This is a genomic window from Streptomyces sp. NPDC026515 (assembly GCF_055567595.1).
The window spans coordinates 111,149-167,726 of record NZ_JBVHQD010000018.1; the positions used below are offsets into that span (position 1 = coordinate 111,149).

The window sequence follows — 56,578 nt, forward strand, 5'->3', positions numbered from 1 at the left end:
GCGAGCCCCTCCTCGGCCCCGCTCTCCACGATCCGCTTGAAGACGTCCTCGGCGTCGCAGTCGTCCAGCACCTCGGCGTCGTCGACGAGGACGACGACCGGCTCGGCCGGCGACGCCGACGCGATGACCTCGGTCAGCTCGTCCTCGTCGATGTCCCGCCCGGTGAAGACCTTCAGCACACCTTCCTGGCCCTCGAGTTCACGAAGCGGGGACATCCGGGGCGCGGCGACGACGATCCGGACGCCGTTGGCCAGGTAGGACCGGGCGAAGCCCAACAGGGCTGTGGACCGGCCCGACTTGGCGGGACCGCCGATCACGAAGGCCGGGACACCCTGCGCCAGGTCCGGCCCGAAAGCGGTCAGTTCGTCGCCGCCGACGCCCACCAGGGCCCACAGCGGAGAGGCCGCCGCGGCCGGGTCCCGCATCGCCCAGGCGTCCTCGAAGGAGATCCGGCCGGGCAGCACGTCCACCCGGAACGGGCGCCGGGAACGCGGTACCTGGCCGTCCCGGGCCTGCGCCGCCTCGCCGATCGCGGCGATCGCGGCGGCCTGCCCCTGCCCGGTGGTGTCCTCGGACAGCAGCGCGAACTGGGTCTCGGCGGCGGTCTCGCTGCGGAAGGCGCGGCCGGGCGGGATCTCCTCCGGCACCTTGCGGGAGTTGATGTCCAGCATGGAGAAGTCGGCGCGGTCGGCGAGCCGCAGACCGTACTTGTCCTCGGTCAGCGACGAGATGCGGCCCGCCAGGATCTGCCGGTCACCGGTGAGGACGAGATGGATGCCGACGCTCGCGCCCTCGCGCATCATCACCATGATCTGGTCGGTGAGATCACCGTGGTTCAGCTCGCCGAGGGTCGGCAGCCAGCCCTCCCAGCGGTCCAGGAGCAGCACGACGTGCGGCAGCCGCTCCGCCTCCGGCACGGCTCCCCGCTGCTCGCCGATGTCCGCGAACCCCTTCTCCGCCAGCAGCTCCTGACGGCGGCTCAGTTCGCCGGTGAGACGGGCCATGAGCCGCTCGACGCGCTCGGTCTGGTTACGGCCGACGACCGCACCGCAGTGCGGCAGCCGGGTCAGCGCGTTGAGCGCGCCGTTGCCGCAGTCGATGCCGTACAGGTGGACGTCCGCACAGGAGTTGGTGCGGGCCAGCGACCCCGCGATGGTGCGCAGCACCTGGGAGCGTCCGGTGCGCGGGGCACCGGCGACGATGAGGTGCCCGAAGCTCGCGAAATCGACGGCCACCGCACGGCGGGCCTGGTCGCCGGGCAGGTCCTCGACACCGTACGGGGCGGCGGGCAGCGCGCCCTGCGCCTGCACGGCCGGCACGTCCTCCAGCAGCAGCATGTCGTCGAGCGCGGGCAGCCACGGCGAGTGCTGTGCCGGGATGGCCAGCGCGGTGTTGGCCTCGCGCACGGCGTCCACCAGCACCTTCAGGTCCGTGATCTCGTCGTCCTCCCTGGCCTCGGACTTGGGCTTGCGCAGCGCCGCCCGTCCGAGGTCCTGCCAGGACAGCGCCCCGGCCCAGGGCGCGAGGGTCGCCGGGTCGGCCGCACCGGGCCGCCGTCCGCCGACCCGGCCGGACTGGAACGGAATCAGCGAGGCGTGCCCGAGCCGGACGTACGCCCGTCCCGGGGTGCTCTTCGCGATGTGCCCGGCGTCGGGCGCGTCGATGACGTCGGTCGACTCGCCCGCGTCGGTCACCCGGAGCGCGATCCGGAGGTTGGTGTTGGCGCGGATCTCCGGGGACACCACACCGGAGGGCCGCTGCGTGGCCAGCAGCAGGTGGATCCCGAGGGACCGCCCTCGCTGGGCGATGTTCACCAGACCCGTGACGAAGTCGGGCAGGTCCCGCACCATGGACGCGAACTCGTCGATGACGATGAGGAGCCGGGGGACGGGCGGGTGCGCGGGGTTGCGGCGCACCAGGTCCTGGTAGTCCTCGATGTCCTTGGCGTCGGCCGCGGCGAGGATGTGCTCACGGCGCTTCAGCTCGGCGCCCAGCGACTCCAGCGCCCGCTCCACGAGGTGGGCGTCGAGGTCGGTGACCATGCCCACCGTGTGCGGCAGCTTCACGCAGTCCTTGAACGCCGAACCACCCTTGTAGTCGACGAGCACGAAGGTCATGTTCTCCGGCGTGTTCGCCACCGCCAGCGCGGCCACGATGGTCTGGAGCAGCTCGGACTTGCCGGAACCGGTGGTACCGGCGATCAGTCCGTGCGGTCCGTCGCGCCTGAGGTCGATGCCGAACGGGCCGTCGTACGACTCCCCGATGACCGCCATCGTCGACTGCCCGCCCATCCGCCAGCGCGCGGCTATCGCGTCCCGGGTCGGCGGCTCCAGCTGGAGCACGTCGAGCAGCCGGCTGGCGGCGGGCAGCGCCGAGTCCTCGGCCTCGCCGCTGATGTCCCGCAGCGGGGAGAGCGAGCGGGCGAGCCGGGCGCACCAGGCGGGGGAGACGAAGTCGGGCCGTACGTCACGCTTGCGCAGCGCCCCGCTCTGCTCGACCCGCAACCGCAACCGCAGTTCCTGCGGCGCCTGTTCGGCGCCCTGGTGGCCCTGCTGCGCCTGCGGATGCCAGGCCTGGAACGAGGGGAAGCCGCCGGCCGCCTGCTGCGCCACGGCCGTCGCCGGCGCGGCCTCGGCCGCCACCGGCTCGGCGACGACGACGCCCTGGCACTCGCCCGGCAGGAAACGCTCCTCCTCGTCGAGACAGATGGAGCGCAGGGCCACCCCGGGCCCTTCCTTCAGCAGCCGCACCACACCCGGCATGGACCGCAGCCGCCGCGACCCGTCCCACACGATCACGACGTCCGGATCGGAGAAGGCGGGGCCGTCGGTCTTGCTGCGCCCGCCCTGCTGAAGGGTCTTCTGCCGGCCGTCGAGGAGCTGGGTGAGCTCGCCGACACGGGCGGCGACGGTCTCCGAGTCGGTGCCGATCAGGACGTTCACGTCCTGGCCGCCGCCGGGCCGGGAATGCGGCAGCCAGCGCACCCAGTCCCAGCGGGTGCCGGCGTCGTTGTCGGTGAGGACGTAGAACTGCACGTCCATCGGGCTGTGCAGGACGGCGGTCTGGGCGACGGCCCAACGCCCCAGCGCATGCGCCGCGTCACCCGGCCCGGCGACGCCGACGACCCCGAGGTCGCGCAGCGACAGGGCGACCGGGGCGTCCTCGATGTACCAGCGGACCTTGCGCTTGTGCTCGTCCTGCTCGGGGTCGTCGAGCTCGACCTCGGAGGGCACGCGCCCGGTGCCGAAGCGGATCAGCAGATGGTCGGCGTCGGTCCGCCGCCGTTCCCACAGCCGCGTCCGGGGCCCGGTGCCGTACGTCAGCACGGCGGCGGGGTCGGGCACGGCGGCCCGCCGGTCGCTCCGCTCGGTCTTCAGGGCGTCCTGGGCGTCGTCCTCGATCCGTCCCTTGTGCTCCTTGTACTCCTTGAGCTGCTTGGCATGGGACTTGCGCCCGTGCTTCTTGTCCATGAAGTAGTTGCCGAACAGCATGACCGGGCTCATCACGGCCATGATCAGGTAGTACCAGCGCCCGAACATCATCACCGAGACGACGGCACCCACGAGCGGCAGCAGCGCCATCAGCCAGGGCAGCGGGCGGGCCTCGTAGTCACCGGGCGGGTTCGGGAGCGAGAAGTGCGTCTGGTGCTCGGCGGGGCGCAGCCGCGGGGGCCGGTTGTAGTCGAGCCCGGCGCCGTCGTCGGACCACTTGAGGGCGGCGTTGGGCGGGACGTACCCGGTGATCTCCAACAGGCCGTTGCCGAGGGCCAGTTGGGAGCCGAGGGGCCAGTCGCCCTCGCCGTCGAACTCCTCCCCGTCCAGCCGGGCGCCGTCGCCGTGCGCACGCACCTTGCAGGTACCGTCGATGGCGATGGTGAGGGTGGCGGCGCGGGCGGCCAACTCCGGGTCCTCGACACGGAGATGGGAGGCGGCGCCGGTGCCGATGTCGTACCGCCCGACACCGAGCCGGTGCACGGCGCCGGCCGCGGGACCGCCCGCCACCCGGAACTCCACGATCCCGGTGGGCTCACCGAGCACGCACCCGGACGGGTCGTGCAGGCTGACCACGACACCGTCGCGCAGCGGCGAGCCGACGACGGTGGCGGCGGGGTCGAGGGCGTAGCCGTCGACGTAGGCGAGAGGACCGGTGGCCTGGACGACCGAGGTCCCCCTCGGCGTCCCGATGGGTATGACCTGCGCGACCTCGCCGCTGTCCGGGTAGCCGGGACCGACCTGCCGGGCCAGTTCCCGGGCCACGTCACCGACCGTCGACTCGGGATCGGCGTCGAGCACGACGTCGGCGGTGGCACCGCCGACCGGGTCGACGACGGTCAGACTCAGGCGCACGTTCGTCCTCCTCGCAGGCCCGGCACATTCGGTGTGACCTTAGCCGGAAGGCCTTTCACGGGCGCAACGGGATTGCGTCGGTTCACGATTCCCTCGCACGAGGCCCCTGCGGCCACGTGCCTCCCACCCGTAGGATCTTTGCTCATGGGACGGCCGGGTCAGGACCGGCCGATCCGTCCGAGCAAGCCACGGGGGCGAGCCCTGGGGCGGCCACAACACAACGGGAGGGATGCCGACATGGGCAAGGGCAAAGACACAGACCTTACTTATGCCGAGATGGAGAAGGTCGCCGGCGACCTGATCAAGGACATGCACGAGCTCGAAGACAAGATCAAGAACATCGAGAAGCGTGTCTCGGCACTGGTGGAGGAGGGCTTCACCACCCAGAAGGCCTCGGGAGCGTATGACGACTCCATGAAGGACTTCACCAAGGGCGCGACGAAGACGATCCAGGGCCTGCACGGGCTCTCGGACTTCCTGAAGAAGGCCAAGGAAGCGTACGAGCAGCTGGACGACCAGCTGGCGAAGCAGGCCAAGGGTTAGCAAGGTCCGGCGACCTTGAGCGACCGGGTGCGGCGGAGCACGTCAAGTACTCTGCCGCACCCGGCTGTCAGGCTTCGGCGGTCCGGGTCTCGTCCGGCTGCGGATGACGCATCAGGTAGGTGTGCAGTTCGCTGCCCCACTCCTCGGTCGTCAGCCTCAGCCACGAGCCGTCCCTGAAGCGCAGGAGCAGGCGGTCGGTCTCGAACGCGGGGAGGGGGTCGGCGAGGGTGGCGTCCCCGGCCGGTATCTCCGCGACGACCTGCATGAGTGCGTCCCGGCGGATGGACACGCGTTTGGGCGGGGCGGCCAGCAGGATGCGGTCTCCGGCGAGGGCGACCAGGCGCTGGTGGTGGGAGGAACGGCTGTACCACTGCAGGAGGAAGCGGCCGGCGGCCGCGTTCCAGTCGCCGTCGAAGGTCTTGTCGAGACCGAGTTCGACGATGGCCTCGTCACGCCGCTTCTCGTCGAGCTTTGCGGCGCGGTGGCGCTCCTGGTCCCCGGTGGTCGACAGCATGCGCTTGAGTGCCTCCTCGCCGGCGCCGAGCAGGCTCAGCAGTCTGCCGATGAACAGCAGGGGCGATCCCAGCGTGACGCCGAGCATGCCGAGCGGCCTCATGGACGCGGGACGCAGGGGCCCGGCTCCGGCTGCCCGGTGCGCTTCGGCGGGTGGCTCGGGAATCTCGCCGATCGTGCACCAGGCTGCCGCGTCGGGTGTGACGCCGAGTCGGTCCCGTACGGTGCGGTCGGTGCTCGTGGACAAAAGCGTCCCACCTTCCAAGTCGTCTGCCGAGGGAAGTCTCGCGGCAGTGTCTCATGTCCATGATGGGGGAATTTTTCGATGGCCGACAGAATCAGGTACGACCTCGACATGATCAAGGGGTGCTCACGGACTCTGGGCAAGCTCCACAATGAGTTTGATCAGCATGGGAACCCCGCGGACGATTACGAGGACGAACTGGGTCACGGTGGACTGAAAGACGCCTTCGACGAGTTCAGTACTACGTGGAAGAAGACGCGTAAGACGCTGTCGAAGGAACTGAAGAAGCTCGCCGAGTACACCGGGGCCGCGGCCCAGAAGTACGAAGAGATAGACCATGAGTTGGCCAAGGCAATTGCCGATAACACGGGGAAGGGCAGGAAGTGAGCAGGCGATCCAGCGACTGGCCGCCGCTGTGGGACGAGGATCCCACCCCGGGCGACCCGGACGAAGTCGCCGCCCTCGGGCGGAAGTTGCGGCAGATGGCCGACATGATCGACGAACAGGCGCGGGTCATCAAGGCGTTGTCCTCGGTGGAGGGCTGGGACAGCGACGCCGGCCGAGCCTTCAACGAGATAGCCGACGGTGCCGGAGACCGGCTCAAGAAGGCGTTCGAGCGGTACGACGAGGCGTCCAAGGCGGTGGGCACCAAGGTGGCCGAGGGCGAGTCAAAGGAATTCGCTGGGGAGTTGCACCGGGCCCAGAAGCAGGCCGACAAGGCCTTGGCGGATTACCGGGAGGCCGAGTCCGACCACGATCTCGCCGACCGCGAAGTGAAGAAGTTCACGGACAAGTACCTCGTCAGCCAGATACCCGAGGCCGACAGGCCCGAGTACGAACGCTGGGAGAAGAAGCGCGACGAGGCGCTGCATCGCATCGGACAGGCCCGCAAGGAAGTCAAGGACGCCAGAGACATCTTCGACGACGCCGGGGACCGGGCCGCCCGCCGGATCAAGGATGTGGTCCACCACGACGCGGTGCGCGACCCCGGCGGATTCATGAACTGGCTCGCCGACTGGGCGGACACGTTCTCCAACATCTCGGCGATCCTGTCCGTCCTCGCGGTCGTCTGCGCGTTCATTCCGCCGTTGCAGTTCCTGGTACCCATCTTCGCCACCCTTGCGGTGCTCACCAGCGCGGCGGCACTGGCCGGTCACGCGTACGACATGACAGTGCGCGGTGGGAAGGTCAACTGGCTGAAGCTGGGGACGGACTTCCTCGGAGTCCTTCCGGGCCTCGGGGCCCTCAAGGGGTTCAAGGCCGTGGGCAAACTGAGGGGGCTGGCCAAGCTCAAGGCATTCGGCAAGGCCGGCACCTGGGGCGAGGCCTCTCTTCGAGGGCTGGACGGAATCGGGCACAACTTCCTCAACGGCCTCAGTGTGAGCATGACGAACAAGGTCCTTGCCCAGGGCCTCAAGCTCGGACAGAGGCTCAACGTCGCCGGTCTGCCCGAGAAGTTCGCCCCCATCGGCGGAAAACAGATCACCGCGGTCATCAAGGGGAACGGCCTGGCGAGCGCGCTCCACCGGATGTTCAGCGGCGAGAACGGCGGGACCACTGGTTACCAGGAGCCGGAAACGGCCAGACCGACCCCGACTCCCAGCCCGTCGCCGCAGCCTTCGCCGAAGCCGTTCCATGCGGCTCTCGCCGCGTAGCCGTAGCGGTTTCGAAGCCGATGTACTGAGCGTGAAAAAGAGGGGTGACCCAAGTGAGCGACCCGACCGGCCTCGGCGAAGGGGAATTCGTCGGCCGCAGGGGTACGGATCCTGTCCGGCTGGTCCCGGGTGAGGTGATCGCCGCCGTCCCTGCCGCCAGGGCTCTCGCCGAGAAGTCGGGCAGGGAACTGCGTTTCGACTTCCTGGACGACGGTGCGGTTCTCCGTATGCTGCGGCTTCGGCACGAGGACGAGACCGCGATGTTCAACGCGGGCTTCAAGACGGGTGCCCCTTTGGCGGTGGCAGGTTTCGGTGCCGCGGTGTACGGCGGCGGCGTGGTCCAGTACTGGGAGTCGGACACCGCGCGGCTCGCCTACACGGCCGTGGCCGCCGCCGTCGTACTGACACTGCTCGTCGTGTTCGTACGTACCGCCTTCGCCCACTGGGGTAATCCCGTACGCCAGAATCTCCGTTCCAGGGCGCGGGGTTACCGCGAACTCGCACAACTGGCGCGCAGGCAGGGGGCGGACATTCCCGCCGGCTATCCCCACTACGGCCCGTATCCCTTCGCGGCCACATTCCGTCCCGAAGTGGACGAATCGGAAACCATCGATGGAGAAGGCCTGTCGTGAGCGCCGCAACAGTTGAAGAAGACGTTCAGGGCTCGATCGGCGGGCCGGGCATCGACGTCCGCTGGATCATGCCGAAGGGCTTTTTCGAGATCCCGATGGACGCGGAGACCCTGGACGAGGCCGCCGAGCAGCTCGTCGAGCTGGCGCGCGCCGTGATGCCGGAAGCCACCTTTGAAGTGCAACTGGAGTGGGCGGTCATGGTCGCCGCGCACTACGACTCCTTCGTCGAGGCCGGCATCCAGTACTCCGGCTTCGTGCTGACGGAGGTCGACGGGGAGCGGTGCACGGCGACGGTCACCGTCAGCATGACCGATCTGGACGAGAGGGCCGGTACCCACCCCGTCGGGTTCCTGGGCTCGACGATGCGGCACCTCGGCATGGGTCAGGTCAGCGAGATCGAGCTGCCGTGCGGCCCCGCCGTGTCCTGCATCGGAACCCGGAAGGGGAGTCTGCCCGGCAGCCTCACCGCATCCGGAGCCGACGAGCCGGTGGTGACCTCTTTCATCCAGGTCCAGATACCGCTGAGCAACGGGACGGTGCTGGTTCTGGAGATGGGCACCCCCACACCGCGGGCCTGGGACGTCTTCTCGGCCATGTTCGCGGGTGTCGTGAAGAGCGTCCGCCTGTTCAACGATTCGGGCAAGCCGATGGTGATGTCCGGATGACCGCGGACCCCGACGCGGCGGCACTTCCCAAGGACTACCGGATCCTGGTCCCGCGGGACTGGTTCCGCATCGATCTCACTCAGGATCGCTGGCGTGCCCAGCTGAAGACGTTCGTGGATCACCAGGCCGAGGGCAGGAACGTTCCGGCCGAGCTCAAGCAGGAGGTCTGGGCCACCCTGCGCAACACCGCCGAGGCCGGGGTCAGAACCGGTGCGCTGGAGTTCTTCCTGAGGCCGGAGCTGGAGGGCGGCGGTGTCCTGCCCGCCTCGCTCATCGTCTCCTTGATCCCTCGCCCCGGGGGACTGACCACCCGGGATCTCCAGCAGTCACTGCGGGCGAAGCAGGAGCAGCGCGACTCCGCCGCGGAGGTCTCGACCGTCATCCTCCCCGCGGGGGAGACCGTCCGGGTCCTCGGCCCGGCGACTTTGGACCTGTACGTCCGGATGCCCGGCGGTGTCGGCTATCTGGTCCTGGCGTTCGCGGTGCCGCTCAACGGAGTGGCAGGACCCATGCGCAGACTCTGCGACTCCATCGCGGAGTCGTTGCGGTGGATCACGTGAGGGGCCGCGGGCCCTGCCGGGCGGGTTCGAGAGACCTGAGCGGTGGGCCATCTGGATCTCCCGGACTGGTGTCAGGCGCTGTGAGCCTTACTCAAAGGGGATTCGAAGCTGGTGAGTTCTGCGATGGTGCGGAGGATCGCGTTGTATTGGACGCGCCGTTCCACCGCGGTCGTGCTCAGCGTGAGCACCGCCATGCGCCTGTGGTCCGGATGGGGAAGATAGGCGTGGATCTGGAGCAGCGGCGTCGGCGGGAGACCGGAGTCGGGAGTCGGGATGCGCACGGTCTCGCCCATGGATGCCGGACCGCCGGGCAGGTTTAGGTACTCGACGCGAGTGTGCTGTTCCGCCGTCGCCACCGCTCGTGCGGCGCTCACCGACCGTGGCGCCCAGGCGATGTCCCGCCACGACACGGTGAAGAGCGAGTGCAGCGTTTCCCCGCTGCCTCCCGCGACATCGTCACGGTGGACGCCCAGAGCGCAGTGAACGGTGCCCACCTCACGCAGGGCGCGAAGAAGTTGCTGTCCCGAGGCCAGTTGGGCGATGAACTGCTGTCTGGTGAGGCCGTCTGGGATGGCCTCGACCATGGGAACCAGCACCTGACGCAGGCGATTCGCCTCGGTGGAGTCGGGACCGGCGAGAAGTACGTCGATGGGCAGCTCCGTGAAGCCGCCTGGAGTGGCGAACCAGATTCCCGCGCCGGGGTCGGCAGCCGACTCGTCAATGACGATCTGGAGTGCTGTTTCCATTGTCCTTCCGAGGTTCCATCGGTGGCGGGAGCTCAAAGACGGGCGGGTACGACCCCGGCGCGAAGCCCACGTTCGATGTCCTCGGCCGTGGCGCCCCAGGCCGCGACGCTGTGAAGGCCACCGTCAGCCCCCGTCTGCTGGTGGAGGAAACGGAGGCGGCGTGGTGTCGATCCGTCGGACGTGGGCGCCGCGAGCACTCCCACGAAACGAGGATCGCCGGCGAACCACATCGTGCCGATCTCGGCCTTGAGCTCGGGCGTAGCACGAGGCGCCATACGCCGGCTCCACCAGCCGACCCCCCAGTGCCGGGAGAAAACCATGGGCAGTGCTTCCTCCGGTCGAGCCGGGTTCGGGAGCTCGAACCAGCCGAACTGCCTGCCCGCCACATCCGACCGTTTGGCGAGGCCGTACCTCAGGTCCTGGGACAACTGCCACGGGTACACACGCAGAACTCGCCGCGTCCGGAAGACGGCGGAGATGACGAAGACCTGGAGGAACGCCCTGTAGAAGCTGTACACAAGGAACGGCACTACGACGATCGCGTACCCGGGGCCCAGGAACACCGCGAGAATCGCCAGGAGGGCGAACCACGCCGCGATCCAGGTGACTAGGGCCGCCACATTGATCGCTACTTGCTTGGCCCAGGCGCTCCTGGTCGGAGCGTGATCCCAGGCTGTGGGGTGGTCTGCGGGCGTCATGGGATTCTCTCTTGTCTTCCGGTTCAGAACACGTGCCGTGCGAGGTCGATCAGCGCCCCGCCGTCCAGAATGCTCCGCACGCCGTCGATTCCCGTGCTGCCGTCCTTGGCACCGTCGCTTTCCAGAGCATCGGCAGCGCTGGACACCAGTCCGTAACCGGCGGTCACGACGCCGAGCGAGGCCGAGGTGATCTCCACGATCTCACCGGCACGTGCCGAGTCGCGCGCTCCCCGGACCACGAGATTCAACGCGGGATTTCCGAGGCCAGTGATCGCCTTGGCGTGCGTCACGGTCTCGCTGCCCAACGTCGTCACCACCTTTCCGAGGGTGACTGCTTCCTCGCCCGCACGGAGGGCGTTCACCGTCCCACGGACACCCAGACCCACCGCACCCACACCTGGAACCATTCCGAGGACGTCACCGCCGAGGCTGACGACATTGCCCCAGAAGTCAGCGTCGAACTCGCCAGTGGCGAAGCCGTCCTTGAGGGAAGTGAGCACCTCGGAATCGTTCAGCCGCATCGTGAGGGCGGTCGCGCTCAGCGCCGCCGCAGTGAGGAGGAGTACCGCAGCGGCCACACCGCCAGTTGCCACGAACAGCGCCACCAGACCGATGACACCTGCCGTGAAACTCAGGATGTCCGGCAGGTTCTCGGCGAACCAGTCGCTGAATTCATCCAGCCAGCCCGGTTCGTGCGGTGCCAGCTTGTGCGTGGCGTCGCGAATCTTCCCCGCTCGGTAGCGAGCCTTCTCCTCGTGCTCTTCGGCGAGCTTCTTCGCTCGGCCGATGATCTTGTCGAGTTCGGACTGGGCACTCTCCACACGGGAGTTGGCGTGGGCCAGCGCCATCCGCGCCTGGTCGTGCTCGTTTCCCCGGCTCTTGAGATCTGGGTTGTTCCCCGCTTTCGAGGCGTTGCCCATCGCAGCGTTCAGGGTGTACTGCGCGTCTTTGGCCTCTTGCTCGAGCTTCTTGGCCCGGCGCTGGAACTCCTCCAGTTCGGCCTCCCAGCTGTTCAGCTGGCGGGCAGCCTTGCGAATCGAGTGCGCGGCGTTCTTGAGGTTGAGCGGGAGGGGCCCTCCCTCGATCTGCTCGCGAAAGGCCACCGCGGCGTCGCCCTCCCAGTAACTGCCGTCCATGAGTTTGGTGACGAGACCGTGGGAGTCCTCCAGCACGTTGGCGCAGTTCCCGAGCTTCCGGCACAGATCGTGGACCGTGTCGGAGTCGCCGGGTGTCGGATTGAACCCCAGGTGTGGATAGGCCGGATTGGGGATGGGCGGGGAGGATTTCAGTCCTTGAGGCAGGTCCCCGTCACGAACCGCGGGGGAGTCGGTGTACGGCGGTTGTTCCACGCCGGGTGTGTACGTCACCTCTTCCCCTCTCCGCCGCTGTGCTCGGACTTCTTCAGGGCCTCTTCGAGAGCCTTGTCGACCTCTTCATAGCTCTTCTTGCTTTCCCCGATGATCTTCGCCAGGTCCTCGGTTTGCTTGCCGATCTCCTCAGTCCCGTACTTCCAGTCGTCCTGGAAGTCCTCGCATGCCGAGTCAAGGTCGTCCGTGCCGAGACCTGTGACCGTGGCGTCGGTCAGCGCCTTGCGAAGACCTTTGAGGGAACTGCTCGATCGGTTCAGAAGCTGCATGAAGTGGGCGAGTTCGTCCCCGTCCACGACCAGTCGGTCAGCCATGCGCCGACGTTCCGCCGCGTACAAGCTGCTGGCGCGAGCCCCTCCCGGCCTTCCGGTCCGCGGTGCGGTGTTCCTCGCGATGGCATGAGGGCGGCAACAGGCGGCGGTGCTTCAAGAGTGGACTCCCCCGAGAGTCAGCAGTTCACCAAGAGATGACAACGCTATCCTCAAGGGCTTCGGTTCGCCAACGCGAACTTCGCCACAGGTGGGGGCGCTCGTCAGCCGATCGGGTGCTTCCGAAGGCGGATCGAGTCGATGTCGAACTCCGCCCAAGCCACATTCACGGATCCTGTGAGAAGTCGCCCCGTCAGCGGTTGACGGCCTGGGCTTCCTGGACCCTGATGTCCTGGGTTGATCCGAAGGTGCCGTCTGGCAGGTCGCCGCCCGCGCCCCCGGTCCCGGACCAACTGATCTGCCAGGTGAGGGTCGCTTTGAGGTGATACACCCCGCCCCCGGACGAGCGCAGGTACCTGATCCCGCAGGGTGGGGTCAGATCAGCCTTGCCCTTGGCGTACCCCTCACCGATCGAGCCGTCGGAGTTCAGGGTGCACACGCCGGAAGCCGGATAGGTCTCGGCATCACCGGTACCCGGTTCCAGTTTGAGGGCGACGGGCTTGGCCACGGTCGTCGCCTGGATGTTGAGGCCGCCGGCGTTGAGTGACGCGGTGACCGAGACCTCCCTGAATTCGGCCTGGTCCAGCCAAGCCCAGGTGGGAAGGTTGACCTTGGTGTTGTTCGCAGGGGCGAGCGTCACCTCGGTGTCGGGGAGCCGAATCGCGTCGTAGGCGGCTTCGGCGAGGATCTTCGGGGTGACGGCTTGGGGGACACCGGGGTTGTCGTTGTTCGCCACCCAGAAGGGAAGTTCGCTGCATTCCCAACTTGCGGGATCGTTCAAGCGGTCGGGATTCTGTACCGCGACCCACCAGTTGCCTTCGTCGGCCGCGTCCTCGTTGTAATCCTTGTACTTTCCGTCCTTGTAGATGTCGCGGAACTGACCTACCGAGGCTTTGGCGTAATTGGCCTGGCCGGGGGTGTTGATCGTCTCCGTGTACATCGCCTCGACGTAGTTCCTGAACTCCGCGACCGAGCGAGGTTCGTACCAGCAGGCCGGCGGAGTCCAGTCGCTGACCGGCTGTACGGCGCCGCCGCTGCCGTTGGCGCGGACCGACCCGGAATAGGTCACCTTGGAGATCAGTGTGCCGGCACTGGAGCTGCCACTCTGCTTCGTGTTGCCCTGCGATCCTTCACTCGGCGGCCAGGTCGCGGATGCTGTTCCCGGGACGGTGAGAACAAGGACGCCTGAGAGAAGCCCTGCCGCGATGTTTCGGCGGGCAGACGTCACTGTGTGCACGACTTGCTGCCCCTCTCCGAGGTGAGCTTGGTCGTCTGCCATACCCCTTGCTTGTTCTTTTCAAGACGTGTCGTGTAGATGACGTAAGAATCGTCATTCACTTCGGTCTTGAGGATCTTGCCCGACTTGCGCACCTTCGCGAAGGCCTTGCTCTGGTCCTCGCAGTAGACGACGCCCGCCGACGACGAGTCGAAAACGTCGATCCTGGCGTTGTAGTAGCGGTTCGTGCCGGTGATCGAATACCCGTCCTTCGCGATGGACTGGACCCAGTCCTTGGCGTCGGCCAGCGCGCCACCGCGGTAATAGAAACCGAGCGCGGCCAGGCCGGGATCGCCCTGCGCGATGGCGTAGTTGGTCGCGTCGACCCGCCGGGCCACATCATCAAGGACCGCGTCCTTGGTCGTGTCCCCGGTCTTCCAGCTGTCGAAGGTGTCGGTCAGATCAGTCGGGAGTGTGATCTTGGGCCTCTCGGCCCCTGGGCTCGTGCCCGGCGAGGCCGACGTCTTCGTGTCACCCCTGTCGGCGCCGGCGATCTTGTCGTTGCCTTTCGAACCACCGCCCCCACCGCCGCAGGCCGTGAGCAGCAGGCCTGCGGCGGCGACAAGTGCGGCAGTGACGGGCAAAGCGCGGCGCTTCACTGTGGGCTCCCCGTGAGAACGAAGTTCGGCAAGGGTGCAGACGCTATCCGTGGAGTTCTCGGTTCGCCAGCGCGAACCTGTGACACCGGACGGAAAACCCCTGTCAAGTGTCTCAACCGTGCGGGTCTGTGTCCGGATCGTGTCCTCGCGTGCAGTGGTGAGAGTGGTCGTCGTTGCTCTACCCCTACTTGGCGCTCCCTTTGCGGTCCGTTGGTTGTGGCCCCCGAAACGCTCGACACACAGTGACCGTGGTCCTCCGCGTCTCGTGGGGCGGCCGGGCAGGCAGGTGTTCACGGGGGTAGTGGTGGCGGAGCACGTCAAGGTGTCCACGACGGAGTTGCGGGAGATCAGCCGCTCCGTCGCGAAGTTGAAGGCCAACTTCGAACACGCGAAGGATCTCGTCGACTCGTACGGTTCCGAGATCGGGTCCGGCGAGGTGGCCGGTGCGCTGGACGACTTCGCCGACGACTGGAAGAAGAAGCGCAAGCAGCTCTGTGAGGGGCTGGAGTTCCTCGGGAAGACCGCGGGCGAGGCGGCCAAGGCCTACGACGGGATCGACCAGCATCTCGCCGACGCGCTGCTCAAGGCGCAGCAGCCGGGGGAGAAGTGAGCGACGACTTCTCCGGTGTCGACTGGCAGACGGCCCGCTACGACGACAGGGAGTTCACGCCCGGGGATCCGTACGAGGTCGCCCGGCTCGGCAAGCGGATCTCCGACACCGCCAAGCTCATCGAGGAGCAGGCCGGCAAGCTGAACAACCTCGTCGACGGGAACGGGTGGGACTCCGACGCGGGGCGGGAGTTCACCAAGAAGACGGGCGACACCGTCAAGCTGCTCGGTCAGTCGCACCAGCGGTACGCGGCGGCGGGTGCTGCTCTCGGATCCTCCGTGCCGTACGAGCCCATCGCCGATCAGGTGCGGGAGAACTGGGCCACTGCTCTCAACCACGCCCAGAACCGGGTGCGCGCCGCGCTGCGGAAGGCTGCTGCTGCCGATGCCGACAGCAGCAACTACCAGAAGCAGATCGACCAGCATCCGTCGAGTGGCGACAGCCATCCCGACAAGCAGAAGCTGAAGCGGCAGAAGGAGGCCTCGGACGGGGATCTGGACGCCGCGAAGCGGGAGATCCGGGCCGCGCTCGACTACCGGGACACCCAGGCCGGGTACGCCGCCAAGGCGATACGGGACGCCATCGACCACGATGGTCTGAAAGACCCCAAGCACCACTGGTGGGACAACTGGAAGGACTGGGTCGCCACCATCGGCCACTGGGCGGGAGCGATCGCCGGGGTGCTCTGCCTGCTGGCTCTGGTACTGAGCTGGGTCCCCATCCTCGGCGAGGTGCTCGGGGCACTGGCCCTGATCGCCTCCGTGGTCGCGCTTGTCTGCGACACCGTCTCCGCGCTGGACGGCAAGGGCACCTGGCTGGACGTCGCCATCGACGTGGTCGGCGTGCTGTCCTTCGGCGCCGGCCGGGTTCTCGGGACGACCTTCAAAGAGGCGGCCACCGCCGCGCGAGGATCGTCGGCGCTCAGGGAGTTCCTGAACCTGCGGGGACTGGGCGTGGGCGAGAAACTGGCCGGCGAAATCGCCCAGGCCAACTCGGGAGTCAAGGCGGGCAAGATCGCCGAGGCCCTGGCGAAGGGACCGGACAGCGTCCTGCCCAGGATGAAGTCGATCGTCAAGGAGTCCGTCAACTTCAAGGCGTACTTCAGCGACATCCGCACGGCCGTCGCCGAGCGTGGCGCCGAGGACTCGATCCTCACCAAGGACCTGCCCAAGTGGAGCGGTCTCTCCGACTCGGTCTTCAAGGGCAAGGCATGGTCGGCCGGTGGCCTGTACGCGGCGAGCCAGGTGCTGCCGCTGGGCGCGGGCATCGTGAACCTGGCGCCCTCGGCGGGCTGGGAGCCGACCTCCGTCGAACGCAACCAGTTCGACGGGCTCAAGCACACGGCTCCCCTCGGGTCGAGCGGCATTCCCTTCTACAACTGGAACTGGAAGGTCGCCGGCGGCTGAGGCTGTCAGCGGTATCGGATCACGGCGAGGCCCGCAGGGGTGAGGAGAGAACGAGGAAAGTGGCACTTGGAGACGGTCAGACCGTCGACGAACAGTTCGCCCGGCTCCCGAAAAGCAGGCAGCGCGAACTCGAGGAGAAAGGGCTCGGTCTGCCGAGACTGCGCGACATCGCCCTCGAGGAGGGCGGTGAGCTGGCCGTGCGGCACATCCTCACGGAACACTCCCGCCCTTCCAGCCTCTGGGATTTCGACGGCGACCGGCGCACGGACGAGAGCAGAGGGGCCTGGCCGTGGATGCGGCTGCTCCTGGCCGCCGTCATCGGCGTGGCCCTGTGCCTGCTGTCCACCTACGTCCTCAATTCCTCCGCGCTCTTCGTCGGTGTCGCCTGCGGCGTGGCCGTGGCCTGGGCGGGGTTCAGGACCCGCAGGTCCTTCGGAGGGCTCGTAGCCTGCGGCCTCGTCGCGGTCGCCTATGCCGCCTTGATCTGGATGGGCTCGTACGCCGCCGACGAGTGGTACCTGCACCTGCGTGGGCAGGAGGCCACGGTCACCTACGCGAAGCCTCTGCGCGAGCAGGCGTCGCACGGTGTTCGCGTCACGTACTGCCGTGTCACGCTTCCGGACGGAGCCGTCCGCAGGGTCTTCAAGAACGACGAGCGGTGTACGGACGAGGCCATGGCCGGCGCCAAGGCCCTCGCAGTGATCGACCCGTCGGATCACTACCGGCCGGTTCTCGGAGGCAAGTCCGCCGTCGGCGGGACCGCCGCCGCATACGTGTGCCTCGCCGCCGCCGCCGTCCTCGTCCTCACCCCGGTGACCGCTGCTGTGATGAGCCGGTCGAACGAGCGCCGCAGCGGGCGGGGCGAACAGGGCCACAGGGCGAGCGGAACGGACGTATGACCGACGGCACGGAATCCCACGTCACCTCCGTCCCACCCCCCTCCGACTACCGCCTCGCCGTGCCCGACGGCTGGGAGCGGATCGTGCTGGACAGTCCGGAGCGCTGGACGCACCGCATCGACAAGCTGGTCAAGCGGGGGCTGCGGCGTACGCAGGCCACTCCGCAGCTGGAGGCCGCGCTCGCGGAGCGGATGCGGGCACAGGCCGAGGCCGCGCGGGCCAACGGTGGCGTGGAGATGTACGTCGTCAACCAGGTCCTCGGCCAGGTTGCCGTCTCGGCCGGTCTGGTCGTGACCGTCCTGGTGCCGTCGCCCGGCACCGACCCGGGCGACCTCGGCGACATCGCCCGCTCCCTCGCACTCCGCGCCGACGCCGACCGCGTCGGTGACGACGGCGTCACCCTCGTCGACCTCCCCGCGGGCCCGGCCGTACGCCACCGCTACCTCCGCCCGCCCGCCCCCGACGCCCCCGGCAGCCTCGACGGCAACAAGCTCGCCGTCGCCCACCTGGACGTCTACCTCGCCGTCCCGCACAGCGGCCAGCGGCTGTTGCTCTCCTTCTCGACCCCGACGGCACCACCGCTGGAGCCGCTGGTGGAGGCCCTGGTCACGTTGTTCGACTCCGTCGCCCGCACTCTGCAATGGATGGCCTGATGCCCGGGTTCGCTGCCGCCACCGTTCGTATGCGGACACCGGAGGACGCCGTCGCGCTGCCCGTGCAGTCGTCCGTGGATCTGCGCGCGTGGGCCGCGGAGGCGGCCGCGCGCCGCGCCGGTCCGGACGATGACGAGCCGGAGCTGCTCGACGCCCTCGCCGCCGAGCTGCGCGAGGCCGCCGCGGACTCCCGTGGGCGGGGCCCGGTCACGGCGTTGTCGTACGTCCCCGAGCCGCGCCTCGGTGAGCTGGCCCGGATCGAGCTGTCCGCACTGGTCGCCGACGACACGTACCCGGCCGTCACCGTCGACCTGCTGCGGCGCTACCTCGCCGCCCCCACCCCGGTCTCCTACCGTCCGCCAGAGGCCGAGCTGGTTGCCCTTCCCGCGGGTCCGGCGGTGCGGGTCCGGCACGCGTACGTCCAGGACGTCGGCCGGGACGGGCTGGGGACGGTCACGGAGACCTGTGCGTACGGCATCCGCGCCGACCCGGCGTGGGGGCTCGTCCTGTGCACGTCCTGGCGGGCGCTCGCCCGGACGGACCTGCTGTGCGCTCTCACCGACGAACTGGCCAGGACCGTCCGGGTCACGCCGTAGCCGCGTTGCTCCGCCGGCTCAGCACGACGAGTGCCCACACGACTGCCACCGACCCGGCCGGCGTCGAGAAGATGCCCGGCGCCCACAGCCACGGGTAGTGGGAGAACGTCCAACTCGGCGGGCCCGTGCGGTGCTTGCTCCTGCCGCTGTCCACCGCGTTGAAGGCCCGGGACAGGAAGGGCATCAGCGGGGCGGCGGCCAGGACGGCCAGGGCGGTGCGGGCCGCCGCCCGGCCCGGCCGGGTCTTCCAGGACCTGGGGCCCGCGCCCTTCGTGGACCAGAGGGCGAGGGCGAACAGCGTCGGCGCCGTGATTCCCAGGCACACCGTGAAGGCGTACGCCCCGCCCGGCCAGTTCCGCGGGCCGCCCACCGCCAGACTCCGTCGCCCCACAGAGCGTCGATCCGTGCCGGCAGGACGGTGCCGCCCGCGATCACCGGAAAGCCCAGGCAGCCGAAGAGGAAGTCGCCCCTCTTCCTCCCGGTTCCGTGGCCGCACTCCCGGCCGCGCGGGGTGGCGCGAGCGGGCTTCGGGCGCCTGGGCCTGGCGGATGCGCCCATGTCAGCGCACCCCGTCATGGACGGTCGTCACCAGCTGGTGGATCAGGTCCTGGCCCTCCAGGGACGTCAGCCGGCACCAGGAACCGTCCGTGAAGGTGATCCTGAAGTCCCGCCCGCCGGCACCGAAGGGCCGCCGCTCGACCGCGGTCACCGTGCTCAGGTCCGTCTCCCAGAGGACTTCCTCCCAGGGGTCCCCGGGGTCCTTCAGCCCGCCCAGCACCAGCAACCGCCGGTCGGTCAGGGCCAGTTCCGTGATGTCCGTGTCGGGACGGCGAGCCGGGTCGAGCTGCCAGGGGAGGGTGCGGGCGATCGTGCCGGGGCCCGCCCACACCACCGGGAAGTCCTTCTCCTCGTTCTCCGGGTCCTCGCTTGTGCCGAGGCCCTCGGGCTGGGCCGGGCTGCCTCCGAGGAGTCCGAAGACGATGGTGAGCAGGAGGACGGACACCGTCACCACGCCGTCCCACACCACCCGGTCGAACCACGAGCGCGGGCGGTACGTCGGCCCGGTCGGCCAGCCCGCCAACTCGTCCTGGATGTCGCGCCGTTCCGTGTCACGGAACCAGCGTCGGCCCTCGACCCGGCCCGCGGCCCCGGTGGCGAAGGACACCCGGCCGCGCGTCACGAGTTCCTCGCCCTCGGGGGGCTTCCAGTGATGTCGGTACGACGGCTCGATCACGGCCTGGCACCTTCCCCGTCCTTCATGCCGGCAATGCGTCACCCGGCCGACGGATCCTCTTTCGGACACCCGGTCGGCCGGTCCTCCTCACGGATACCCTCATGACATGGGTCGGTCAAACCGGCGTGAGTGATTCGTGCAGGCCTGATGGGTGCGTGGTGAGGGCCCCGGGCAAGACGGCTGTGCGAGCGGGGCGTTCGGGATTCGCCGCCGCACAGTCCGCCGCGCGTCCGTGTCTCCCTGTTCTCAACTGACCTGGGGGCCACCCCCGTTGCAGATCGCAACGTCGATTTCAGTGAGGTCAAGGAGTCCGGCCGCGCCTTGAGGGGCTTATGTGCGGCTGATACGGTGCGAACGCTTGACACTCACCCCGCGGCGGAGTAATCGGCCGAATCGGGGTGATTCGTGTGGAGTGTCCGCTTTCGCGGTGCGGAGAGCGTTGACGGCGTTTCAGAGTTTCTGGCAGACACAGTCTTGGGTGTAACGGGGAGCGGTTGCGTGAAGATCCAGGAGCGTACGGGGGCGGGCGCCGGTCGTTCCGCCGGCCCGGCTCAGCCTTCGGCCGGTGACAGGCTTCCCACCGCGCCGCGTGAGCGCAAGCCGGCGCTGGCCGCGCTCGCGGTGCTGCTGATCCTGCTGGGCGCGCTGGGCGCGACGACGCTCGTGCTGCAGGCCGGCGACCGGATCGAGGTCGTCAAGGTGACCGACGACATCCAGGCCGGCGAGTCCGTCACCAGCGGCAACGCGACGTCCGTCCTGGTCGCGGCCGACGACGGCATCAACTACGTCAAGTGGTCCCAGCTGGACTCCCTGAAGTCCTACAAGGCCAGGTCGACCATCTACAAGGGCACGGTCGTCATCGGCGACATGTTCACCAAGGGCAGCTCCCTGCCCGCCGGCAAGGCCTCCGTCGGTGTCGCCCTCAAGGAGGGCCAGTACCCGGCCGACATCAAGCCCGGTGACGTCGTCGCCGTCTACAACGTGGCCACGAACAGCTCCGGTTCCGGTTCCGGATCCGGCGGCAACGAGTCGGCGGCGGCCTCCTCCGGCGCGTCGATCGTCGACAACGCCAAGGTCAACACCAAGTCCGACGACAGCGACGCCACCATCAGCACCGGCAACCTCTCGCTCACGCTGCTCGTCGACGAGGACGACGCCGCCGCCGTCGCGCGCGCCGCGTCCGCGGGCGCGGTCGCCATCGTGCACGTACCCGGCAACGGCAACTAGAAGGCGGCCCCACCCCATGGCGCTCATCGCAATCGCCGCCGACAAGGGTTCCCCCGGCGTCACCACCGCGGCCGTCGCGCTGGCCGCGGTCTGGCCGCGCCGGGTACTGCTCGCCGAGGCCGACCCGGCCGGCGGCGACCTGGTCTACCGCAGCGCCGCCGCGCACGGCGGACCGCTCAATCCCAACACCGGCATGCTCTCCATAGCCGCCACGGCCCGGCGCGGGCTCGTACCCGACCAACTCTGGGACCACGTCCAGCCGTTGAGCGGCGGACTGGAGGTCCTCGTCGGCCTCGGCATCGCCGAGCACGCCGCCGGCCTGGCCGGGCTCTGGCCCACCCTCGGACACGCCTTCGCCTCCCTCGCCGACTCGCCGAACGCGCCCGCCGACGTCATCGCCGACTGCGGACGGATCAGCGGCGACACCCCGGCCGTCGAACTCCTCCCGCACGCCGCGCTCGTGCTGCTCGTGTCACGCACCGAGCCCGAGGCCCTCGCCCGGGTCCGGGACCGCGCCGCCGCACTGGCCCAGAAGCTGCACGGCGGTCCGCGCGGCGCCGCCGCCCTCGCGACCCCGCTGATCGGTGTCGTGCTGGTGGCGGACCCGTCCAGCTCCGGCAAGCTGGTCAACCAGGTCAACGACATGCTCGTGCACGCCCAGACCGGCGCCCGGGTGGTCGGCACCATCGCCGACGACCCCGCGGGCGCCGACCAGCTGGCCGGCCGCAGGCGCGGGCGCCTCGACAAGTCCCTGCTCATCCGCTCGGCCCGCAAGGTCACCGCCGACCTCCACCAGCAGTACGGCGCCGCCTGGGCCGTACCGGCACAGGCGCCCCAGGCAGGGGCCGGCCGATGACCGCTGTCGACCACCAGTTGGTCAAGCGGTTCCGGCAGGAGGCCGGCGACCGTATCGCCGAGCAGCGCCGCCAGGACCAGACCGCCGGTGTCACGCCGATGTCCACGGAGGACGAACGGCAGTACGCCCGCGCGGTCATAGCCCAGATCCTGGAGGAGTACGCCCGCACGGAGATCAACGCCGGGCGCACCCCGCTGGACGCGGAGACCGAGGAGCAGTACGCCGCCGCGGTGCACGCGGCGCTGTTCGGCGTCGGCCGTCTCCAGCCGCTGCTGGACGACCCCGAGGTCGAGAACATCGACATCAACGGGTGCGACCAGGTGTTCGTCGGGTACAGCGACGGGCGGGAGGCGAAGGGGGACCCGGTCGCCGAGACCGACGAGGAACTCGTCGAGCTCATCCAGGTGCTCGGCGCCTACTCGGGTCTCTCCTCGCGGCCCTTCGACTCCGCCAACCCGCAGCTCGACCTCCGCCTCCCCGACGGCTCCCGGCTCTCCGCCGTCATGGACGTCACCCGGCGGCCCGCGCTGTCCATCCGGCGTGCCCGCATGGGCAAGGTCTTCATCTCCGACCTGGTCGGCAACGGCACGCTGACGCCCGAGGTCGCGCACTTCATGGCCTGTGCCGTGCGCGCCCGCAAGAACGTCATGATCGCGGGCGCCACGAACGCCGGCAAGACGACGCTGCTGCGCGCCCTCGCCAACGAGATCCCGCCGCACGAGCGGCTCATCACCGTCGAACGGGCGCTGGAGCTCGGCCTCGACACCTTCCACGACCTGCACCCGAACGTCGTCGCCTTCGAGGAGCGGCTGCCCAACTCCGAGGGACAGGGCACCATTTCGATGGCCGAACTGGTCCGCCGTTCCCTCCGTATGAACCCCTCCCGGGTCATCGTGGGCGAGGTCCTCGGCGACGAGATCGTCACCATGCTCAACGCGATGTCGCAGGGCAACGACGGGTCCCTCTCCACGATCCACGCCAACAGCTCCAGCGAAGTCTTCAACCGCATCTCGACGTACGCGCTCCAGGCCGCCGAGCGACTGCCCATCGAGGCCAGCCAGATGCTGATCGCGGGCGCGGTCAACTTCGTCGTCTTCATCCAGCGGCGCAACAACTACCAGACCGGCGGCCGCCTGCAGCGCATGGTCACCTCGGTCCGTGAGGTCAACGGCGTGGACGGCCGGGTGCTGTCCAGCGAGGTGTTCGCGGAGACCCCCGACGGCCGGGTCGTACCGCATGCGCCCATAGCCTGCCTGGAGGACCTGATGGCCTACGGCTACCAGCCGCACGGGGCATGGGGGTGACGTGACATGAACCTCAACCCCTTGGACTCGCTGGGCACCATGGGCGGGCTCTTCTCCACCACCGTCGTGTACGCCCTCGGCTGCGGCATCGCGGTCGGCGGCGGCCTCGCGCTGCTGATCCTGGCGATCCGCGGCCTGCCCGCCAAGCCGGACCACGAGAGGCAGAAGGCCAACGAACGGGCCGCCGAACTGATCCGGTTCGCCGGGCAGCGCGGTTCCCTCGCGGCCATCGTCGGCCTCGCCGTGCTGTTGCTGACCCGCTGGGCGGTGGCCGGTGTCGCCGCCGGTGTCCTGGTCTTCTTCTGGGACAAGCTGTTCGGTGGCGCCGGCGAGGAACGGGCCGCCATGAAGCGGGTGGAGGCGCTCGCCTCCTGGACCGAGTCGCTGCGCGACACCATCGCCGGCGCGGTCGGCCTGGAACAGGCGATCCCGGCCTCGGCCCGGGCCGCCGCACCCATCCTCCGCCCGCACCTGGACGCCCTCGTCGACCGGCTGCGCGCCCGCACCCCCCTCCCCGACGCGCTCCAGCACCTCGCCGACGAGATCGACGACGCGTCGGCCGACATCATCGTGGCGGCGCTCATCCTCAACGCCCGCCTCCGCGGCCCGGGTCTGCGCCAGGTGCTCGGCGCGCTCGCCAAGTCGTCGCGCGAAGAGGTCGACATGCGCCAGCGCGTGATGGCCCAGCGGGCGTCCACCCGGCGCTCGGTGCAGATCGTCGTCGCCGTGTCGGTCGCGTTCGTCCTCGGCCTCGCCGTCTTCAACCGCGACTTCGTCTCGCCGTACGGCACGGCCGTCGGCCAGCTGGTGCTCGCCCTGGTCTGCGCGCTGTTCGCGCTCGGCTTCTGGTGGCTGCGCAAGCTCTCCACCATCGAGACACCGGAGCGGTTCCTGGTCCGCGACCGCTCCTCCGTGCAGTTCGTACGCCCGCCCCGCACCGTGCCCGGGCAGCCCGGCCAGCAGCCGCTGCCCACCGAGGAAGGAGTACGCCGATGAGCCTGACGATGCCGATCGTCGTCGGCGTGATCCTGGGTCTCGGCGTCTACGCCCTGATCCGCGCCCTGATGCCCGCCAAGCGCAGCCCGGTCGCACAGGTCGCCCGGATCGACGCGATGCGGGCACGCGGCGCGGCCTACGAGTCGGCGCGGCAGACCCAGGACACCGGCCGGTTCGGTTCACTGCGTGCCGACGTCGGCGCACGGGTCGCCGAGTTCTACCGGCAGCAGGGCTGGGAACAGCGCTCGCTGCGGGCCGACCTCGCCGTCCTGGACCGCAGCTGGGAGAAGTTCCTGGCGACCAAGGTGCTGCTCGCGGCCGGCGGCCTGATCTTCGGGCCGTTCCTGTTCGCCGTCGTCTACACGATGGGCTTCGGCCACAGCCCGGTCATCCCGGTCTGGCTGTCCCTGGTCTGCTCGGCCCTGTTCTTCTTCCTGCCCGACCTGGAGGTACGACGGGACGCGGCCGACAAGCGCCGGGACCTCAGGCGGGTCATCGGGGCCTACCTGGACCTGGTCTCGATGAGCCTGGCCGGCGGCCGCGGCCTGCCCGAGGCGCTGATGGCGGCCGCCGAGATCTCCGACGGCTGGGCCAACCAGCGCATCCGCAACGCCCTCTCCGACGCCCGGATCACCGGCGTCAGCCAGTGGCAGGCGCTCGGCGCGCTCGGCGAGGAGCTGGGCGTCGAGGAACTCAAGGACCTGTCGGCCTCGCTGGCCCTGGTCGCGGACGACGGCGCCAAGGTACGTGAGTCCCTCGCCTCCCGCGCGGAGACCATGCGTCACCGTGAACTGGCCGAGATCGAGGGCAGCGCGGGCGAGAAGTCCCAGTCGATGCTCGTCGCCCAGCTGCTGCTGTGCGCCGGCTTCCTGGTTTTCCTGATCTTCCCGGCGGCGATGCGGGTGTTCCAGGTGTGAGCTGATGTGAGCCGAATCGCGAACCTTCGCCAACTGCTGTACCGACAGGAACGATAGGAATAGGGGAGAACTCACCATGAAGGAACGGAACCTGACCGGGCGGAACTTCAGCACCGGCATCCCGGCGATGGACTTCCTCGTCACCTTCCTCCAGAGCCGGGTGCAGCGCGCCCGCTCCGGCGAACTCGACCGCGGTGCCTCGGCCGTCGAGTGGGTCATCATCTCCGCGGTCGTCGTGGCGATCGTCGGCGTGGTGGCCGCCATCATCAACGCCGCGCTGAGCGACGGTGCCAAGAAGGTCGGCGACTGCATCAAGGGCGCCAACGCGAGCGGGACCTGCTGACCGGGCGCGCGACGGGGACACAACGGGGATGACGGGGGTCTTTGTGGACGTGAACGGATGGCTGCGCCGCCGGGCGGCCGCCGCGCGCGGTGACTCGGGTGACTCGGGCATGACCGCGATCGAGTTCGTGTTCCTCACTCCCGTCCTCTTCTTCATGATCTTCGCGACGGTGCAGTTCGCGCTGTACTTCTTCGCCGACCACGTGGCCCAGGCGGCGGCCCAGGCGGGCGCCCGCAAGGCCCGTGCCACCGCGGACGCCGAGCCCGGCGCCTGGCGCGGCGAGGCCCAGGACGTGGTCGACTCCTACATCAGGCAACTCGGGCCGCAGCTGGTCCTGTCGCCCGACGTGAAGATGCTCCAGCCGGAACAGAACACGGTCGGCGTCGAGATCTCGGCCCGCATCCCGACGGTGTTCCCGGGCCTGGACCTGACGGTGCACGCGCGGTCGTCGGGGCCGGTCGAGCGATTCGTGGAGGACAGGAACTAGATGTCCTCCGCAAGGGAAAGAGCCCTGGACGACCGGGGGTTGTCGACCGTCGAGGTCGTCATCCTCGCCCCGGTCATGATCCTGTTCATCCTGGTGCTGGTCGCCTTCGGGCAGCTCGTCGACGGGCGGGGCGCGGTCGACGGCGCCGCACGCGACGCGGCCCGCGCCGGATCCATCCAGAAGGACCACGCGACGGCCATGTCGGAGGCGCGCAAGGCCGCCGAGGCCGACCTGTCGGACGTCTGCACCGGCCCGGTCTCCGTCGTCCAGACCAGTGCGGGATTCGCACCCGACAGCATCTTCACCGTCGAGGTGAGCTGTGAGGTCCGGGGCCTGGCCATGCTGGGCCTGGACATCCCCACCACGCTGTCCGCGAGCTTCTCCTCGCCGCTGGACCCGTTCCGGAGGTCGGCGTGAGCGTGAGCATCGCGCTGCTGCGCACCTGGTGGACCGCGCGCCGGCTCCGCCTCGACGACCGGGGCTCGGGCGCCGGCGCCGTCATCATCTTCGCCCTGGTGTTCCTGTCGCTGTCCGCTTTCGTCATCGACGGCGGCCTGTCCATCTCCAAACGCGAACGCGCCGCGGACATCGCGGAACAGGCGGCGCGCTACGCGGCGCAGGACATCGACAGGGAGAAGCTGTACGAGGGCCAGGGCACCGCGCCCATCAACTTCCAGGACTGCGACGCCCGGGTGAGGACCTTCGCCCGCGAGATGGACATGTCCACGGCCGACATCGCGGCCACGCACTGCGTCGCCGCCGATGCCCAGCAGGTCCAGGTCGAGGTCCAGTTGACGTACGAACCGGTCTTCACGGGCATGTTCTACGGCGGCGCGATCGTGGTCCACGGGCAGGCGACGGCGGAGAACGAGGTCGGCTGACCGTCCTGGCCGGCCCGTCGTCGTGACGGCGGCGCAGGCGGTGACCGCGGGGGAACCGTCGTGCGCGGCGAAGTGCTGTCGTCTCCGGCGCACCGGCACGTGACGGATGTCACTCAACTGCCGTGCGGTTCCGGCGTAATCAGACGCAGGGCAGCCACTCCATATCTACGACGCCCCACGACGACCCACGCCGGCCCCGGCACCGCACCGGGTCCCTCACCGACGGAGTACGCCCGTGCCCATCACGCTCGAACAGCCCACCGGCGCCCGTCTGCTCACCGCCGACGAGCAGGAGGTGGCGGTGCCCGCGACCCTCCGCTACACCTCGGCGGACCCGCAGGCCGTGCACTTCGTCTTCCCGCCGTGGATCTCCCTGGACGGCGAGGAGGTCACCTGGAGCTTCGCGCGGGCGCTCCTGGTGGAGGGGCTCCAGGCACCCACCGTCCTCGGCAACGTGCACGTACGGCCGTACAGTCCCTCGCGCACGGTCGTCGAACTCCGCGCGGCGGAAGGGGTCGCGGCGATCACCTTCGCGACCTCCGTCCTCCGGCGTTTCCTGCTGTCCTCGCTGCGCGTCAGCGATTGACGGACTGGATCTCCTGGACGGTGACGTCCTGCCCGGTGGCGAGGACGCCGTCCGGCAGGCCGCCGCCGGCACCGTCGGAGCCGCGCCAGGTGATCCGCCAGGTGACGGAGGTCTTCAGCCGGTACGGCGTCCCGTGGGTGGCCCGCAGGTAACGGACCCCGCAGGAAGGCGCCCTGTCCCCGCAGGCGGCGAGCAGCAGCGCCGAGGCGGCGGTCAGGATGGTGCGGGCTGTGCGGAGTCTGTGGAGGGGTGGTGTGCGGGGCGGCCGCCGATAACTCCGGCCAACTGCGCGCCAGTCGCCGAACGGGCATAAAACGGGCGCCGGTTCGGCGTTCTTCCCTTCGACGCTGTCAGTTCCAGTCAATAGGATCGTCAAAGGGGGCTCGGTAGGCTCGATGCGCCCTCGGCCCGCTCCTTCCACACACGACCCCAGGACACCCGCCATGGCGCGACGCAGCACATCAAGCTCGACGGGAAGACCGACGGGTAACCCGTCGGGTCCGCGGAACCGGACCCCGCAGCCGGTGCGGATGCGACGGCGTACGTTCGGGGACTTCGTCAAGGCCTTCCTCGCCTTCGTGGCACTGCTCGTCCTCGTCGTCGGAGTCCCCGGCGCCCTCGCCGTGACCGTCGGCTGGCCGCTGCCGCACGGCGCGCCGAAGATGGAGTGGCTGTCGCAGCCGATCGGCGTCGACACGTTCCTGAACACCCTGACGGTCGTCGTGTGGCTGGCGTGGGCCCAGTTCACGGCCTGCGTGCTGGTAGAGGTCAAGGCCGCCGTCTCCGGCGTGGGCATGCCCAGCCGGGTGCCCGGCGCCGGCCCCAGCCAGCTGCTCGCCCGGCAGCTCGTCGCCGCCCTGCTGCTGGTCGGCGCCACCGCCGCCAGCCTCACCCCGGGCCTGTCGCAGCTCGGCCACAGCATCGAGGGCAACCAGAAGGGCACGGTCGCCGCCGCCCAGGCCACTCCCGGCCTCCTCGCCCAGCAGCAGGAGCAGGCGAAGAGCACCGCCGCCGCCCTCGCCGAGCAGGCCGGCCACGCGGCGGCGCAGGCCCAGGCCGAACACGGTTCCACCGCCGCGCACGGGGCGACGAAGTACTACCGGATCCAGCCGCCCGAGGGCCGCCACCACGACTCCCTCTGGGAGATAGCGCAGCGCCACCTCGGCGACGGCCGCCGGTACAAGGAGATCTACGAGCTCAACAAGGACCGCGTCCAGCCGGACGGCTCCCGGCTCTCCGAGGCCAGCCTCATCCGGCCCGGCTGGATCATGGAGATGCCCGGCGACGCCCACGGCGGCGAACTCGTCGAGAACCCCGACGCGCATGTCTCGGCGGACGTCCGGCAGCAGATCGGCGACTACGCCAGGACCGGCGACCACGCCCAGCATCAGCAGCATCAGCAGCAGGGCGGGCAGCACGCGGGCGAGGACGGGGCGACCGCGCAGATCACGGTGCCCGCGCAGCGCCAGGCCGGCGACGCCGGCTCGCACGCCCGGCAGAACGCCGGAGACTCCGCGGCCAGGTCCTCCGACGGGTCCGCCTTCGGACTGCCGGAGGCGCTGCTCGGCGCCCCGTTCCTCGCCGCCGGGCTGCTCGCCGCCCTCGGCCGCCGCCGTCGGCAGGCCCTGTGGCAGTCGGCGCTCGGCGCCGTCGGCGGCCGGCGCGGCATGGAGCCGCCGACCCCGCACGGCGACGCCCAGGACGCGCAGGACGCGCTCCTGGTCGGCGCGGACCCGGAGGGCGTACGGCTGCTCGACCGGTCCCTGCGCGGGCTCGCCGCCGCCCTCACCGCCGAATCCCGTTCCCTGCCCGTCGTCTACGCGGCCTGGCTCAGCCACGGCGATCTGCATCTGCAGCTCGCCCAGCCGGCCGGCAAGCCCCCGGCGCCCTGGCAGCTCGGCCAGGACCAGACGTTCTGGACGCTGTCCCGCGCGGACGCCGGCCGCTACGAGGACACCGACACCGCGGCGCCGTACCCCGGCCTGGTCAGCCTCGGCACCATGGACGACTCACGGCTGCTGCTCAACCTGGAGGCCGTGCCCGGCATGGTCTCGCTGAGCGGCCGGGAGACCGACCGGGCCGCCGTGTTCTCCTCCGTCGCCGCCGAACTCGCCACCAACGGCTGGTCGGACCGCATGACCATCACGCTCGTCGGCTTCGGTGCCGACCTCACCCCGCTCGCCCCCAACCGGCTGCGTCATCTCGAGGACGTGGAGGCGCTGTTCGAGACCATGGAGGCCGAGACCCGGCAGCGCCGCGGCGCGCTCGGCGCCGCCGGGCACGACTCGGTCCTCACCGGCCGCACCGGCCCGGCCCAGCACACCCGCTGGGCGCCGAACCTGGTGCTGCTCGCCGCCCAGCCGTCCGCCGAGGACGCGCTGCGGCTCGCCGAACTCGCCGCCGACGCCGCCCGGCTGGGCATCGGCTATCTGGTCGGCACCGAGAGCACCGACCTGCCCGGCGCCGCCTGGGCGATGGAGATCACCCCGGACGGCAAGCTCCTCGCCCCGCTGCTCGGCCTCGAACTGGAAGCCCAGCTGCTGCCGGCCGTGCAGCAGCGCGCGGTCGTCGAGCTGTTCGTCGAGGCGGACCCCGAACGCGACCCGGACGGGCCGACCAACGCGCCGCCGTTCCTCGTCGACATCAGCGAACAGGGCCGCCCCGCCGTGTACGCGCGGCTGGTCGGCCCGTACGAGATCATCGGCCTGGACACCCCGGACGGCGAACGCAGCGCGCTGCTCCACGAGGCGCTGGCGCTGCTCCTGCTGCACCGCGAAGGTGTGCATCCGCGCGTGCTGTCGTCCGCGCTGTGGCCGCGCGGGGTGACGGAGGACGTCCGCGACGCGTTGCTGGACCGGCTGCGTGCCTGGCTGGGATCCGACCCGGACGGCAGCCCGCGACTGCGCGCCGACGCCACCGGCCGCCTCGTGCTCGCCAAGTCGGTCGTCTCCGACCTGGACGTCCTGCGCTCCCTGTACCACGAGGCCACCCAGGGCAAGGGCGCCGACAGCCGGGCCGTCCGCGGCCGTCTCCTCACCGACGCGCTCGTACTCGTCCGCGGTCCGCTGCTCGCCGACCGCGCGGAGGGCCGTTACCGCTGGCTCACCCACGAGATCATCGACGCCCAGCTCCCCCTGCTGGTCGCCGACATCGGCCTCGCCCTGTCCGCGTTCCACCTGGAGAAGGACCGTGCGGAGAAGGCGATCGAGGCGCTCGGCGCGGCGCTGAAGACCGCTCCGGCCGACGAGCGTCTGTGGAACGAGCTGCTGCGCGCCACCCACGCCACCGGCGACCCGGACCGCCTGCGCGCCCTCGCCGCCGATCTGGTCACCCGCAGTGGGGCACGCGGCCTGCCCCCGCGCACCGAGGCCCTCCTCGACGAACTCCTGCCGACCTGGCGCGAGGGCGCCGCCGCGACGGGATGACCGCCCTGGACCTCGCCCTGCCGGCCGCCGCCGCCCTCTGGGGCGCGGCGGCCGGCGCCCTGCTGCCCCGCGCCGCGTACCGCTTCTCGGCACCGGCGGGGGAGGACTGGCGCACCGCCTGCCCCGGCGGTCACCCGCTCACGGGCTGGCTGGGCCGGGCACACTGCGCCGCGTGCGCGACGGCCGGGGAAGCCGAGGGCTCCCCCTTCCCCCCGGCACAGCCGAACGAGCCCGCCCGGGCCTCCGACGAGAGGGCGTGGCGGGTCTCCGACGAGACGTCCGGGCGGACCTCCGACGAGGGGCCCCCGGCCGGGGACCACCCCGTCCGGTCCGCGCCGGACGACGGGTCCGTCCCCGCGTCCGATGGGAACGGCACCGCGCCTGGCGGCGGTTCCGTCTCCGCGTCCGGCGAGCGGCGCACGGCGCCCATCCCCGCGCGCGCTGCCTACGGCCCCCGCACCACCCCCCTCGCCGTCGCCACCGCGCTGGTCTGTACGGCGCTGGCGCTCGCCACCGGTATCCGGCCCGAGCTGGGCGTCTGGCTGGTGCTCGCGCCGGTGGGCGTGCTGCTCGCGACCGTCGACTTCCGGGTGCAGCGCCTCCCCGACCCCCTCACCCTCCCCCTCGCGGCCGCGGCCCTCGCCCTCCTCGGCGGGGCCGCGCTGCTCCCCGAGCACGCCGGCCACTGGCTCACCGCGCTCTGCGCGTCCCTCGCCCTCGGCGCCGCCTACTTCGTCCTCTTCCTCGTCAACCCCGGCGGGATGGGCTTCGGCGACGTGAAGCTCGCGCTCGGGACGGGCGCTGTCCTCGGCTGGTACGGCTGGCCCACCGTGCTGCTCGGCACCTTCGCCGGCTTCCTGTTCGGCGCGCTGTACGGCGGCGCGCTCGTCGTCGTACGCCGGGCCGGGCGCAGGACGGCGATCGCGTTCGGCCCGTTCCTGATCGCGGGCGCCTTCGCGGCGCTGCTGGTCGGCGCCTACACGGCCTGAGGTCGGGCCGTCCGGGGGCCTGGCGTAGGCTGGCGGAGTCTGTCCACAACCCTTGACGAAAGGGACGCCCTGGTGACCGAGAAGGCCGACCTCCAGTCTGTCCTCGACCGTGCCGCCGCCGGTGGGCGGATCACCCCGGAAGAGGCGCTCGACCTCTACCGCGACGCGCCGCTGCACGCGCTGGGCGCCGCCGCCGACGCCGTACGCCGCCGCAGGTACGCGGGTACCGAGCACATCGCGACGTACATCATCGAGCGGAACATCAACTACACCAACGTGTGCGTCACGGCGTGCAAGTTCTGCGCCTTCTACGCGGCCCCCAAGGACAAGGCCAAGGGCTGGACCCGCGACCTCGACGACATCCTGCGCCGGTGCGCGGAGACGATCGAGCTGGGCGGCACCCAGATCATGTTCCAGGGCGGCCACCACCCCGACTTCGGTGTCGAGTACTACGAGCAGAACTTCAAGGCCATCAAGGACGCGTTCCCGCAGCTGGTGATCCACAGCCTGGGGGCGTCCGAGGTCGAGCACATGGCCCGGATCTCCGGCGTTCCGATCGAAGAGGCCATCACCCGCATCCACGAGGCCGGCCTCGACTCCTTCGCCGGTGCCGGCGCGGAACTCCTCCCCGCACGCCCCCGCAAGGCCATCGCGCCCCTCAAGGAGAGCGGCGAGCGCTGGCTGGAGATCATGGAGGCGGCGCACCGGCTGGGCGTGGAGTCCACCTCCACCATGCTCATGGGCACCGGCGAGACAAACGCCGAGCGCATCGAGCACCTGCGGATGATCCGGGACGTCCAGGACCGCACGGGCGGCTTCCGGGCCTTCATCCCGTACACCTACCAGCCCGAGAACAACCACCTGAAGGGCCGCACGCAGGCGACCCTCTTCGAGTTCCTGCGGATGATCGCGATCGCGCGGATCTTCATGGACAACGTCGCCCACATCCAGGGCTCCTGGCTGACCACCGGCAAGGAGGTCGGCCAGCTCTCGCTGCACTACGGCGCCGACGACCTCGGCTCGATCATGCTGGAGGAGAACGTCGTCTCGTCGGCCGGTGCCAAGCACCGCTCCAACCGCCTGGAGATCATCGACCTGATCCGCAAGGCGGGCCGGGTCCCGGCGCAGCGTGCGACGACGTACGAGCACCTCGTCGTGCACGACGACCCGGCGAACGACCCGGTGGACGAGCGGGTGATGTCCCACATCTCCTCGACGGCGATCGAGGGCGGGACCGCGCACCCGGAGTTGAAGCTCCTCACCTCCAACTGACCTGACCGTGGAGACGATTCACGCGGCGGACCTGGTCTTCGCGGCCTGGGACGCCGAGCCGGTCGAGAACGGCGCCGTGGTGGTCGTACAGGACCGGATCGGTGCCGTGGGCCCGTACGAGGAACTGCGCGGGCGGTTTCCGCGGGCGCGGGTACGCCGGTGGCGGGGGTCCCTCGGCCCCGCCCGGATCCACGACGGTCCCCTTCCGGAGGCGCCCAGTCCGCGCGAGCGCGTGCACGCGGTGCTGAAGCGGGGCGCGGTGGTGGTCCTGACGGCGTACGCCGACTCACCCGGACTCCGGGCGGCGGCCGACCGCAACGACGTCCTGGTGGTCCCCGCGGCCCGTCCCGCACGGCTCACCGAGACGGCCAGGGCCGACCTGGCCGTGTTCGACGAGGCGGGGGAGTGTCTCGCGACGGTGTGCGCGGGGCGCCTCGTCCACAGACGAAAGTAGGGTGCCCCGCCCCGCCCCGGCCGGCCCCGCCCCGGCCGGCACGCCCGCAGATCGTCCTCTGGGTCGTGCCGCTCGGTGACCCGCCGGGCAACGCGTGGGGGGAGCAGGCCTGGGAGATCCTCTGGTACCTGCGGACCTACCTCTGGTTCGTCCTCCTCTCGCGGGCCCTGCTGTGGATCTTCCGCAAGGCGCCCGTCCCGGTCCTCGTCCTGCCCCTCGTCCCGGTCCTGATCCTGAACTTCGTCTGGTCCGGGCCGGACGACCGGCCCGGCAGCGCCCTGCGGGACCTGCCGACGCACCTCTTCTGCTGGATCCTCGGCTTTGCCCACCGCGACGGCGTGCTCGCGGACGAGGCCGGCCCTGGTGGTCCTCGCCGCGCCCGCCGCACGGGGCTACGGCGGCTGGTACGCCTTCTCGCACCAGGCCGACTTCGGCACCTACGACCTCGACGAGAACCCCCTCGCGCAGGCCTTCTGGTCGGCCGGGTTCGTGCTGCTGCTGATGTGGGCGAAGGCGTACTTCAGGATCGACTTCGCGTGGCTGACCCGCTTCCGGCGGCTGGACCGGACGGTCACCGTCTTCAACGCCCGCGCGGTGACGATCTACCTCTGGCCCGAGATCGTGCTGATCCTGGCGGTCCCGCTGATCGGCCGGATGTGGCACGTCCCGGCGTTCGAGAAGTGACTCCCGCTGGAGAGCCAGTGGTTCGTGTTCGGCGTCGGCTGGATCCTGATCGCGGTGTTCGTCCTGCTGTGCGGCGGGGTGGAGGACGTGGCGGCGAAGAAGAAGCCCCGGCTCCTGCCGTGACGGCGGGCTGCAAGAATGGCGAGGTGACCCGCGCCTCCCTGAACAAGCAGCCGCACGAAGTCGCCTCGATGTTCGACGACGTGGCGGAACGGTACGACCTGACCAACGACGTGCTGTCGCTCGGCCAGGACCGGCACTGGCGGAAGGAGGTCGCCCGGGCGGTCGACGCGCGGCCCGCGCAGAAGGTCCTCGACCTGGCGGCCGGTACGGGCACCTCGTCCCAGCCGTTCGTCCGGGCCGGCGCCTACGTGGTGCCCTGCGACTTCTCCCTCGGGATGCTCCAGGTCGGCAAGCGGCGTACCGCCTGGATGCCCTTCACCGCCGGGGACGCCACCAGGCTGCCGTTCAAGGACGACACCTTCGACGCCGTGACGATCTCCTTCGGCCTGCGCAACGTCCAGGACACCGACGCGGCCCTGCGCGAGATGCACCGTGTCACGCGCCCCGGCGGGAGGGTGGTGATCTGCGAGTTCTCGCACCCCACCTGGGCGCCGTTCCGGACCGTCTACACCGAGTACCTGATGCGCGCGCTGCCGCCCGTCGCCCGCGCGGTCTCCTCCAATCCTGACGCCTACGTCTATCTCGCCGAGTCCATCCGTGCCTGGCCCGACCAGCCCGCGCTGGCCGGACGGCTGCGCGAGGCGGGCTGGTCGAAGGTGGCCTGGCGCAACCTCACCGGAGGGGTCGTCGCCCTGCACCGGGGCTTCAAGGCGGCCTGAGCCCCCTTGGGGGAGGCCCGAGCCCCGTCCCGCGCGTCACCCGCCGATCACCTCGAAGGTGTCACCGGGCTGGTCCAGCTCCCGTTGCAGCCCGCCCGTCGGCGGCCGTGGGATGCGTGGCTCGCGCACGCCTCCACCGCCCTCGCCCTCACCGAAGTCGAACCACACGTACACCATCGAGTCCCGCGGCACCTCGGCACCGGCCTGTGGGAACTGGCGTACGACGTACTCGACGACCGTGAGATGGAAGTCCGGCCGGTCCGGCGCGTTGAGAAACAGCCCCCGCGCGCGGGCGGTGTCGCGCGCGTCCATGGCCATCAGTCCCACCAGCCGTGGCACACGCACTTCGGGTGTTTTGGGTGTTATTTGCACAGATGTCACCCCCAGCGGTACTGGAAGGGTAACCCCGGGCACATGGCGGCCGGAAGCGCCAAGTGTCTTTCTGTAACAGATCGTTACTCTGAGTCACCGACCGGTCGGCCGGCCCGCAGGTCGAGCCGGAAGCAGAGGGCGTCCTCCTTGAACCGCGGATGCGGGAACGTCTCGGCGAGCTCCATCCCGAGGCGGCGGGTCACCGCGACCGACCGCTCGTTCCCGGGCCGCACCATCGCCACCACCTTCGGCACCCCCGCCGCCCGCAGCCGCTCCAGCGTCGTCAGCGCCGCGGCCGTGGCATACCCCTGGCCCCAGTACTCCCGGCCGAGCCGCCAGCCGATCTCGAACTCGCCTTTGGGCCCCCAGTCCTGCGGCCAGGGCTGGGCGCCGGTGAAACCGATGACCTGCCCGGACTCGTCGGCCATCGTCCACAGGCAGAAACCGAGCTCCGCGTCGTGCCGGCGCTGCCGCGCGGTGAGCTCCTCGTAGACGGACAGCTCCGCGGACCTGCCGCCGTGGAACTGCATGACGTCCGGGTCGTCGAAGACCCGGTACCAGGCGAACGCGTCCTCGTGCGTGGGTACACGCAGCCGTACCGCGGGGAGAGCTCGGTTCACAGGGGCAGCCCTTCAGCCGGGTGATCAGTACCGCTGAATAGACTGCCCATGTCCAGTGCCGGTCGGCACGCAGATTTCGAGCCTTGGGGAGACCCCGTCGTGACCGAGCCCCTCTCCGAAAACACCGCCGATGTCATCGTCGTCGGCGCGGGGCCAGCCGGCTCCACGACGGCGTACCACCTCGCCAAGTCCGGTCTCGACGTGCTCCTGCTGGAGAAGACCGAGTTCCCGCGCGAGAAGGTGTGCGGCGACGGCCTCACCCCGCGCGCGGTGAAGCAGCTGGTCGCCATGGGCGTCGACATCTCCGAGGAGGCCGGCTGGCTGCGCAACAAGGGCCTGCGCATCGTCGGCGGCGGCACCCGCCTCCAGCTGGACTGGCCGGATCTCGCCTCCTTCCCCGACTACGGCCTGGTCCGCAAACGCGACGACTTCGACGAACAGCTCGCCCGGCAGGCCCAGAAGGCGGGCGCCCGCCTCTTCGAGCGCTGCAACGTCGGCGCCCCGATCATCGACGACCGCACCGGCCGGATCACCGGTGTGCATGCCAAGCTCGGCGAGGAGAAGCGCGAAGTCACCTTCCACGCGCCGCTCGTCGTGGCCGCCGACGGCAACTCCACCCGCCTCTCCCTGGCGATGGGCCTGCACCGCCGGGAGGACCGCCCGATGGGCGTGGCCGTACGGACCTACTTCACCTCCCCCCGTCACGAGGACGACTACCTGGAGTCCTGGCTGGAGCTCTGGGACCGCCGGGGCCCGCAGGACCGCCTGCTGCCCGGGTACGGCTGGATCTTCGGTATGGGCGACGGCACCTCCAATGTCGGCCTGGGCGTCCTGAACACCTCCGACTCCTTCAAGGAACTGGACTGGCGCGAGGTCCTCAAGGCCTGGTGCGCCTCCATGCCCGCCGACTGGGGCTACACCCCGGAGAACATGACCGGCCCGATCCGCGGCGCGGCCCTCCCCATGGCCTTCAACCGTCAGCCCCACTACACGCGCGGCCTGCTCCTCGTCGGCGACGCCGGCGGCCTGGTGAACCCCTTCAACGGCGAGGGCATCGCCTACGCCATGGAATCCGGCCAGATCGCCGCCGACGTCATCGTCCAGGCGCACGCCCGAGCCACGCCCGGCCAGCGCGAGACGGCCCTGCAGCGCTACCCGCGGGTCCTCAAGGACACCTACGGCGGCTACTACACGCTCGGCCGCGCCTTCGTGAAGCTCATCGGCAATCCGAAGGTCATGCAGATCGCGGCCCAGCGCGGCCTGACCCATCCGCTGCTCATGAAGTTCACCCTGAAGCTGCTGGCGAACCTCACCGACCCGACCGGCGGTGACGCGATGGACCGCATCATCAACGGCCTGAGCAAGGTGGCCCCGAAGGCGTGAGCACCGTTATGCGGTGAGCGCCTCGATGTTGGCGGCTCTGCGGGCGTAGACCTCCTCCCGCCGGGCCGCCACCTGCCGCAGTGCCTCCTTGCGCTCCCGCCCGGAGAGCCGGTCGAGATACACGTGCCCGTCCACATGGTCGGTCTCGTGCGCGAGGCAGCGTGCGAAATACCCCGTTCCCTCAAGCGTGAGCGGATTGCCGTCCCTGTCCAGTCCGTGCACGGTCGCCCGGTCCGGGCGGGGTACGTCCATGACGGCACCGGGCACCGACAGGCAGCCCTCGCTGTCGTCGAGCAGCCGCCGGCCCACCGGGCCCTGCGGCTCCAGCACGGGGTTGACGACGTGCCCGACATGTCGGACACCTTCGTCATCGAGGCAGTCGTACACGAACAGGCGCAGATCGACCCCGACTTGGTTGGCCGCGAGGCCGGCTCCCTCGGCGATGTACATCGTGAGGAACATGTCGTCGATGAGCGCGGCGAGGTCGGGGCCGAACTCCGTGACGTCCCGGCACGGCTTGTGCAGGACCTCCTCGCCGGTCTCGGTGATCCGGCGCACCGAACCGCGCCGGGCCTCGGGGGCGTGACGGGGGTAGTGGTCCATGGGGTTTCCCTGGACGAAGACGCGTGGCATCGCGGTGTCCCCTTCTCGGGTCTCGGGCCGCTCCGTGCGAGCGGCATGCATCGAGGATCCCAGGAGTCACCGAGCCCGCGCAGCCCTGTGGAAAACCCGGACTGCGTGCCTGTGGAAATCCGGGACGGCATGCGGGAAGGGCCGCTGCCCCCGAGCGGCTGCGGCCCCACCGTGTCTGTGCGATGCCCGAGTTGTATCAGGCTGCTCCAGGTTGCCCTTGTTGTCAGAGCACCCGCACCGCGCCGGTCGGCGGGTCGTACGACAGCGGGTGCTCCCCGACGCCGCTGGAGGGGTTCTGCGCGCCCACGAACATGCCGTCGCCCACGTACACGGCCACGTGGTACGCGCTGCCGGAGCTGCCCCAGTAGAGGATGTCGCCGGGCTGGAGGTTGCTCAGCGAGACCTGGGTGCCCTGCGTCGACTGGTCCTGGGAGACGCGCGGCAGGCTGACGCCGACCGACTTGAAGGCGGCCTGCACGAGACCCGAGCAGTCCCACGAGTTGGGGCCCGTGCCGCCGGAGACGTAGGCGTCGCCGATCTGTGCCTTCACGAAGGCGACCACCGCGGCGGCCGAACCCGTCGCCGTGGACGTGCTCGTGGCGGCGCTGGAGCTCGTGGAGGTGGCGCTGAGCGTGGTCCGCTCGGCGCTGCGCGAGGCGGCGCGCGCAGCGGCCTCCTTGCGGGCCTCCTCGGCCTTCTTCTTGGCCTCGGCCTTCTTCTTCGCCTCGGCGAGGTCCGACTTGGCCTGCTTCGCGGCCTTTGCGGCGGCCGCGTCGCGCTCGGCCTGGAGCGCGTAGTTCGCGGCGGCCTGCTGTGTGGCGTCGGCGGACTGAGCCACCTGGGTGGCCAGATCGGCCGTCAGGGTGGGCAGTTCGAGCGTCTGCGTCACGGGTTCGGCGGCACTCGCCGAGGCCGCGCCCGCCGCTGCCATGCCGAGGACGCCACTGGCAACTCCGGCGCGCACGGCGATGCTTGTCGTCGCGCTGCGGCGGGGTTTCCGGTGGCTGCGTATGTGAGCGGTGTGGGACATGGGAACAACCGGTACCAGGGGCTCCTTCATATCTTCAAGAAACGTGTGCTGCGCCACACTTGTTCAATCGGGGCTGAGATTACTGCCCTTGTCCTTCCTTATTGACGCCGTAACGGACATTGCGGGCGCCCGTGATCACGCCTGTGATCACGTTCTTTCGTCATAACGCCCGAATTGCCCCCCGCTTACCATCGGTTGAGATGATTGGCCAAGCCCGCTTCTCGTCGGCGCCTCGTCGGTGTGGCGGAGGTCACGGAACGGTTACCGGGAAGGGCGCGTCTCGTGTGCGAGCCGAGCGCGTCCGAGTTCGTGAACGCGTGCACGCGTCCACATCACCCCTCACGCCTCCCTCTGACGTGTGAACACGGTCCTCTATCAAGACGGTCCGTCCATCGCGAATTTGCATGCAGAGGAACCCTCTTGATATGGAGATGCCCGCCTGGAACCCCCTCCCGCCTGCGCTGACGGTCGAAAATGTCACCTCTGGTGATCAGGTGAACGCTTCGAGTGTGAAGATCACTACTCATCCGACTTCATGATCGATCGTCAGGTGGTGGAGATCACAAAGCTTGTGTAATACCCCGTGTCGCAGATCACAGAGCGACGGGCATAAGATGCGAGGCAGCTGGGCTTGTGACCTGCTTCACATGTTCGCGATCTTCGCCCGGACGAGCGGGGTTCGCGTGACGGACGAGGCGAGTGGGCCCGGTCGAACCGCCACCAGTCAGTGCCGACTGAGAGGAGCGAGGAGCGGTGAACGCGTATGCGCCCATCCTCGTACTGGGAGCCCTCGGGGCAGGCTTTGCGATCTTCTCCGTGGTCATGGCCACGCTGATCGGGCCGAAGCGCTACAACCGCGCCCGGCTCGAAGCCTACGAGTGCGGCATCGAGCCGACCCCCACGCCGGCCGGCGGCGGGCGTTTCCCGATCAAGTACTACCTGACGGCGATGCTCTTCATCGTCTTCGACATCGAGATCGTCTTCCTCTACCCGTGGGCCGTCACCTTCGACGCCCTGGGTGTTTTCGGGCTCGTGGAGATGCTGCTCTTCGTGCTCACCGTCTTCGTCGCGTACGCGTACGTATGGCGGCGCGGCGGCCTGGAATGGGACTGAGGGGCTTTTAAGTCATGGGACTCGAAGAAAAGCTGCCGAGCGGTTTCCTGCTGACCACCGTCGAGCAGGCCGCGGGCTGGGTACGCAAGGCGTCCGTCTTCCCCGCCACCTTCGGCCTGGCCTGCTGCGCCTTCGAAATGATGACGGCGGGAGCGGGCCGGTACGACCTGGCGCGGTTCGGCATGGAGGTCTTCCGCGGCTCACCGCGCCAGGCCGACCTGATGATCGTCGCCGGCCGGGTCAGCCAGAAGATGGCGCCGGTGCTGCGGCAGGTCTACGACCAGATGCCCAACCCGAAGTGGGTGATCTCCATGGGCGTCTGCGCCTCGTCGGGCGGCATGTTCAACAACTACGCCATCGTCCAGGGCGTCGACCACATCGTCCCGGTCGACATCTACCTGCCCGGCTGCCCGCCCCGCCCCGAGATGCTGCTGGACGCGATCCTCAAGCTCCACCAGAAGATCCAGAACGGCAAACTCGGCGTCAACGCGGAGGAAGCGGCCCGCGAGGCGGAGGAAGCGGCGCTCAAGGCCCTGCCCACGATCGAGATGAAGGGGCTGCTGCGGTGAGCGACGCGAACGGCCACAACGGGGTCAACCCCGAGCGGGACCTGGCCGCCGACAACCTCCCGGGCCAGCGCGGCCAGGGCGGCGAGGAGATCCGCGTCCAGCGCGGCATGTTCGGCGCCAACAACGGTGGTGACACCTCCGGCTACGGCGGCCTGGTCCGCTCGGTGCGGCTCCCCGGACCGGCCACCCGCCCCTACGGCGGCTGGTTCGACGAGGTCGCCGACGAGCTGGAGGGAGCCCTGGAGGAACAGGGTCTGCTGCCCGGCAACGCCATCGAGAAGACGGTCGTCGACCGCGGCGAGCTGACCTTCCACATCGAACGCGAGCACCTGCTGCGCGTCGCCCGCACCCTGCGCGACGACCCCGCGCTCCGCTTCGAGCTGTGCACCGGCGTCAGCGGCGTCCACTACCTCCACGACAAGGGCCGCGAGCTGCACGCCGTCTACCACCTGCGGTCGATCACCCACAACAGGCTGATCCGCCTGGAGGTCAGTGCTCCGGACGCCGACCCGCACATCCCGTCCCTGGTCCCGGTCTATCCGACCAACGACTGGCACGAGCGGGAGACCTACGACTTCTTCGGGATCGTCTTCGACGGTCACCCGGCCCTGACCCGGATCCTCATGCCCGACGACTGGCAGGGACATCCGCAGCGCAAGGACTACCCCCTCGGCGGCATCCCCGTCGAATACAAGGGCGCCCAGATCCCGGCTCCGGACCAGCGGAGGTCGTACTCGTGAGCACACAGTCAGCATCCGCCGCGTCGACCGCCTCGGCGCGCGAGACCACCGAGGGCACCGTCTACACGGTCACCGGTGGCGACTGGGACGAGATCGTCCAGTCCGCGGCCCGCGCCGACGACGAACGCATCGTCGTCAACATGGGTCCCCAGCACCCCTCCACCCATGGGGTGCTCCGGCTGATCCTGGAGATCGACGGCGAGACCGTCACCGAGACCCGCTGCGGCGTCGGCTATCTCCACACCGGCATCGAGAAGAACCTCGAGTACCGCACGTGGACCCAGGGCTCCGCCTTCGTCACGCGCATGGACTACCTGACGTCCTTCTTCAACGAGACGGCCTACTGTCTCGCCGTCGAGAAACTCCTCGGCATCGAGGACCAGGTCACCGACCGCGCCACGATCATCCGGGTGCTCCTGATGGAGCTGAACCGGATGTCCTCGCACCTGGTCGCCATCGCCACCGGCGGCATGGAACTGGGCGCCACCACGCTCATGATCTACGGCTTCCGTGATCGTGAAATGATTCTCGACCTCTTCGAGCTGATCACCGGCCTGCGGATGAACCACGCGTACATCCGCCCCGGCGGACTCGCCCAGGACCTGCCACCCGGCGCGGTCGACCAGATCCGCGAGTTCGTCAAGAAGATGCGGAAGAACCTCCCCGAATACGACAAGCTCGCCACCGGGAACCCCGTCTTCAAGGGCCGCATGCAGGGCATCGGCTATCTCGACCTGGCCGGCTGCATGGCCCTCGGCGCCACCGGCCCGATCCTGCGCGCCACCGGCCTGCCGCACGACCTGCGCAAGTCCCAGCCGTACTGCGGATACGAGAACTACGACTTCGACGTCGCCGTCGCCGACACCGCGGACGCCTACGGCCGCTTCCTGATCCGCCTGGAGGAGATGCGCCAGTCGCTCAGGATCGTCGAGCAGTGCCTGGACCGGCTCCAGCCCGGACCGGTCATGGTCGCCGACAAGAAGATCGCCTGGCCCGCGCAGCTCGCCCTGGGACCGGACGGACTCGGCAACTCCCTCGACCACATCAAGAAGATCATGGGCACCTCCATGGAGGCCCTGATCCACCACTTCAAGCTGGTCACCGAGGGCTTCCGGGTCCCGCCCGGACAGGTCTACACGGCCATCGAGTCACCCAAGGGCGAACTCGGGGCACATGTCGTCTCCGACGGCGGCACCCGCCCCTACCGGGTCCACTTCCGCGACCCGTCCTTCGCCAACCTGCAGGCCATCGCGGCGATGTGTGAGGGCGGCCAGGTCGCCGACGTCATCGTCGTCATCGCGTCCATCGACCCGGTACTGGGAGGCGTCGACCGGTGAACACCTCTTCTTCGGAGCGAGGCGTCAGCCTGGGCATGCCCGAGCTGCCCGCGCCCGCGTATCCGGACGCCGTCCGGGCCCGGCTGGAGACGGACGCCCGCGAGATCATCGCGCGCTACCCCGACTCCAGGTCCGCCCTGCTGCCGCTGCTGCATCTCGTGCAGTCGCAGGAGGGGCACGTCACCCGCACCGGGATGCAGTTCTGCGCCGACGTGCTGGAGCTGACCACGGCCGAGGTCACCGCGGTCGCCACCTTCTACACGATGTACCGGCGCAAGCCCTCCGGCGACTACCAGGTGGGTGTCTGCACCAACACGCTGTGCGCGGTGATGGGCGGCGACGCCATCTTCGAGTCGCTCCAGGAGCACCTGGGCATCGGCAACGGCGAGACCACCGACGACGGCAGCGTCACCCTGGAGCACATCGAGTGCAACGCGGCCTGCGACTTCGCGCCGGTCGTGATGGTCAACTGGGAGTTCTTCGACAACCAGACCCCGGCGAGCGCCCGGCGCCTGGTCGACGACCTGCGCGCGGGCCGGGACGTCGAGCCCACGCGCGGGGCCCGGCTGTGCACCTTCAAGGAGACCGCGCGGATCCTGGCCGGCTTCCCCGACGAGCGGCCCGGTGCCGTGGCGGAGAGCGGAAGCGCCGGACCCGCCTCGCTGGTGGGTCTCCACCTGTCCAGGGGGGAGACCGCACCCGCCCGCGTGGTCCACCCGCGCCCGGGTCCGCAGGAGGGGACGGTGCACGAGCCGTCACCGGCCGAGCACCTCAGTTCCCATGACGCGCCGCAGGAGACCTCGGCCTCCGACCCGTCAAACCCGGCAGGGCCTGCCGCCGAGGAGGGGGAGTGATGACGGTGGTACCCGACCTCAAGGACACCAGCCCCGAGAAGCTGCTCGCACCCGTGCTGTCGGCCTTCTGGGACGAGGACCGGTCCTGGACACTGGACGTCTACCGGCGCCACGACGGATACGAGGGGCTCCGCAAGGCCCTCGCCATGTCCCCGGACGACCTGATCGCCTACGTCAAGGAGTCCGGACTGCGCGGCCGCGGCGGCGCGGGATTCCCCACCGGGATGAAGTGGCAGTTCATTCCGCAGGGAGACGGCAAGCCGCACTATCTGGTTGTCAACGCCGACGAATCGGAGCCCGGGACCTGCAAGGACATCCCGCTCCTCTTCGCGAACCCGCACAGCCTCGTCGAGGGCATCGTGATCGCGTGCTACGCCATCCGGTCGTCGCACGCCTTCATCTACCTGCGGGGTGAAGTCGTCCCCGTCCTGCGGCGGTTGCACGAGGCCGTGCGCGAGGCCTACGCGGCGGGCTTCCTCGGCGAGAACATCCTGGGCAGCGGCCTCGACCTGGACCTCACCGTGCACGCCGGCGCCGGCGCGTACATCTGCGGTGAGGAGACCGCACTGCTCGACTCGCTCGAAGGCCGCCGTGGTCAACCGCGACTGCGTCCTCCCTTCCCGGCCGTCGAAGGCCTCTACGCCTGTCCGACTGTTGTGAACAACGTCGAGTCCATCGCCTCGGTTCCCGCCATCCTGCACAAGGGCAAGGACTGGTTCAGGTCGATGGGGAGCGAGAAGTCGCCCGGCTTCACGCTCTACTCCCTCAGCGGCCACGTCACCAGCCCCGGCCAGTACGAGGCACCGCTCGGCATCACCCTGCGCCAGCTCCTCGACATGAGCGGCGGAATGCGCACCGGCCACCGCCTGAAGTTCTGGACGCCGGGCGGCTCCTCGACGCCCATGTTCACCGACGAGCACCTCGACGTCCCCCTGGACTACGAGGGCGTGGGGGCCGCCGGTTCCATGCTCGGCACCAAGGCCCTCCAGTGCTTCGACGAGACCACCTGCGTGGTGCGCGCCGTCACCCGCTGGACCGAGTTCTACGCCCACGAGTCCTGCGGCAAGTGCACCCCGTGCCGTGAAGGCACCTACTGGCTGGTGCAGTTGCTGCGCGACATCGAGGCCGGCAAGGGCGTGATGTCCGACCTCGACAAGCTGAACGACATCGCCGACAACATCAACGGCAAGTCCTTCTGCGCCCTCGGCGACGGCGCAGCGTCCCCGATCTTCTCCTCACTGAAGTACTTCCGCGAGGAGTACGAACAGCACATCACGGGCCGGGGCTGTCCCTTCGACCCGGCCAAGTCGACGGCCTGGGCGGACCGCCCGGAGGTGAACGCATGACCGTGACCACGAGTTCCCCCTCCTCGGGGGGAACGGCGGCGGTCCCGCCGCAGGACCTCGTCACGCTGACGATCGACGGCGTGGAGATCAGCGTGCCCAAGGGCACCCTGGTCATCCGCGCCGCCGAGCAGCTCGGCATCGAGATCCCGCGCTTTTGCGACCACCCCCTGCTGGACCCGGTCGGCGCCTGCCGCCAGTGCATCGTCGAGGTCGAGGGCCAGCGCAAGCCCATGGCGTCCTGCACCATCACCTGCACCGACGGCATGGTGGTCAAGACCCACCTCACCTCCCCGGTCGCCGAGAAGGCCCAGCACGGGGTGATGGAGCTGCTGCTCATCAACCACCCGCTGGACTGCCCGGTCTGCGACAAGGGCGGCGAGTGCCCGCTGCAGAACCAGGCGATGTCGCACGGCAACGCCGAGTCCCGGTTCGACGGCAGGAAGCGCACCTACGAGAAGCCCGTCCCGATCTCCACCCAGGTACTGCTCGACCGCGAGCGGTGCGTGCTGTGCGCCCGCTGCACCCGGTTCTCCAACCAGGTCGCCGGCGACCCGATGATCGAACTCCTGGAACGCGGCGCGCTCCAGCAGGTCGGCACCGGCGAGGGCGACCCGTTCGAGTCGTACTTCTCCGGGAACACCATCCAGATCTGCCCGGTCGGCGCGCTGACCTCGGCGGCGTATCGCTTCCGCTCCCGCCCCTTCGACCTGATCTCCTCGCCGTCCGTGTGCGAGCACTGCTCGGGCGGCTGCGCCACCCGCACCGACCACCGGCGCGGCAAGGTCATGCGGCGGCTCGCCGCCAACGACCCCGAGGTCAACGAGGAGTGGATCTGCGACAAGGGACGCTTCGCGTTCCGGTACGCGCAGCAGAAGGGCCGCCTGGAGACCCCGCTGGTCCGCAACGAGCAGGGCGTGCTCGAACCCGCCTCCTGGCCGGAGGCGCTGGAGGCGGCCGCCCAGGGACTGGCCGCGGCCCGCTCCCGGGCCGGCGTCCTCACCGGCGGCCGGCTCACCGTCGAGGACGCCTACGCGTACAGCAAGTTCGCACGCGTGGCGCTCGACACCAACGACATCGACTTCCGCGCGCGCGTGCACAGCAGCGAGGAGGCCGACTTCCTGGCCGCCAGGATCGCCGGCCGCGGCCGCGACCTCGACGGCAAGGGCGTCACCTACACGTCGCTGGAGCAGGCGCCCGCCGTCCTGCTGGTCGGGTTCGAGTCGGAGGAGGAGGCGCCCGGCGTCTTCCTGCGGCTGCGCAAGGCCTCGCGCAAGCACAAGCAGAAGGTGTTCTCGCTCGCCACGCACGCCACCCGCGGCCTGGAGAAGAGCGGCGGCACGCTGCTGCCTGCCGCACCCGGCACCGAGACCGAATGGCTGGACGCGCTCGCGAGCGGCGTCGGCCTGGAGGAGCCCGGCACCCGGGCCGCCGAGGCGCTGCGCGCCGAGGGCGCGGTGATCGTCGTGGGCGAGCGGCTGACGTCGGTCGTCGGTGGCCTGACCGCCGCCGTACGGGCCGCCACCGCCACCGGCGCCCAGCTGGTGTGGATCCCGCGGCGGGCCGGGGAGCGCGGTGCGGTCGAGGCGGGCGCGCTGCCGTCCCTGCTGCCCGGCGGCCGCCCGGCCACCGACCCACGCGCGCGGGACGAGGTCGCCGCCGTCTGGGGCGTGTCCGAACTCCCGCTGCGCTACGGCCGCGACACCGGCCAGATCGTCGAGGCCGCCGCGCGCGGCGAACTCTCGGCGCTGCTGGTCGCCGGCGTCGAGGTCGCCGACCTGCCCGACCCCACGCGCGCGCGTGCGGCACTCGAAGCAGTGGGCTTCCTGGTCTCGCTGGAGCTGCGGCCCAGCGAGATCACCGAGCGCGCCGACGTCGTCCTCCCGGTCGCCGCCGTCGCCGAGAAGGCCGGCACCTTCCTCAACTGGGAGGGCAGGGTGCGGTTCTTCGAGGCCGCCCTCAAGCCCGAGCAGATGACCCGGCGAGTGGCGCCCACCGACGCGCGGGTGCTGCAGATGCTCGCCGACGCCATGGACGTCCACCTCGGCCTGCCCGACCTGCGCACCACGCGCGCGGAACTCGACCGGCTCGGCGCCTGGGACGGCCCGAAGGCCTCCGAGCCGCACGAGACGGCGGGACCGCTGCCGCGGCCGGCGGCCGGGGAGGCCGTGCTGGCCGGACACCGGCTCCTGCTCGACCAGGGCGTCCTCCAGGAGGGCGACGAGGCGCTCGCCGGCACCCGGCATGCCGCCCACGCCCGCCTGTCCGCCGCGACCGCCGCCGAGGCCGGCATCGGAAACGGCGACCTGCTCGCCGTCACCTCCAGCGCCGGCACCGTCGAACTCCCGCTCAGGATCACCGAGATGCCCGACCGCGTGGTCTGGCTCCCGCTGAACTCCGTGGGCGGCGGTGTCGCCTCCGACACCGGGGCGCTGCCCGGATCCCTCGTCCGCATCGGCCCGGCGGCCACCGCCGGTGAGGCCCCCAAGGAGGTGGAGGCATGACCCCGTACCTCGCTGCTGAAGACCTCTCCATGTTCGGCCGCGACCCCTGGTGGCTGGTCGTCATCAAGGCGGTCTTCTGCTTCGCCTTCCTGATGGTGACCGTGCTGGTCTCCATCGTCATGGAGCGCAAGGTCATCGCCTGGATGCAGCTGCGCATCGGCCCCAACCGGCACGGCCCCTGGGGCATGCTCCAGTCGCTCGCCGACGGCGTGAAGCTGATGCTCAAGGAAGACCTCATCGTCAAACGCGCCGACAAGGCCGTGTACGTCCTGGCGCCGATCGTCGCGGCCATCCCGGCGTTCATGGCCATCGCGGTCATCCCGTTCGGCCCGGCCGACAACGAGGTCTCGATCTTCGGCCACCGCACCACGATGCAGCTCACGGACCTGCCGATCGCGATGCTCTACATCCTCGCGGTCGCCTCCGTCGGCATCTACGGCATCGTGCTCGCCGGCTGGAGCTCCGGATCCACCTACCCGCTCCTCGGCGGCCTGCGCTCCTGCGCACAGATGATCTCCTACGAGATCGCCATGGGCGCCGCGTTCGCGTCGGTGTTCCTGTACTCGGGCTCCATGTCGACGTCCACGATCGTCGCCCAGCAGCACGACCGCTGGTACATCGTGCTGCTGCCGGTCTCGTTCATCCTCTACGTCGTCACCATGGTCGGCGAGACGAACCGAGCCCCCTTCGACATGCCGGAGTCGGAGGGCGACCTGGTCGGCGGCTTCAACACCGAGTACTCCTCGATCAAGTTCGCGATGTTCATGCTCGCCGAGTACGTCAACATGGTGACGGTCGCCGCCGTGTCGACGACGCTGTTCCTCGGCGGCTGGCGCGCCCCCTGGCCGATCAGCACCGTCTGGGCGGCCGCCAACCACGGCTGGTGGCCGATGCTCTGGTTCGTCGCCAAGGTCGTGGTGCTGCTCTTCGTCTTCGTCTGGCTGCGCGCCAGCCTCCCGCGCGTGCGCTACGACCAGCTGATGAAGCTGGGCTGGAAGGTCCTCATCCCGGTCTCGGTCGTCTGGCTGATGCTCGTCGCCACCGTACGGACCCTGCGCAACGAGAACTACGACTTCGCCGACATCGCCCTTTACGTCGGCGGCGGGGTCCTCGCCCTGCTGCTCCTGTCCTTCGTCGTCGACATGTTCCGCGACAAGGGCGGCAAGGAGGCAGCCGCGCAGTCGGCCGCCGAGCCGGTCGCGTTCGACCCGATGGCAGGCGGGTTCCCCGTGCCGCCGCTGCCCGGACAGGAGCTGCCGCCGGTGCCCCGGCGCGGCCCGCGCCGGGAGCGGGAGCTGATTGTCAGTGGTGGACCGGACACTGTCAGTGACGGATCTACGGATGGAAAGGAGGCGTCCGATGGCTGAGCAGCCCAAGGAGACCGAGCCCGGTTTCCTGAACCCCGTGGCCGGCTTCGGCGTGACCTTCAAGGCCATGTTCAAGAAGCGGCTGACCGAGCAGTACCCGGAGCAGAAGAAGACCACGGCTCCGCGGTTCCACGGACGGCACCAGCTCAACCGCCATCCGGACGGTCTGGAGAAGTGCGTCGGCTGCGAACTGTGCGCCTGGGCCTGCCCCGCCGACGCCATCTACGTGGAGGGCGCGGACAACACCGACGAGGAGCGTTACTCGCCGGGCGAGCGCTACGGCCGCGTCTACCAGATCAACTACGCCCGCTGCATCCTGTGCGGCCTGTGCATCGAGGCGTGTCCCACGCGCGCGCTCACGATGACCAACGAGTTCGAGCTCGCCGACACCAGCCGCGCCAACCTGATCTACACCAAGGAGCAGCTGCTGGCCGGCCTCGAAGAGGGCATGGTCGACTCCCCGCACGCGATCTTCCCGGGCACCGACGAACAGGACTACTACCGGGGCCTGGTGACCGAGGCGGCGCCCGGGACCGTGCAGCAGGTGGCGGTCTCCAAGGGCGAGAAGCCCGAGGAAGAGGGGGCGGACGCATGAGCCCGCAGCTCGCCGCCTACGCCACCTCCACCGGCGAGGCCTTCCAGTTCTGGATCCTCGGTACCGTCGCGGTGCTCGGCGCGCTTGGCACCGTCCTGATGAAGAGGGCCGTGCACAGCGCTCTCTGCCTCGCCGGCACCATGATCATCCTGGCGGTGTTCTACCTCGCCAACGGGGCCTACTTCCTCGGCATCGTGCAGATCGTCGTCTACACCGGCGCGATCATGATGCTGTTCCTCTTCGTGGTGATGCTGGTCGGCGTGACCGCCGCCGACTCCCTGACCGAGACCATCAAGGGCCAGCGCTGGCTGGCCCTTCTGTGTGGGCTCGGCTTCGGCGTCCTGCTCTTCGCGGGCATCGCCAACGCCTCCCTCAAGAACTTCGCGGGCACCGGCCAGGCCAACGCCAACGGCAATGTCGAGGGCCTCGCCGCCCTGATCTTCACCAAGTACGTGTTCGCCTTCGAAATCACCGGCGCCCTGCTCATCACCGCGGCCGTCGGCGCCATGGTGCTCACCCACCGCGAGCGCACCGAGCGCGCCAAGACCCAGCGCGAACAGTCCGAACAGCGCGTCCGTGAGGGCAAGCACCTGCCGCCGCTGCCCGCCCCCGGTGTCTACGCCCGGCACAACGCCGTCGACATCGCCGGCCTGCTGCCCGACGGCACGCCGTCCGAGCTCACGGTCAACAAGACGCTGCGCGACCGCGGTCAGATCCGTGACGTGTCCGCGGAGGCCCTGAACGACCTGCGGGCCCTGGAACAGCGGGCCGAGGAACGGCTGGAGCGGACCCCGATCGAGCCGGAGAACCTCAAGCGGCCAAAGGAGGCGTCCAAGTGAACCCGGTCTACTACCTCTATCTCGCCGCCCTGTTGTTCACGATCGGCGCCACCGGTGTGCTGATCAGACGAAATGCGATCGTCGTCTTCATGTGCGTCGAGCTGATGCTCAACGCCTGCAACCTCGCCTTCGTCGTCTTCTCCCGCATGCACGGCAATCTCGACGGGCAGATCATCGCCTTCTTCACGATGGTCGTCGCCGCCGCGGAGGTCGTGGTCGGGCTCGCGATCATCGTGTCGCTGTTCCGTACCCGCCACTCGGCCTCGGTCGACGACGCCAGCCTGATGAAGCTGTAAGGGGTCGCTGAACCGTATGAACGCAGAGAATCTGATCGCGCTGCTGATCGCGGCGCCCCTGCTCGGAGCGGCCGTCCTCCTGGTCGGCGGCCGCCGTCTGGACGGCGTGGGCCACTGGATCGGCACGCTCCTGTCGACGACCTCCTTCGTGTTCGGGGTGATCCTCTTCGCCGACCTGCTGGGCAAGGACGCCGAACACCGCACCCTGATGCAGCACCTGTTCACCTGGGTACCGGTGGCCGGCTTCCAGGCGGACGTCACCTTCCGCCTCGACCAGCTGTCGATGACGTTCGTCCTGTTGATCACCGGCGTCGGCTCGCTCATCCACCTGTACTCGATCGGGTACATGGAGCACGACGAGCGCCGCCGCCGATTCTTCGGCTACCTGAACCTGTTCCTCGCGGCGATGCTGCTGCTCGTCCTCGCCGACAACTACCTGCTGCTGTACGTCGGCTGGGAGGGCGTCGGTCTCGCCTCGTACCTGCTGATCGGCTTCTGGCAGCACAAGCCCAGTGCGGCCACGGCCGCGAAGAAGGCCTTCCTGGTCAACCGGGTCGGCGACATGGGCCTCTCGATCGCGATCATGCTGATGTTCACGACGTTCGGCACGTTCGCCTTCGGCCCGGTCCTCGACCACGCCACCGGCGCCTCCCAGGGCAAGCTCACCGCCATCGGTCTGATGCTGCTGCTCGCCGCCTGCGGCAAGTCCGCCCAGGTCCCGCTGCAGTCCTGGCTCGGCGACGCCATGGAGGGCCCGACCCCGGTCTCCGCCCTCATCCACGCGGCGACCATGGTGACCGCCGGCGTCTATCTCATCGTCCGCTCCGGAGCGATCTTCAACGCGGCGCCCGACGCACAACTGGTCGTCACCGTCGTCGGTGCCGTCACGCTCCTGTTCGGTGCGATCGTCGGTTGCGCGAAGGACGACATCAAGAAGGCCCTCGCCGGTTCGACCATGTCGCAGATCGGCTACATGGTGCTCGCCGCCGGCCTCGGCCCGATCGGCTACGTCTTCGCGATCATGCACCTGGTGACGCACGGCTTCTTCAAGGCCGGTCTGTTCCTCGGCGCCGGCTCCGTCATGCACGGCATGAACGACGAGGTCGACATGCGCAAGTACGGCGGCCTGCGCACGTACATGCCGGTCACCTTCATCACCTTCGGCCTCGGCTACCTCGCGATCATCGGCTTCCCGGGCCTGTCCGGCTTCTTCTCCAAGGACAAGATCATCGAGGCGGCGTTCGCCAAGGGCGGCACCGAGGGCTGGATCCTCGGCGCCTGCGCCCTGCTCGGCGCGGCCATCACCGCGTTCTACATGACCCGCGTGATGCTGATGACGTTCTTCGGCGAGAAGCGCTGGCAGCCCGACGAGCATGGCCACGAGCCGCATCCGCACGAGTCCCCGAAGGTCATGACCGTCCCGATGATCGTGCTGGCGATCGGCTCGGTCTTCGGCGGCGCCTTCTTCAGCATCGGCGACCGCTTCCTGCACTGGCTGGAGCCGGTCACCGGCCACAGTGAGGGCGACTCGCCGCTGAGCGCGGCCACTGTCACCGGCGCCACCATGGTGTGCCTGGTCATCGGCGTCGGCATCGCCTGGCTCCAGTACGGCCGCCGTGCCGTCCCGGCCATCGCCCCGCGCGGTTCGCTGCTCACCCGCGCGGCCCGCCGCGACCTCCTCCAGGACGACTTCAACCACGTCGTCCTGGTCCGCGGCGGCGAACACCTCACCCGCTCCCTCGTATACGTCGACCACACCCTGGTCGACGGCGTCGTCAACGGCACGGCGGCGGGCTTCGGCGGACTGTCCGGCCGGCTGCGCAGGCTCCAGAACGGCTACGCGCGCTCGTACGCGGTCTCGATGTTCGGCGGCGCCGCCCTCCTGGTCGCCGCGACCCTGCTGATGAGGGCGGTCTGATACCGATGTCCTTTCCTCTGCTGACAGCGACGGCGGTGCTCCCGGCCGTCGGCGCGGTCGCCACGGCCGCCGTACCGGCCGCACGGCGAACCGCCGCCAAATGGCTCGCCCTGCTGGTCTCGCTCGCCACCCTGGTGCTCGCGATCGTCGTCCTGGTCCGCTTCGACCCGGACGGCTCCCGCTACCAGCTCACCGAGTCCCACGCCTGGATCTCGGACTTCGGGGTCCGCTACGAACTGGGCGTCGACGGCATCGCGGTCGCCCTGCTCGCCCTGACCGCCCTGCTGATCCCGTTCATCATCCTGGCCGGCTGGCACGACGCCGACCCGCTGGAGACCGGCAGCAAGCGGTGGCGGCCCACCCAGGGCTTCTTCGCCCTGATCCTGGCCGTCGAGGCGATGGTGATCATCTCCTTCGAGGCCACCGACGTCTTCCTCTTCTACATCTTCTTCGAAGCCATGCTGATCCCGATGTACTTCCTCATCGGCGGCTTCGGGGACCGTGCCCACGCGGGCTCCGACGAGAACGCGGCGGCCCAACGCTCGTACGCGGCCGTGAAGTTCCTCCTCTACAACCTGGTCGGCGGCCTGATCATGCTGGCCGCGGTGATCGGCCTCTACGTGGTCGCCGGGAGCTTCTCCCTCGCCGAGATCGCGCAGGCCCGCGCGAACGGGTCGCTGCACATGGCGACCAGCACCGAACGCTGGCTGTTCCTCGGCTTCTTCTTCGCCTTCGCGGTGAAGGCGCCGCTGTGGCCGCTGCACACCTGGCTGCCCAACGCCATGCAGGAGTCCACCGCCCCCGTCGCCGTGCTCATCACGGCGGTGGTCGACAAGGTGGGCACGTTCGCGATGCTCCGCTTCTGCCTGCAGCTGTTCCCGGAGGCCTCGAAGTGGGCGACACCCGCCATCCTCGTGCTCGCCGTGATCAGCATCATCTACGGCGCGCTGCTCGCCGTCGGCCAGCGGGACATCAAGCGTCTGGTCGCCTACGCGTCCATCTCGCACTTCGGCTTCATCATCCTGGGCATCTTCGCGATGACCAGCCAGGGCCAGTCCGGCGCCACCCTCTACATGGTCAACCACGGCATCTCCACCGCCGCGCTGATGCTGGTCGCCGGCTTCCTGATCTCCCGGCGCGGCTCGCGGCTCATCGCCGACTACGGCGGCGTGCAGAAGGTCGCCCCGGTGCTGGCCGGCACCTTCCTGATCGGCGGCCTGGCGACCCTGTCGCTGCCGGGTCTGGCCCCCTTCGTGAGCGAGTTCCTCGTGCTGGTCGGCACGTTCACGCGCTACCCGGCCATCGGCATCATCGCCACCTTCGGCATCGTCCTCGCCGCGCTCTACACCCTCGTCCTCTACCAGCGGACGATGACGGGCCCGGTGAAACCGGAGGTCTCCGCGATGCCCGACCTACGCGCGCGTGAGCTCGTGGTCGTCACCCCGCTGATCGTTCTGCTGATCTTCCTGGGCGTCTACCCGAAGCCCGTCACGGACATCGTCAACCCGGCGGTCAAGCAGACCATGTCGGACGTACACAAGACCGACCCGAAGCCCGCAGTGGAGGCGGCCAAGTGAGCGCAGCAGCCGTCCACAGCCTGTGGACAACCGCGGCGGAGCCGATCGCGAAGATCGACGCGCCGAAGATCGAATACGGACAATTGTCCCCCACCCTGATCGTGCTCGGCGCGGCGATCGTCGGGGTGCTCGTCGAGGCGTTCGTCCCGCGCAAGTTCCGCTACTACGCGCAGGTCTTCGTCTCCGCCGTGGCGCTGTGCGCGGCCTTCGCGGCGGTCGTCGCACTGGCCGCGGACGGCTACGGCACCACCAAGGCGCACATCGCCGCGATGGGCGCCATCGCCGTCGACGGACCGTCCCTGTTCCTGCAGGGCACGATCCTGCTGGCCGGCCTGCTCGGCCTGTTCACCTTCGCCGAACGCCGCCTCGACCCGGCCGCCCACGGCAACCGCGTCGACTCCTTCGCCGCACAGGCCGCCTCCGTGCCCGGCAGCGACAGCGAGCAGGCCGCGGTGAAGGCGGGCTTCACCACCACCGAGGTCTTCCCGCTGCTCCTCTTCGCGGTCGCCGGCATGCTGGTGTTCCCCTCGGCCAACGACCTGCTGACGCTCTTCGTGGCCCTGGAGGTCTTCTCCCTCCCGCTGTACCTGATGTGCGCCCTGGCCCGCCGCAAGCGCCTGATGTCCCAGGAAGCCGCGGTCAAGTACTTCCTGCTCGGCGCCTTCGCCTCCGCGTTCACCCTGTTCGGCATCGCGCTGCTGTACGGGTACGCCGGGTCGGTCTCCTACGCCACCGTCTCCCAGGTCGTCGACGGCACCGTCACCAACGTCGACCCCGCCCTCGCCGACACCATGGGCAACGACGCACTGCTCCTGATCGGCACCGCCATGGTCGTCATGGGCCTGCTCTTCAAGGTCGGCGCGGTCCCCTTCCACATGTGGACCCCCGACGTCTACCAGGGCGCGCCCACCCCGGTGACCGGCTTCATGGCGGCGGCGACCAAGGTGGCCGCGTTCGGCGCGCTGCTGCGCCTGCTGTACGTCGTCCTGCCCGGCCTGCGCTGGGACTGGCGGCCGGTCATGTGGGGCGTCGCGATCATCACCATGCTGGGCGGCGCGATCGTCGCGATCACCCAGACCGACATCAAGCGACTGCTCGCGTACTCGTCGATCGCGCACGCCGGATTCATCCTGGCGGGTGTCATCGCGACCTCGAAGGACGGCGTGTCGTCCGTCCTGTTCTACCTGGCCGGCTACTCCTTCGTGACCATTGGCGCCTTCGCCGTGGTCACCCTGGTGCGCGACGCCGGCGGCGAGGCCACGCACCTGTCCAAGTGGGCCGGTCTCGGCCGCCGCTCGCCGCTGGTCGCGGCCGTCTTCGCGGTGTTCCTGCTGGCCTTCGCCGGTATCCCGCTGACCTCCGGCTTCGCCGGGAAGTTCGCCGTGTTCAAGGCGGCGGCGGAGGGCGGGGCCGGCCCGCTGGTCGTCGTCGGTGTGATCTCGTCGGCGATCGCCGCGTTCTTCTACATCCGCGTGATCGTGCTGATGTTCTTCAGCGAGCCCAGGCCCGACGGGCCCACGGTCGCCGTCCCGTCACCGCTGACCATGGCGGCGATCGGCGTCGGCGTCGCGGTCACGCTGGTGCTCGGCGTGGCCCCGCAGTACTTCCTGGACCTGGCCAACCAGGCGGGAGTCTTCGTTCGCTGACCGTTGCGGTACGGCCGTGGGCCCCGGTTCCTTCCGAGGAACCGGGGCCCACGCGCGCGTGGGCTTCGGCCGCGGGGCTCACAGGACGCCGGCACGTCACGCGCCGGTCGGAGCCGCCCCTACGGGCACGTGACCGTCGGGTTCCACGGTGCGAACAGACCGCTCGGATTGTCCTTCCAGATCCAGGCGTGCAGCGTGTACACGGAGCCCACGCCCTCCAGGGTCGCCGGCCCCTGGAACGTCTGCCCGAACAGCGTCGGCGCGGTCCCTGGGGCGTCCGCCCGAACGATCCACTCCACCCCCACCAGGGCGCGGGCGCCGTCGCTGTCGGTCTCGTAGAGAAGACCCGCGGGCTCGGCCGGGTCGAGGCTGCCGACGTGGGCGGGGTTCACGTAGTGGTAGCCCGCGCCTCCCTTGCCGGTCGCGGTGTCCTGCGCACACCGGCCGACGGGCTTGTAACCGTCCGTGACCGCGAACGGCTCGTACTGGTAGTCCGCGGTGGCCGTGTACGTGGGAGTCAGATCCGTCCACACGAACGGGTCGGCCTCGGGAACGGGAGCCGCGTCGGCGGGAACCGCGGCCAGAGCGAACGGCACGGCCAGCGCCAGAACGGCGCCGGCGGTGCGGGACCTGAGAGACATCCTGATGCTCCTTGGGGCGGAAGAGGCACGCGAGTGCGGCGCCTCCATACAGCGCGGGCCTCCCCGGTCCCGCCCGTGCAGCATGGCCCGCGCCGGTTCCGGGGCGCCACGCGAGGACGGCCAAAGGGCTGAGGGCACTCTCGGACAAGGAAGCGGCGAGCCTGTGGACAACTCAGGCGCTGTCGGTCCGTGCCCCTATCGTGGAGGCAGTGGTCGAGGGACGACGTACGGGGGGCACGACGATGGGCGGGACGGGCGGAACCAACGA

The 56,578-nt window shown here is 69.8% G+C and carries 57 protein-coding genes and 1 pseudogene (1 of these 58 only partly in view); 42 read left to right on the forward strand and 16 right to left on the reverse strand.

Annotated features, from left to right (window positions below; translation table 11 throughout):
* A protein-coding gene (locus ACZ4O3_RS32355) for an FtsK/SpoIIIE domain-containing protein (RefSeq protein ID WP_467725610.1) crosses the window boundary here: on the reverse strand, window positions 1–4,346 show its 5' portion. It extends 229 nt beyond the left edge of the window; only the first 4,346 of its 4,575 coding nucleotides appear in the window; the start codon lies at window positions 4,344–4,346; its stop codon lies off the left edge, out of view.
* A 237-nt stretch (window positions 4,347–4,583) separates the two neighbouring features.
* On the opposite strand from ACZ4O3_RS32355, the gene ACZ4O3_RS32360 reads away from it, so the two are divergent.
* Window positions 4,584–4,889: a WXG100 family type VII secretion target gene (locus tag ACZ4O3_RS32360; RefSeq protein WP_351317920.1), complete on the forward strand. Its 306-nt coding sequence runs from the start codon at window positions 4,584–4,586 to the stop codon at window positions 4,887–4,889.
* Window positions 4,890–4,956: 67 nt separating this feature from the next.
* Here the strand turns inward: ACZ4O3_RS32360 and ACZ4O3_RS32365 are convergent, their stop codons facing one another.
* Window positions 4,957–5,649, reverse strand: a complete 693-nt coding sequence (locus ACZ4O3_RS32365; RefSeq protein ID WP_362716255.1) for a hypothetical protein — start codon at window positions 5,647–5,649, stop codon at window positions 4,957–4,959.
* A 78-nt stretch (window positions 5,650–5,727) separates the two neighbouring features.
* Between ACZ4O3_RS32365 and ACZ4O3_RS32370 the strand changes: the two genes are divergently transcribed.
* Genes ACZ4O3_RS32370 through ACZ4O3_RS32390 form a run of 5 tightly spaced genes read left to right on the forward strand, consistent with a single transcriptional unit; the run spans window position 5,728 to window position 9,158 of the window.
* Window positions 5,728–6,033: a WXG100 family type VII secretion target gene (locus tag ACZ4O3_RS32370; protein WP_362716258.1), complete on the forward strand. Its 306-nt coding sequence runs from the start codon at window positions 5,728–5,730 to the stop codon at window positions 6,031–6,033.
* Window positions 6,030–7,301: a putative T7SS-secreted protein gene (locus ACZ4O3_RS32375; protein WP_362716260.1), complete on the forward strand. Its 1,272-nt coding sequence runs from the start codon at window positions 6,030–6,032 to the stop codon at window positions 7,299–7,301. Before ACZ4O3_RS32370 ends, ACZ4O3_RS32375 begins: the two co-directional genes overlap by 4 nt.
* Window positions 7,302–7,354: 53 nt before the next feature.
* Window positions 7,355–7,933, forward strand: coding sequence for a hypothetical protein (locus ACZ4O3_RS32380; RefSeq protein WP_362716263.1), 579 nt, complete (start codon window positions 7,355–7,357; stop codon window positions 7,931–7,933).
* Entirely contained in the window at window positions 7,930–8,598 is a 669-nt protein-coding gene (locus tag ACZ4O3_RS32385; protein ID WP_362716265.1) for a hypothetical protein, read from the forward strand. The genes ACZ4O3_RS32380 and ACZ4O3_RS32385 overlap by 4 nt, the downstream gene beginning before the upstream one ends.
* Complete coding sequence (locus ACZ4O3_RS32390; RefSeq protein WP_467725613.1) at window positions 8,595–9,158, forward strand: hypothetical protein; 564 nt, start codon at window positions 8,595–8,597, stop codon at window positions 9,156–9,158. The genes ACZ4O3_RS32385 and ACZ4O3_RS32390 overlap by 4 nt, the downstream gene beginning before the upstream one ends.
* 71 nt (window positions 9,159–9,229) lie before the next feature.
* On the opposite strand, the gene ACZ4O3_RS32395 is transcribed toward ACZ4O3_RS32390, so the two are convergent.
* The 6 genes from ACZ4O3_RS32395 to ACZ4O3_RS32420 all read right to left on the reverse strand — a co-directional run bounded on the left by ACZ4O3_RS32395 (window position 9,230) and on the right by ACZ4O3_RS32420 (window position 14,272).
* Complete coding sequence (locus ACZ4O3_RS32395; RefSeq protein ID WP_467725615.1) at window positions 9,230–9,904, reverse strand: hypothetical protein; 675 nt, start codon at window positions 9,902–9,904, stop codon at window positions 9,230–9,232.
* Window positions 9,905–9,936: 32 nt separating this feature from the next.
* Complete coding sequence (locus tag ACZ4O3_RS32400; protein ID WP_467725617.1) at window positions 9,937–10,524, reverse strand: hypothetical protein; 588 nt, start codon at window positions 10,522–10,524, stop codon at window positions 9,937–9,939.
* Between the two features lie 101 nt (window positions 10,525–10,625).
* Window positions 10,626–11,951 carry a putative T7SS-secreted protein gene (locus ACZ4O3_RS32405; protein ID WP_467725618.1) on the reverse strand — a complete coding sequence of 442 codons (1,326 nt, stop codon included), beginning with the start codon at window positions 11,949–11,951 and terminating at the stop codon, window positions 10,626–10,628.
* 14 nt (window positions 11,952–11,965) lie between these two features.
* Window positions 11,966–12,283, reverse strand: a complete 318-nt coding sequence (locus tag ACZ4O3_RS32410; protein WP_362716280.1) for a hypothetical protein — start codon at window positions 12,281–12,283, stop codon at window positions 11,966–11,968.
* Window positions 12,284–12,590: 307 nt separating this feature from the next.
* A complete protein-coding gene (locus tag ACZ4O3_RS32415) occupies window positions 12,591–13,634 on the reverse strand; it encodes a hypothetical protein (protein WP_467725620.1) in 1,044 nt (347 codons plus the stop codon).
* Window positions 13,622–14,272, reverse strand: coding sequence for a hypothetical protein (locus ACZ4O3_RS32420; protein ID WP_467725621.1), 651 nt, complete (start codon window positions 14,270–14,272; stop codon window positions 13,622–13,624). Before ACZ4O3_RS32420 ends, ACZ4O3_RS32415 begins: the two co-directional genes overlap by 13 nt.
* A 304-nt stretch (window positions 14,273–14,576) precedes the next feature.
* Between ACZ4O3_RS32420 and ACZ4O3_RS32425 the strand changes: the two genes are divergently transcribed.
* The 5 genes from ACZ4O3_RS32425 to ACZ4O3_RS32445 are packed head-to-tail and all read left to right on the forward strand — an operon-like array spanning window position 14,577 to window position 18,436.
* Window positions 14,577–14,882: a hypothetical protein gene (locus ACZ4O3_RS32425; RefSeq protein ID WP_362716289.1), complete on the forward strand. Its 306-nt coding sequence runs from the start codon at window positions 14,577–14,579 to the stop codon at window positions 14,880–14,882.
* Entirely contained in the window at window positions 14,879–16,288 is a 1,410-nt protein-coding gene (locus ACZ4O3_RS32430; RefSeq protein ID WP_362716291.1) for a hypothetical protein, read from the forward strand. Before ACZ4O3_RS32425 ends, ACZ4O3_RS32430 begins: the two co-directional genes overlap by 4 nt.
* Window positions 16,289–16,347: 59 nt before the next feature.
* On the forward strand, window positions 16,348–17,187 hold the full coding sequence (locus ACZ4O3_RS32435; protein WP_467725623.1) for a hypothetical protein: 840 nt from the start codon (window positions 16,348–16,350) through the stop codon (window positions 17,185–17,187).
* Window positions 17,184–17,840 (forward strand): hypothetical protein, encoded by a 657-nt coding sequence (locus ACZ4O3_RS32440; RefSeq protein WP_467725625.1) that lies wholly within the window; start codon window positions 17,184–17,186, stop codon window positions 17,838–17,840. The genes ACZ4O3_RS32435 and ACZ4O3_RS32440 overlap by 4 nt, the downstream gene beginning before the upstream one ends.
* Window positions 17,840–18,436 carry a hypothetical protein gene (locus ACZ4O3_RS32445; RefSeq protein WP_467725627.1) on the forward strand — a complete coding sequence of 199 codons (597 nt, stop codon included), beginning with the start codon at window positions 17,840–17,842 and terminating at the stop codon, window positions 18,434–18,436. The genes ACZ4O3_RS32440 and ACZ4O3_RS32445 overlap by 1 nt, the downstream gene beginning before the upstream one ends.
* Here ACZ4O3_RS32445 and ACZ4O3_RS32450 read toward each other — a convergent pair.
* Together ACZ4O3_RS32450 and ACZ4O3_RS32455 are read right to left on the reverse strand one after the other, a co-directional pair.
* A complete protein-coding gene (locus ACZ4O3_RS32450) occupies window positions 18,426–18,806 on the reverse strand; it encodes a hypothetical protein (protein WP_467725628.1) in 381 nt (126 codons plus the stop codon). The two genes, ACZ4O3_RS32445 and ACZ4O3_RS32450, sit on opposite strands and share 11 nt — an antisense overlap.
* A gap of 189 nt (window positions 18,807–18,995) precedes the next feature.
* The gene (locus tag ACZ4O3_RS32455; protein ID WP_467725630.1) at window positions 18,996–19,670 is read right to left on the reverse strand and encodes a hypothetical protein; all 675 of its coding nucleotides are present in this window, start codon (window positions 19,668–19,670) and stop codon (window positions 18,996–18,998) included.
* 498 nt (window positions 19,671–20,168) lie between these two features.
* Between ACZ4O3_RS32455 and ACZ4O3_RS32460 the strand changes: the two genes are divergently transcribed.
* The 10 genes from ACZ4O3_RS32460 (at window position 20,169) to ACZ4O3_RS32505 (ending at window position 27,267) form a co-directional block, all read left to right on the forward strand.
* Window positions 20,169–20,897, forward strand: coding sequence for a hypothetical protein (locus ACZ4O3_RS32460; protein ID WP_362730798.1), 729 nt, complete (start codon window positions 20,169–20,171; stop codon window positions 20,895–20,897).
* Window positions 20,898–20,913: 16 nt separating this feature from the next.
* The gene (locus tag ACZ4O3_RS32465; RefSeq protein WP_384990494.1) at window positions 20,914–21,753 is read left to right on the forward strand and encodes a hypothetical protein; all 840 of its coding nucleotides are present in this window, start codon (window positions 20,914–20,916) and stop codon (window positions 21,751–21,753) included.
* The gene (locus ACZ4O3_RS32470; RefSeq protein ID WP_362722085.1) at window positions 21,750–23,057 is read left to right on the forward strand and encodes a CpaF family protein; all 1,308 of its coding nucleotides are present in this window, start codon (window positions 21,750–21,752) and stop codon (window positions 23,055–23,057) included. Before ACZ4O3_RS32465 ends, ACZ4O3_RS32470 begins: the two co-directional genes overlap by 4 nt.
* A 39-nt stretch (window positions 23,058–23,096) precedes the next feature.
* A complete protein-coding gene (locus ACZ4O3_RS32475; protein WP_467725700.1) occupies window positions 23,097–24,053 on the forward strand; it encodes a type II secretion system F family protein in 957 nt (318 codons plus the stop codon).
* Entirely contained in the window at window positions 24,050–24,970 is a 921-nt protein-coding gene (locus ACZ4O3_RS32480) for a type II secretion system F family protein (RefSeq protein ID WP_384990496.1), read from the forward strand. The genes ACZ4O3_RS32475 and ACZ4O3_RS32480 overlap by 4 nt, the downstream gene beginning before the upstream one ends.
* A gap of 91 nt (window positions 24,971–25,061) precedes the next feature.
* The gene (locus tag ACZ4O3_RS32485; RefSeq protein ID WP_362564663.1) at window positions 25,062–25,313 is read left to right on the forward strand and encodes a hypothetical protein; all 252 of its coding nucleotides are present in this window, start codon (window positions 25,062–25,064) and stop codon (window positions 25,311–25,313) included.
* A gap of 28 nt (window positions 25,314–25,341) precedes the next feature.
* Entirely contained in the window at window positions 25,342–25,800 is a 459-nt protein-coding gene (locus ACZ4O3_RS32490) for a TadE family protein (protein WP_384990498.1), read from the forward strand.
* Window positions 25,801–26,217: a TadE/TadG family type IV pilus assembly protein gene (locus ACZ4O3_RS32495; protein WP_362722091.1), complete on the forward strand. Its 417-nt coding sequence runs from the start codon at window positions 25,801–25,803 to the stop codon at window positions 26,215–26,217.
* Window positions 26,218–26,219: 2 nt separating this feature from the next.
* The gene (locus tag ACZ4O3_RS32500; protein ID WP_362722108.1) at window positions 26,220–26,681 is read left to right on the forward strand and encodes a TadE/TadG family type IV pilus assembly protein; all 462 of its coding nucleotides are present in this window, start codon (window positions 26,220–26,222) and stop codon (window positions 26,679–26,681) included.
* A gap of 235 nt (window positions 26,682–26,916) precedes the next feature.
* Window positions 26,917–27,267: an SsgA family sporulation/cell division regulator gene (locus tag ACZ4O3_RS32505; protein ID WP_362722093.1), complete on the forward strand. Its 351-nt coding sequence runs from the start codon at window positions 26,917–26,919 to the stop codon at window positions 27,265–27,267.
* On the opposite strand, the gene ACZ4O3_RS32510 is transcribed toward ACZ4O3_RS32505, so the two are convergent.
* Window positions 27,257–27,631, reverse strand: a complete 375-nt coding sequence (locus tag ACZ4O3_RS32510) for a hypothetical protein (protein WP_467725633.1) — start codon at window positions 27,629–27,631, stop codon at window positions 27,257–27,259. The two genes, ACZ4O3_RS32505 and ACZ4O3_RS32510, sit on opposite strands and share 11 nt — an antisense overlap.
* 79 nt (window positions 27,632–27,710) lie before the next feature.
* Between ACZ4O3_RS32510 and ACZ4O3_RS32515 the strand changes: the two genes are divergently transcribed.
* The 6 genes and pseudogenes from ACZ4O3_RS32515 (at window position 27,711) to ACZ4O3_RS32540 (ending at window position 34,933) form a co-directional block, all read left to right on the forward strand.
* On the forward strand, window positions 27,711–30,692 hold the full coding sequence (locus tag ACZ4O3_RS32515) for a BTAD domain-containing putative transcriptional regulator (RefSeq protein ID WP_467725635.1): 2,982 nt from the start codon (window positions 27,711–27,713) through the stop codon (window positions 30,690–30,692).
* Window positions 30,689–31,681 carry a prepilin peptidase gene (locus ACZ4O3_RS32520; protein WP_467725637.1) on the forward strand — a complete coding sequence of 331 codons (993 nt, stop codon included), beginning with the start codon at window positions 30,689–30,691 and terminating at the stop codon, window positions 31,679–31,681. Before ACZ4O3_RS32515 ends, ACZ4O3_RS32520 begins: the two co-directional genes overlap by 4 nt.
* 72 nt (window positions 31,682–31,753) lie before the next feature.
* A complete protein-coding gene (gene mqnC / locus ACZ4O3_RS32525; protein ID WP_467725639.1) occupies window positions 31,754–32,953 on the forward strand; it encodes a cyclic dehypoxanthinyl futalosine synthase in 1,200 nt (399 codons plus the stop codon).
* 7 nt (window positions 32,954–32,960) lie between these two features.
* A complete protein-coding gene (locus ACZ4O3_RS32530; RefSeq protein ID WP_362716338.1) occupies window positions 32,961–33,407 on the forward strand; it encodes an imidazolonepropionase-like domain-containing protein in 447 nt (148 codons plus the stop codon).
* 47 nt (window positions 33,408–33,454) lie between these two features.
* Window positions 33,455–34,214, forward strand: a pseudogene (locus ACZ4O3_RS32535) (acyltransferase family protein); the annotation flags it as partial.
* Between the two features lie 23 nt (window positions 34,215–34,237).
* Window positions 34,238–34,933: a demethylmenaquinone methyltransferase gene (locus ACZ4O3_RS32540; protein ID WP_362716335.1), complete on the forward strand. Its 696-nt coding sequence runs from the start codon at window positions 34,238–34,240 to the stop codon at window positions 34,931–34,933.
* Window positions 34,934–34,969: 36 nt separating this feature from the next.
* On the opposite strand, the gene ACZ4O3_RS32545 is transcribed toward ACZ4O3_RS32540, so the two are convergent.
* Window positions 34,970–35,278, reverse strand: a complete 309-nt coding sequence (locus ACZ4O3_RS32545) for a PASTA domain-containing protein (RefSeq protein WP_362716332.1) — start codon at window positions 35,276–35,278, stop codon at window positions 34,970–34,972.
* Window positions 35,279–35,388: 110 nt separating this feature from the next.
* Window positions 35,389–35,925, reverse strand: coding sequence for a GNAT family N-acetyltransferase (locus tag ACZ4O3_RS32550; RefSeq protein ID WP_362716329.1), 537 nt, complete (start codon window positions 35,923–35,925; stop codon window positions 35,389–35,391).
* A 48-nt stretch (window positions 35,926–35,973) separates the two neighbouring features.
* Between ACZ4O3_RS32550 and ACZ4O3_RS32555 the strand changes: the two genes are divergently transcribed.
* Complete coding sequence (locus ACZ4O3_RS32555) at window positions 35,974–37,308, forward strand: geranylgeranyl reductase family protein (RefSeq protein WP_362716326.1); 1,335 nt, start codon at window positions 35,974–35,976, stop codon at window positions 37,306–37,308.
* A gap of 6 nt (window positions 37,309–37,314) precedes the next feature.
* On the opposite strand, the gene def is transcribed toward ACZ4O3_RS32555, so the two are convergent.
* Both def and ACZ4O3_RS32565 read right to left on the reverse strand, forming a co-directional pair.
* Window positions 37,315–37,941 (reverse strand): peptide deformylase, encoded by a 627-nt coding sequence (gene def / locus ACZ4O3_RS32560; RefSeq protein WP_467725642.1) that lies wholly within the window; start codon window positions 37,939–37,941, stop codon window positions 37,315–37,317.
* Between the two features lie 223 nt (window positions 37,942–38,164).
* Window positions 38,165–38,971, reverse strand: coding sequence for a C40 family peptidase (locus ACZ4O3_RS32565; protein ID WP_467725644.1), 807 nt, complete (start codon window positions 38,969–38,971; stop codon window positions 38,165–38,167).
* Between the two features lie 753 nt (window positions 38,972–39,724).
* Between ACZ4O3_RS32565 and ACZ4O3_RS32570 the strand changes: the two genes are divergently transcribed.
* The 14 genes from ACZ4O3_RS32570 to nuoN are packed head-to-tail and all read left to right on the forward strand — an operon-like array spanning window position 39,725 to window position 55,669.
* Window positions 39,725–40,084 (forward strand): NADH-quinone oxidoreductase subunit A, encoded by a 360-nt coding sequence (locus tag ACZ4O3_RS32570; protein WP_086791863.1) that lies wholly within the window; start codon window positions 39,725–39,727, stop codon window positions 40,082–40,084.
* Between the two features lie 14 nt (window positions 40,085–40,098).
* Entirely contained in the window at window positions 40,099–40,653 is a 555-nt protein-coding gene (locus ACZ4O3_RS32575; protein ID WP_362716317.1) for a NuoB/complex I 20 kDa subunit family protein, read from the forward strand.
* Window positions 40,650–41,393 (forward strand): NADH-quinone oxidoreductase subunit C, encoded by a 744-nt coding sequence (locus ACZ4O3_RS32580; RefSeq protein WP_362716314.1) that lies wholly within the window; start codon window positions 40,650–40,652, stop codon window positions 41,391–41,393. Before ACZ4O3_RS32575 ends, ACZ4O3_RS32580 begins: the two co-directional genes overlap by 4 nt.
* Complete coding sequence (locus tag ACZ4O3_RS32585; RefSeq protein ID WP_362716312.1) at window positions 41,390–42,730, forward strand: NADH-quinone oxidoreductase subunit D; 1,341 nt, start codon at window positions 41,390–41,392, stop codon at window positions 42,728–42,730. The genes ACZ4O3_RS32580 and ACZ4O3_RS32585 overlap by 4 nt, the downstream gene beginning before the upstream one ends.
* Window positions 42,727–43,584 carry an NADH-quinone oxidoreductase subunit NuoE gene (gene nuoE, locus ACZ4O3_RS32590; protein WP_467725646.1) on the forward strand — a complete coding sequence of 286 codons (858 nt, stop codon included), beginning with the start codon at window positions 42,727–42,729 and terminating at the stop codon, window positions 43,582–43,584. Before ACZ4O3_RS32585 ends, nuoE begins: the two co-directional genes overlap by 4 nt.
* A complete protein-coding gene (gene nuoF, locus ACZ4O3_RS32595) occupies window positions 43,584–44,930 on the forward strand; it encodes an NADH-quinone oxidoreductase subunit NuoF (RefSeq protein WP_384990529.1) in 1,347 nt (448 codons plus the stop codon). Before nuoE ends, nuoF begins: the two co-directional genes overlap by 1 nt.
* Window positions 44,927–47,431, forward strand: a complete 2,505-nt coding sequence (locus ACZ4O3_RS32600) for an NADH-quinone oxidoreductase subunit G (protein WP_467725648.1) — start codon at window positions 44,927–44,929, stop codon at window positions 47,429–47,431. The genes nuoF and ACZ4O3_RS32600 overlap by 4 nt, the downstream gene beginning before the upstream one ends.
* Window positions 47,428–48,798: an NADH-quinone oxidoreductase subunit NuoH gene (nuoH, locus tag ACZ4O3_RS32605; RefSeq protein ID WP_467725649.1), complete on the forward strand. Its 1,371-nt coding sequence runs from the start codon at window positions 47,428–47,430 to the stop codon at window positions 48,796–48,798. Before ACZ4O3_RS32600 ends, nuoH begins: the two co-directional genes overlap by 4 nt.
* Window positions 48,791–49,393, forward strand: a complete 603-nt coding sequence (gene nuoI, locus ACZ4O3_RS32610; RefSeq protein ID WP_362718167.1) for an NADH-quinone oxidoreductase subunit NuoI — start codon at window positions 48,791–48,793, stop codon at window positions 49,391–49,393. The genes nuoH and nuoI overlap by 8 nt, the downstream gene beginning before the upstream one ends.
* Window positions 49,390–50,232, forward strand: a complete 843-nt coding sequence (locus tag ACZ4O3_RS32615; RefSeq protein WP_467725651.1) for an NADH-quinone oxidoreductase subunit J — start codon at window positions 49,390–49,392, stop codon at window positions 50,230–50,232. The genes nuoI and ACZ4O3_RS32615 overlap by 4 nt, the downstream gene beginning before the upstream one ends.
* A complete protein-coding gene (gene nuoK / locus ACZ4O3_RS32620; RefSeq protein ID WP_351318021.1) occupies window positions 50,229–50,528 on the forward strand; it encodes an NADH-quinone oxidoreductase subunit NuoK in 300 nt (99 codons plus the stop codon). Before ACZ4O3_RS32615 ends, nuoK begins: the two co-directional genes overlap by 4 nt.
* 16 nt (window positions 50,529–50,544) lie before the next feature.
* Window positions 50,545–52,446 carry an NADH-quinone oxidoreductase subunit L gene (nuoL, locus tag ACZ4O3_RS32625; RefSeq protein WP_362718176.1) on the forward strand — a complete coding sequence of 634 codons (1,902 nt, stop codon included), beginning with the start codon at window positions 50,545–50,547 and terminating at the stop codon, window positions 52,444–52,446.
* A gap of 5 nt (window positions 52,447–52,451) precedes the next feature.
* Entirely contained in the window at window positions 52,452–54,023 is a 1,572-nt protein-coding gene (locus tag ACZ4O3_RS32630) for an NADH-quinone oxidoreductase subunit M (protein WP_362718179.1), read from the forward strand.
* Entirely contained in the window at window positions 54,020–55,669 is a 1,650-nt protein-coding gene (nuoN, locus tag ACZ4O3_RS32635) for an NADH-quinone oxidoreductase subunit NuoN (RefSeq protein WP_362718182.1), read from the forward strand. The genes ACZ4O3_RS32630 and nuoN overlap by 4 nt, the downstream gene beginning before the upstream one ends.
* A 119-nt stretch (window positions 55,670–55,788) precedes the next feature.
* On the opposite strand, the gene ACZ4O3_RS32640 is transcribed toward nuoN, so the two are convergent.
* Entirely contained in the window at window positions 55,789–56,310 is a 522-nt protein-coding gene (locus tag ACZ4O3_RS32640; RefSeq protein WP_467725654.1) for a hypothetical protein, read from the reverse strand.
* Window positions 56,311–56,578 lie beyond the last annotated feature (268 nt).

Bases quoted from the DNA above. Each gene is read 5' to 3' on its own strand.
- ACZ4O3_RS32565 (WP_467725644.1), bottom strand. From the start codon at position 38,971: ATGTCCCACACCGCTCACATACGCAGCCACCGGAAACCCCGCCGCAGC.
- ACZ4O3_RS32410 (WP_362716280.1), bottom strand. From the start codon at position 12,283: ATGGCTGACCGACTGGTCGTGGACGGGGACGAACTCGCCCACTTCATG.
- ACZ4O3_RS32555 (WP_362716326.1), top strand. From the start codon at position 35,974: ATGTCCAGTGCCGGTCGGCACGCAGATTTCGAGCCTTGGGGAGACCCC.
- ACZ4O3_RS32615 (WP_467725651.1), top strand. From the start codon at position 49,390: ATGAGCCCGCAGCTCGCCGCCTACGCCACCTCCACCGGCGAGGCCTTC.
- ACZ4O3_RS32395 (WP_467725615.1), bottom strand. From the start codon at position 9,904: ATGGAAACAGCACTCCAGATCGTCATTGACGAGTCGGCTGCCGACCCC.
- ACZ4O3_RS32515 (WP_467725635.1), top strand. From the start codon at position 27,711: ATGGCGCGACGCAGCACATCAAGCTCGACGGGAAGACCGACGGGTAAC.
- ACZ4O3_RS32480 (WP_384990496.1), top strand. From the start codon at position 24,050: ATGAGCCTGACGATGCCGATCGTCGTCGGCGTGATCCTGGGTCTCGGC.
- ACZ4O3_RS32630 (WP_362718179.1), top strand. From the start codon at position 52,452: ATGTCCTTTCCTCTGCTGACAGCGACGGCGGTGCTCCCGGCCGTCGGC.
- ACZ4O3_RS32600 (WP_467725648.1), top strand. From the start codon at position 44,927: ATGACCGTGACCACGAGTTCCCCCTCCTCGGGGGGAACGGCGGCGGTC.
- nuoF (WP_384990529.1), top strand. From the start codon at position 43,584: ATGACGGTGGTACCCGACCTCAAGGACACCAGCCCCGAGAAGCTGCTC.
- ACZ4O3_RS32390 (WP_467725613.1), top strand. From the start codon at position 8,595: ATGACCGCGGACCCCGACGCGGCGGCACTTCCCAAGGACTACCGGATC.
- ACZ4O3_RS32475 (WP_467725700.1), top strand. From the start codon at position 23,097: ATGGGCGGGCTCTTCTCCACCACCGTCGTGTACGCCCTCGGCTGCGGC.
- ACZ4O3_RS32370 (WP_362716258.1), top strand. From the start codon at position 5,728: ATGGCCGACAGAATCAGGTACGACCTCGACATGATCAAGGGGTGCTCA.
- ACZ4O3_RS32360 (WP_351317920.1), top strand. From the start codon at position 4,584: ATGGGCAAGGGCAAAGACACAGACCTTACTTATGCCGAGATGGAGAAG.
- ACZ4O3_RS32445 (WP_467725627.1), top strand. From the start codon at position 17,840: ATGCCCGGGTTCGCTGCCGCCACCGTTCGTATGCGGACACCGGAGGAC.
- ACZ4O3_RS32465 (WP_384990494.1), top strand. From the start codon at position 20,914: ATGGCGCTCATCGCAATCGCCGCCGACAAGGGTTCCCCCGGCGTCACC.
- nuoI (WP_362718167.1), top strand. From the start codon at position 48,791: ATGGCTGAGCAGCCCAAGGAGACCGAGCCCGGTTTCCTGAACCCCGTG.
- ACZ4O3_RS32470 (WP_362722085.1), top strand. From the start codon at position 21,750: ATGACCGCTGTCGACCACCAGTTGGTCAAGCGGTTCCGGCAGGAGGCC.
- ACZ4O3_RS32520 (WP_467725637.1), top strand. From the start codon at position 30,689: ATGACCGCCCTGGACCTCGCCCTGCCGGCCGCCGCCGCCCTCTGGGGC.
- ACZ4O3_RS32640 (WP_467725654.1), bottom strand. From the start codon at position 56,310: ATGTCTCTCAGGTCCCGCACCGCCGGCGCCGTTCTGGCGCTGGCCGTG.
- def (WP_467725642.1), bottom strand. From the start codon at position 37,941: ATGCCACGCGTCTTCGTCCAGGGAAACCCCATGGACCACTACCCCCGT.
- nuoL (WP_362718176.1), top strand. From the start codon at position 50,545: ATGAACGCAGAGAATCTGATCGCGCTGCTGATCGCGGCGCCCCTGCTC.
- nuoH (WP_467725649.1), top strand. From the start codon at position 47,428: ATGACCCCGTACCTCGCTGCTGAAGACCTCTCCATGTTCGGCCGCGAC.
- ACZ4O3_RS32490 (WP_384990498.1), top strand. From the start codon at position 25,342: ATGACGGGGGTCTTTGTGGACGTGAACGGATGGCTGCGCCGCCGGGCG.
- ACZ4O3_RS32495 (WP_362722091.1), top strand. From the start codon at position 25,801: ATGTCCTCCGCAAGGGAAAGAGCCCTGGACGACCGGGGGTTGTCGACC.
- ACZ4O3_RS32440 (WP_467725625.1), top strand. From the start codon at position 17,184: ATGACCGACGGCACGGAATCCCACGTCACCTCCGTCCCACCCCCCTCC.
- ACZ4O3_RS32575 (WP_362716317.1), top strand. From the start codon at position 40,099: ATGGGACTCGAAGAAAAGCTGCCGAGCGGTTTCCTGCTGACCACCGTC.